Source organism: Mesobacillus boroniphilus JCM 21738, assembly GCF_000517385.1.
Taxonomy (GTDB): Bacteria; Bacillota; Bacilli; order Bacillales; family Cytobacillaceae; genus Mesobacillus; species Mesobacillus boroniphilus.
This window is the reverse complement of the sequence record NZ_BAUW01000005.1, coordinates 57,672-101,083: the sequence shown is the minus strand read 5'-3', so window position 1 is coordinate 101,083 and position 43,412 is coordinate 57,672. Positions and strand designations below refer to the sequence as shown.

Annotated in this window: 34 protein-coding genes and 5 pseudogenes (1 of these 39 only partly in view); 30 read left to right on the top strand and 9 right to left on the bottom strand. The window is 38.1% G+C overall.

Going from position 1 to position 43,412, the window contains the following annotated elements; genetic code table 11:
* Positions 1–67: 67 nt before the first annotated feature.
* A complete protein-coding gene (locus JCM21738_RS03115; protein ID WP_500778540.1) occupies positions 68–1,099 on the bottom strand; it encodes an LTA synthase family protein in 1,032 nt (343 codons plus the stop codon).
* A 281-nt stretch (positions 1,100–1,380) separates the two neighbouring features.
* Here JCM21738_RS03115 and JCM21738_RS22160 point away from each other — a divergent pair, with 281 nt between their 5' ends.
* The 5 genes from JCM21738_RS22160 to JCM21738_RS03100 all read left to right on the top strand — a co-directional run bounded on the left by JCM21738_RS22160 (position 1,381) and on the right by JCM21738_RS03100 (position 7,491).
* Complete coding sequence (locus tag JCM21738_RS22160) at positions 1,381–1,974, top strand: bifunctional metallophosphatase/5'-nucleotidase (protein WP_052019550.1); 594 nt, start codon at positions 1,381–1,383, stop codon at positions 1,972–1,974.
* Positions 1,968–2,705: a bifunctional metallophosphatase/5'-nucleotidase gene (locus JCM21738_RS22155; protein WP_052019549.1), complete on the top strand. Its 738-nt coding sequence runs from the start codon at positions 1,968–1,970 to the stop codon at positions 2,703–2,705. Before JCM21738_RS22160 ends, JCM21738_RS22155 begins: the two co-directional genes overlap by 7 nt.
* Entirely contained in the window at positions 2,702–3,190 is a 489-nt protein-coding gene (locus tag JCM21738_RS22150; protein ID WP_052019548.1) for a 5'-nucleotidase C-terminal domain-containing protein, read from the top strand. Before JCM21738_RS22155 ends, JCM21738_RS22150 begins: the two co-directional genes overlap by 4 nt.
* 160 nt (positions 3,191–3,350) lie before the next feature.
* Entirely contained in the window at positions 3,351–6,818 is a 3,468-nt protein-coding gene (locus JCM21738_RS03105; RefSeq protein ID WP_023613712.1) for a S8 family peptidase, read from the top strand.
* Positions 6,819–6,942: 124 nt separating this feature from the next.
* Positions 6,943–7,491: a transposase gene (locus JCM21738_RS03100; RefSeq protein WP_232215843.1), complete on the top strand. Its 549-nt coding sequence runs from the start codon at positions 6,943–6,945 to the stop codon at positions 7,489–7,491.
* Positions 7,492–7,611: 120 nt separating this feature from the next.
* Here JCM21738_RS03100 and JCM21738_RS03095 read toward each other — a convergent pair whose 3' ends face one another.
* From JCM21738_RS03095 to JCM21738_RS27630, 3 genes and pseudogenes are all read right to left on the bottom strand, one after another.
* Positions 7,612–9,573, bottom strand: coding sequence for a WD40 repeat domain-containing protein (locus tag JCM21738_RS03095; RefSeq protein ID WP_148296049.1), 1,962 nt, complete (start codon positions 9,571–9,573; stop codon positions 7,612–7,614).
* A 265-nt stretch (positions 9,574–9,838) separates the two neighbouring features.
* Entirely contained in the window at positions 9,839–11,104 is a 1,266-nt protein-coding gene (locus JCM21738_RS03090) for a hypothetical protein (RefSeq protein WP_243462868.1), read from the bottom strand.
* Between the two features lie 324 nt (positions 11,105–11,428).
* Positions 11,429–12,883: pseudogene (locus tag JCM21738_RS27630) on the bottom strand (MBOAT family O-acyltransferase).
* Positions 12,884–13,063: 180 nt separating this feature from the next.
* On the opposite strand from JCM21738_RS27630, the gene JCM21738_RS25210 reads away from it, so the two are divergent.
* The 11 genes and pseudogenes from JCM21738_RS25210 (at position 13,064) to JCM21738_RS03050 (ending at position 21,180) form a co-directional block, all read left to right on the top strand.
* Positions 13,064–13,474: a hypothetical protein gene (locus tag JCM21738_RS25210; protein WP_023613718.1), complete on the top strand. Its 411-nt coding sequence runs from the start codon at positions 13,064–13,066 to the stop codon at positions 13,472–13,474.
* Positions 13,404–13,733, top strand: coding sequence for a CAP-associated domain-containing protein (locus JCM21738_RS25205; protein ID WP_243462867.1), 330 nt, complete (start codon positions 13,404–13,406; stop codon positions 13,731–13,733). The genes JCM21738_RS25210 and JCM21738_RS25205 overlap by 71 nt, the downstream gene beginning before the upstream one ends.
* A gap of 50 nt (positions 13,734–13,783) precedes the next feature.
* Complete coding sequence (locus JCM21738_RS26545) at positions 13,784–14,146, top strand: CAP domain-containing protein (RefSeq protein WP_256360165.1); 363 nt, start codon at positions 13,784–13,786, stop codon at positions 14,144–14,146.
* Positions 14,095–14,307 (top strand): CAP domain-containing protein, encoded by a 213-nt coding sequence (locus tag JCM21738_RS26540; protein ID WP_369385607.1) that lies wholly within the window; start codon positions 14,095–14,097, stop codon positions 14,305–14,307. Before JCM21738_RS26545 ends, JCM21738_RS26540 begins: the two co-directional genes overlap by 52 nt.
* Positions 14,308–14,397: 90 nt before the next feature.
* Positions 14,398–14,643: pseudogene (locus JCM21738_RS27625) on the top strand (anthrax toxin lethal factor-related metalloendopeptidase); the annotation flags it as partial.
* Entirely contained in the window at positions 14,641–15,240 is a 600-nt protein-coding gene (locus JCM21738_RS25195) for an anthrax toxin lethal factor-related metalloendopeptidase (protein ID WP_439645982.1), read from the top strand. The pseudogene JCM21738_RS27625 and the gene JCM21738_RS25195, both read left to right, overlap by 3 nt.
* 137 nt (positions 15,241–15,377) lie before the next feature.
* Complete coding sequence (locus tag JCM21738_RS22145) at positions 15,378–17,741, top strand: phosphodiester glycosidase family protein (protein ID WP_243462866.1); 2,364 nt, start codon at positions 15,378–15,380, stop codon at positions 17,739–17,741.
* Between the two features lie 329 nt (positions 17,742–18,070).
* Positions 18,071–18,478: a hypothetical protein gene (locus JCM21738_RS03060; protein WP_023613722.1), complete on the top strand. Its 408-nt coding sequence runs from the start codon at positions 18,071–18,073 to the stop codon at positions 18,476–18,478.
* Between the two features lie 189 nt (positions 18,479–18,667).
* Positions 18,668–19,035 (top strand): annotated as a pseudogene (locus tag JCM21738_RS25190) (C40 family peptidase); the annotation flags it as partial.
* Between the two features lie 99 nt (positions 19,036–19,134).
* Positions 19,135–19,368, top strand: coding sequence for a hypothetical protein (locus JCM21738_RS25180; protein WP_243462864.1), 234 nt, complete (start codon positions 19,135–19,137; stop codon positions 19,366–19,368).
* 87 nt (positions 19,369–19,455) lie between these two features.
* Complete coding sequence (locus JCM21738_RS03050) at positions 19,456–21,180, top strand: SH3 domain-containing protein (protein WP_023613724.1); 1,725 nt, start codon at positions 19,456–19,458, stop codon at positions 21,178–21,180.
* A gap of 58 nt (positions 21,181–21,238) precedes the next feature.
* On the opposite strand, the gene JCM21738_RS03045 is transcribed toward JCM21738_RS03050, so the two are convergent.
* Together JCM21738_RS03045 and secA2 are read right to left on the bottom strand one after the other, a co-directional pair.
* Complete coding sequence (locus JCM21738_RS03045; RefSeq protein ID WP_023613725.1) at positions 21,239–22,135, bottom strand: accessory Sec system S-layer assembly protein; 897 nt, start codon at positions 22,133–22,135, stop codon at positions 21,239–21,241.
* Between the two features lie 14 nt (positions 22,136–22,149).
* Positions 22,150–24,523: pseudogene (gene secA2 / locus JCM21738_RS03040) on the bottom strand (accessory Sec system translocase SecA2).
* Positions 24,524–24,857: 334 nt separating this feature from the next.
* Here secA2 and JCM21738_RS03035 point away from each other — a divergent pair.
* The 14 genes and pseudogenes from JCM21738_RS03035 to JCM21738_RS02980 all read left to right on the top strand — a co-directional run bounded on the left by JCM21738_RS03035 (position 24,858) and on the right by JCM21738_RS02980 (position 38,800).
* Positions 24,858–25,931 (top strand): glycosyltransferase family 4 protein, encoded by a 1,074-nt coding sequence (locus JCM21738_RS03035; RefSeq protein ID WP_023613727.1) that lies wholly within the window; start codon positions 24,858–24,860, stop codon positions 25,929–25,931.
* A 234-nt stretch (positions 25,932–26,165) separates the two neighbouring features.
* Positions 26,166–27,278: a DegT/DnrJ/EryC1/StrS family aminotransferase gene (locus JCM21738_RS03030; protein WP_023613728.1), complete on the top strand. Its 1,113-nt coding sequence runs from the start codon at positions 26,166–26,168 to the stop codon at positions 27,276–27,278.
* A 72-nt stretch (positions 27,279–27,350) separates the two neighbouring features.
* The gene (locus JCM21738_RS03025) at positions 27,351–28,094 is read left to right on the top strand and encodes a hypothetical protein (protein ID WP_023613729.1); all 744 of its coding nucleotides are present in this window, start codon (positions 27,351–27,353) and stop codon (positions 28,092–28,094) included.
* Positions 28,095–28,105: 11 nt separating this feature from the next.
* Positions 28,106–28,249, top strand: a complete 144-nt coding sequence (locus JCM21738_RS24130) for a hypothetical protein (RefSeq protein WP_023613730.1) — start codon at positions 28,106–28,108, stop codon at positions 28,247–28,249.
* Between the two features lie 202 nt (positions 28,250–28,451).
* Positions 28,452–29,305 (top strand): annotated as a pseudogene (locus tag JCM21738_RS03020) (nucleotide sugar dehydrogenase); the annotation flags it as partial.
* Between the two features lie 63 nt (positions 29,306–29,368).
* Positions 29,369–29,764 carry a UDP binding domain-containing protein gene (locus JCM21738_RS27005; RefSeq protein WP_369385608.1) on the top strand — a complete coding sequence of 132 codons (396 nt, stop codon included), beginning with the start codon at positions 29,369–29,371 and terminating at the stop codon, positions 29,762–29,764.
* 25 nt (positions 29,765–29,789) lie between these two features.
* Entirely contained in the window at positions 29,790–30,521 is a 732-nt protein-coding gene (locus JCM21738_RS03015; protein ID WP_023613732.1) for an acyltransferase, read from the top strand.
* Between the two features lies 1 nt (position 30,522).
* Positions 30,523–32,010: a lipopolysaccharide biosynthesis protein gene (locus JCM21738_RS03010; protein WP_081742021.1), complete on the top strand. Its 1,488-nt coding sequence runs from the start codon at positions 30,523–30,525 to the stop codon at positions 32,008–32,010.
* 40 nt (positions 32,011–32,050) lie between these two features.
* Positions 32,051–33,106, top strand: a complete 1,056-nt coding sequence (gene wecB / locus JCM21738_RS03005) for a non-hydrolyzing UDP-N-acetylglucosamine 2-epimerase (RefSeq protein ID WP_023613734.1) — start codon at positions 32,051–32,053, stop codon at positions 33,104–33,106.
* Between the two features lie 20 nt (positions 33,107–33,126).
* Entirely contained in the window at positions 33,127–34,509 is a 1,383-nt protein-coding gene (locus tag JCM21738_RS03000; protein ID WP_023613735.1) for an O-antigen polymerase, read from the top strand.
* 11 nt (positions 34,510–34,520) lie between these two features.
* Positions 34,521–35,633: a glycosyltransferase gene (locus JCM21738_RS02995; protein ID WP_023613736.1), complete on the top strand. Its 1,113-nt coding sequence runs from the start codon at positions 34,521–34,523 to the stop codon at positions 35,631–35,633.
* Complete coding sequence (locus JCM21738_RS02990) at positions 35,630–36,712, top strand: glycosyltransferase (RefSeq protein ID WP_023613737.1); 1,083 nt, start codon at positions 35,630–35,632, stop codon at positions 36,710–36,712. Before JCM21738_RS02995 ends, JCM21738_RS02990 begins: the two co-directional genes overlap by 4 nt.
* Complete coding sequence (galU, locus tag JCM21738_RS02985) at positions 36,709–37,572, top strand: UTP--glucose-1-phosphate uridylyltransferase GalU (RefSeq protein WP_023613738.1); 864 nt, start codon at positions 36,709–36,711, stop codon at positions 37,570–37,572. The genes JCM21738_RS02990 and galU overlap by 4 nt, the downstream gene beginning before the upstream one ends.
* A gap of 13 nt (positions 37,573–37,585) precedes the next feature.
* Positions 37,586–38,800 (top strand): glycosyltransferase family 4 protein, encoded by a 1,215-nt coding sequence (locus JCM21738_RS02980; RefSeq protein WP_023613739.1) that lies wholly within the window; start codon positions 37,586–37,588, stop codon positions 38,798–38,800.
* A 59-nt stretch (positions 38,801–38,859) separates the two neighbouring features.
* On the opposite strand, the gene JCM21738_RS02975 is transcribed toward JCM21738_RS02980, so the two are convergent.
* The 3 genes from JCM21738_RS02975 to JCM21738_RS02965 all read right to left on the bottom strand — a co-directional run.
* The gene (locus tag JCM21738_RS02975; RefSeq protein WP_232215855.1) at positions 38,860–40,353 is read right to left on the bottom strand and encodes a SpoIID/LytB domain-containing protein; all 1,494 of its coding nucleotides are present in this window, start codon (positions 40,351–40,353) and stop codon (positions 38,860–38,862) included.
* Between the two features lie 34 nt (positions 40,354–40,387).
* Positions 40,388–41,077, bottom strand: a complete 690-nt coding sequence (locus JCM21738_RS02970; protein ID WP_023613741.1) for an SH3 domain-containing protein — start codon at positions 41,075–41,077, stop codon at positions 40,388–40,390.
* 113 nt (positions 41,078–41,190) lie between these two features.
* Positions 41,191–43,412, bottom strand: partial view of an N-acetylmuramoyl-L-alanine amidase family protein gene (locus tag JCM21738_RS02965; protein WP_023613742.1) — the 3' portion only. It continues 7 nt past the right edge of the window; 2,222 of the gene's 2,229 nt are visible here — the last part of the coding sequence; its start codon lies beyond the right edge, outside the window; the stop codon is at positions 41,191–41,193.

Sequence of the window (43,412 nt, the reverse complement as noted above, 5' to 3'; positions counted from 1 at the left end):
CTGTGAGAGGCGCATGAAATTTTTCATGCGCCTACTCTATTTTTTCCCAAATATCAATTATTAAAGATTAATTAGGATGTGATATGTGATAAAACTCTTGGAATCCCTGCTTTTTATAAGCTGTTTCACGGTTCCAAAAATCTGGAGAGTTGCCATGAGTTGCACTGGTTGAATAACCTTGTTTTATTAAAAGATTGCCTAATGATTGATAATTGTTTGTTGGGAATCCTTTGTAAGCCCCTATGTACCCCATAGGATAAATTGAATTATTAGCAACAAACTCCGCATCAGATGTATTTCCGCGACCAATCTGTAAAAAGGTATTAGGGTAATACATGCTTGATTTAATAAGTGCATTTAAATTTGGTATTACCTCTTGACCTTCTACCTTCATTCCTATTGGAAAAGTATTCAGTGATTCAGCCTGAACCATAATAATGTTACTACCCTTGAATTTTCCGAAATAGGGAGAAGTTTTTTGAATTTCATGATTAGCTAAAAATTGAGTTTTTAAGTTCGTTACGTTTTCCTCATTAAGAAAAGTTTCTTTTAAATAGATTTTTTTATAAAGTACCCATGTTAAATCATATGCATGTGCAGGAATAATTCCTGCGATCGAGACTTTATATTGATCTGGATATGGGTGTTTGTATAAAAGGAAAGTCATAAAAAGGATGGCTGCTAAACCAGTAGGGATGAATATGTGTCTAAACCAATGAGTGTTAATATTTTGTCTCTTTTTATATAAGATAAATAGGATAATAGCTAAAATGGGCAAATCAGCTATATACCATAGATTCTTTAAGTGCATAAGAGAATAGATAGATTCCTTAATAGCCCCAAGTCGACGTGCTTGTGTCATCAATTCTATTCTTATGATCGCATGATAATAACGTTGGTAAACTAAAACGGCATAAAGTAAAAGATTTGCACATGTATATAGAAAAAAGGCTAGAATGAACCCTGCTTTTCTATTCTTCGATGAGAGCAAACCCAACAGAATTAGGCTGCAGCTCAGAGAAGACAGAAGAATAAATTGTATAAAAGGAGTTAAATCAGTCTCCGAAACAAAAAACACATTCTTTGCCGACCACAATATAGCTATAACAACAGCGATTAAAATCTTTTAAGAATCTTTAAAATAAAACTTCAAGCACAAAACCACCCCAACAAATCTATATGAGTAAAATAATACCAAAAAATTCAGATGAATAAAAAATAAAATTAACAAAATATTAAAAAACTTAGGGCCAGCCCCCTACTAAAGTAGGAGCCTGGCCCTAAACTTATTAAAAAATTTACAATTTTTTAAGGAATTCTGTCAGTTTTGGGGATATAATGTAATTGTGACAATTTTACTATTTTGATAGGAGGGTAAAAATGGTTGGTTTTAAGAAAGGTTTTATCACTTTAGCGTCAACTTTGATCGTGTTTTCTGGCTTTGGAGCAGGTTTTACTGCCTCCGCGGAAGAGGTTGGATCAAAGAAGATTACAATCTTACATACGAATGATTCACATGGACGCATCGATGAGGGACAGTATGACGGTATGGGCTTTGCTAAGTTATCAACTCTTGTAAAACAGTATGAAGCTTTGAATCCTAATACTCTATTACTTGATGCGGGAGATACTCTTCATGGAACAACTTTTGCGACTCTTGAAAAAGGTGAAAGTATTACTAAGGTTATGAATGAAGTCGGCTATGATGGTATGGCTGCTGGAAACCATGATTTTAACTATGGCTATCAAAGACTACTTGAATTAGAAGAAAAGATGATTTTTCCTGTATTAAGCGCAAACGTGAGAAAGCAGGACGGATCTTTACTGCTTAAACCATATGAAATCAAAGAAGTTGATGGACTTAAACTTGGAATTTTCGGGTTATCCACACCAGAAACACATTATAAAACTCACCCGAAAACGTTGAGGGATTATCATTTACAGACCCTGTTGTTGAGGCTCAAGCAATGGTGAAGGAATTAAAAGCTCAAGGAGTAGACATGATTATTGCTGTCTCTCACCTTGGAATCGACGAATCCAGCACAGATACTTCAATTAAAGTTGCTAAAGGTGCCCTAGGAATCGATCTTATTGTAGATGGACACAGTCATTCAACACTCGTAGAAGGATTAAATGGGGAAAATGACACACTTATTGTTAGTGCAGGTGAATATACAAAGAACTTGGGTGTAGTTGAACTTACTTTTGAAGGCAATAAGTTAGTCGATAAGAAAGCAAAGCTTGTTACCAAAGAAGAAACAGCTAATATTCAACCAGACGCAGCTGTTGAAAAGGTAATTAATGATATTAAGGAATCTCAAAAAGCAATTCTATCAGAGGAAATCGGAAAAACTGACGTTACTCTCGATGGTGAACGAGACCAAGTTCGTGCGGGGGAGACTAATTTAGGTAACTTGATCACAGATGCTATGATTGACGTATCTGGAGCGGAAATTGCAATTACAAATGGTGGCGGCATCAGAGCATCTATTCAAAAAGGTACAATAACGAAGGGTGATGTCATTACTGTATTGCCATTCGGAAACTATATTGTTACTAAAATGTTAACTGGATCTCAGATAAAGGAAGCTCTTGAAAATGGGGTAAGTGCTTACCCAGAAACGAAGGGGGCATTCCCGCATATTTCTGGAATGACATTCGCTATCGATACTACCCAGCCAGCGGGCATGAGGTTCATTCTATGAAGTTAAATGACCAGCCGATGAGCATGACTAAGGAATATCTAGTTGCTACAAATGATTTCCTGGCAGCTGGTGGAGACGAATATACTTCCTTTAAGAGCAGCCCAACCGAAAATGAATTCCCTGCACTTGATGAAGTATTGATTTCCTTCATTCAAAAGCAAGGAACTGTTAATTACAGTGTAGAAAAGAGAATTACAGAAGAGCAAAAATCAACTCCAGTTGTTTATTGGGATGAAGCGGTCTTGAAAAAAGGCCAAATTGGAAGAATCTCCGTAACAAAGCCTATTAATCTTTGGAAGCGTGAGGGTGATAAACTGATATTTGTTAAGGTTCTAAAACCAGGTCAGACATTTAGAGTTTATAACTATGATTCAAAATACTTCGGTCAGTATGGTGTAGGTGCAGGACACTACATCACAAACATGAAGGGCTATATCAAATATGAAACACCATCCAAGGCTAAACTCGCAGCGGTAAATAATTAACCAAAAGGGCCAGGCCCCTACTTTAGTAGGGGCCTGGCCCTTTTAATATTTTAATTTTTTTGTCGATAATTATTACACGGTAATTCTTGCTGTTGTAAGCCAATACACTTACTATTATAAGAGATAGAAAATTTTGGTAGATAGGAAGAAGGGGAGAAATTTGAAAAAATGGATTAAGCAAACTGCCATTGTTGTTGCAAGTGCAAGTTTGTTAATAGGACCAACGGTCGGAAGTAGTGTTTATGCTGTTTCTAACAAGACAAACTATGAATCTTCATTTTTGAATGGAAGGGTTGGAGGCAAAATACAAACCCAAAAAGATGCCTTAAGCAAAGATACTCTAGTGATTAAATTTAGTAAACCTTTGACTCAGGCAGAACATCGTAATGCCGGAGGAATGCTGATCAAGCAATTCTCAAACTTAAATTATGCAGTGGTAAAAATTCAAAATAAAAAATCGTTAGACAAGGTTATTAAAAATTACCAAAGGTTACATAAGGTTAAAAATGTTACTCCGAGCGCCATCTATAAACCTTTCGGCCTGGAAGACCCTAAAGCTGGGGGTCAGTATCAAAATACTATGCTACAGTTGGAAAAAGCTCAATCTATGGCAGGCAAGAATAATATTGTTGTTGCAGTGATTGATCAAGGTATCGACACAAAACATCCTGATCTGAAAGGAAGACTGCTTCCTGGATACAATACGGTTAACCCGATGAATCAAGGATCTCCGGATTATCATGGTACTCATGTTGCGGGAATCATTGCAGCGAATAAAGGAAATGGCATGGGTGGGTATGGCGTAAATCCACAAGCCAAAATTCTGCCGATTGATGTTTTTGACCGCGGCTGGGGAGCTTCTGATTTCGCAATAGCCCAAGGCATTTTGCTTGCAGTTGAAAAAGGTGCAAAAGTAATCAATATGAGTCTTGGCGGTCCAATGCGCTCATCATTGATAGAAGAAGCTATTAAAAAGGCATTTGAGAAAGGTGTGGTGGTCATTGCAGCTGCAGGTAACTCAGGTGATGATTCACTTAGCTACCCTGCTGCCTACGAAGGGGTTATTAGTGTTGGCTCTGTAGACAAGGGTAAAACACTATCTGGTTTTTCTACGTTCGGTACTTCAGTTGATCTTGTTGCGCCAGGAAATGAGATTTACAGTACCATTTATGAATATGAAAGAAAATCTAGTTATCGTCCACTAAGTGGAACCTCAATGGCAAGTCCCATGGTTGCAGGTATTGCCTCATTATTACTATCGAAATATCCAAAATTAACTCCTATGCAAGTCGAATATATCCTTGAGCATACAGCGGATGATCTTGGCGATCGAGGATTCGATGTAAAGTTCGGGAATGGTTTGGTCAATCCAGTAAGAGCACTTGAATTTGATATGAAGAAATTGCCGGATTTGACCAAGAGAGTCTGGGATGAGAAGGAAATCCTGAAAAATGCAAGGATTGCAGACTTATCAAAGCAGATAACATTGCGTGGGGGCATTCTTGCACCGTTTGATGAAAAGTGGTTTAAATCAGAAGTGAAAAAGGGGGATAAAATTCAGCTAGTCCTTAACGGATCATCAAAATTTGACTACAAACTTATGCTTCAATTTTTTTCAGAAGAGAGCAATGAGGCATTCGAAGTAAATAAAGTTCGTGAAGGGCTTTCAGAAGGCAAACTTTTTGAGGCTCCAGCTGATGGTACGCTTGCAATTGGAGTAAAGGAAGTGAATGGAAGCTATGATGATTCTGGAAGAGGAGAATCCAAATTTTATTTAAAACTTAAGAAGCAAGCCGAGTTATCTGCTGATGAATCGTCCATAGATAAGCCGGTTGATGTGAGTTTGCCTTTCGATTCAGGAAACAATAAGTTCACTTTACTTGGTGAAGAGGGAGATGATGATTACTATAGCTTCTTTGTAAATGAGGAGCAAGCAATCAGCATGGAATTGTCCGAGCTACCAGGCGTGGATACGAGTCTTTCGGTTTATATGGCAGATCAAATATTCCCTCCTGACTTTGAAACATGGCCAGAAGAAGAAAAGCAGTCTTTTCTAGATGCCTTGCTTTCAGGAGACATGCAGCTTGACCCATTTATGTATGAAAACAAGGGGCGAGTGAGCGAAGGAGAGAAGCTGAATTTTACTGCGATGCCAGAGACGGCCTACATTGTAAAAGTTACTAATAAGAAAGATAATTATTATGGATATTACGATTACTTTTTTGACCCAAGTTTAATGGAGGAAGAGCAGCAGCCAGAATCCTCTATGGTTCCATATTCATTAAAAATTGACGGGAAGATCCTTCCTCCTGATGAAGATATGTTTCCATTGTTTGACCGATATGAAGAAGAAGGCAATGTAGAAAAAACGAAGGAAGCTATCAAAGAAGATGAAGGATACAATCCTGAACAAGAGTTTTTGAATATGGTCATAGAAGGCTCGCAGCCATATGAAATTGGTGGTGAAGGTGAAGGGTACCTTCAAATGATGGAGGATGAAGATTGGTTTGCTGTTACTCCTGAAGAAACAGGGATCTACGAGTTTGATTTTATTAATGAAAATTCTAATGTTCCATTAATGGAAGTGTACGAGATTGTTGAAGAGGAGGATATGGAGGGAAAAAATTCTTCTTATCTCAGCCAAATTGGTTCCAATCTTCAATTTGACTGGTACAGTGTGAAACTTAATTCAAAGGTATACACTGGTTTTAAAAAGGGAGTTACTTATTATGTAAAAGTTGGGGCAGATTACTTTAATGGTAATGTATCATACGACCCGTATAAATTCACTTCCAACTTGTTAATCAAAAATCCTCAGGACAAATACGAAGATAACGATAAACCGGAAAACGTAAAGAACCTGCCTGGGTCTGTGGTAGAAGGCAATTTCGCTATGCCACATGACGAAGATTTCTTCTATCTTGAATCAAAGAAAAGTGAAATCTATACAGGTTTACTAGAGAGAAAGACTATTGAGGAAAAGTGGATCAAACAATATCCCAAAGGATTAGTTGAACCTTTCTACGGAGTAATGGTCGTGCTCGAGGATCTTAATAAAAACAGGAAACTTGATAAAGAAGATTATGATCGGATGCAGGTTATTGAAAGAGGCATAGATACTGGTAAAACCTATGGTTCATTCAAAGTAGAAAAAGGGGAAAACTATATTATCGCCGTACTTGGTTATATGGAAGGAATCACTCCCTTAACCCTGTGGCCTTATAAATTGACAATAGCACCAGCTAATCAAATTGATGAGGATAAGGGTTCTGTAGTGAAAAATAATATACCATCGAAACCACTTACAATTGCTAAAAAGGGCAAGGATTTATTGAGTGCTTCAGGATACCTGAATGCAGGAGTCCCATATGGAGATGAAGACTGGTATGTTCTAAAGCTTGATAAAACAACAAAAGGCAAAATTGAATTTGCTGCCGGAGCTGAAGTGGACGGAGTAGTATCCATATACAAAAATGGCAAACTAGTCACCACAAGCGACCTATATCCAGAAGGAGATACCGAAATCGTATATTTCAATCTGAAAAAGGGAACCTACCATATCAAAGTACGCGACACATTCGGCAACACAACAATCACACCATACAAATTAAACATAAAATTCAACTAATATACAAAAAAAAAGAAAAGGGCCAGGCCCCTACTAAAGTAGGGGCCTGGCCCTTTTTGTGGATTCAGGGAGGAACTAAGAAAAAAATAGCGAATTATTAATGTACAAAGGAGGTGAAAAACTTTTGAGAAAGAGACGAAATTGGCTCCAAGGAGCTTCGTATCATATTATTAGCAGGGGTGTTCGGAGATTACCAATTTTTTATGACGATCAAGACCGGCATACTTATCTCGCCCAACTTAAAAAGGTTAAAGAGGGTTACCCATTTATTCTGCATTCATATTGCCTCATGCCTAACCACATTCATCTTCTCCTCGAAACTAAGTTCCATACTCCTTCTGACATAATGGGATTATTGCATACTCGTTATGCCATTTACTTCAAAAAACGATACCAATTCACTGGACATGTTTTCGAGAGCCGTTTTACAGCAAAGATGATTGATAGTCTACCTTATTTTCTAGAAGCAGGACGTTACATCCACAGGAATCCCATCGAAGCATCTCTTCCGGAAAAAATTGAAGACCCATTATGGTGCAGCTATTATGCGTATCAAAATGACACAAAAAACTCGATAGTAACCACAAAGAGAATATTAGATTATCTAGGAAACCCTACTATGGAAGAATACCAAGAATATATCGAAAAAGATTTAATAATAGTACAAAAGTAGGGGCCAGGCCCCTACTCTTTTTATGGTATTTGAACATTTCTGCTTGGTTGCGGAAGTACAGGTTTCCTTCTTGATCGATGGCGAGGTCATGTGCGTTTTCTTTTTTTAGGATGGTTATTTTCATGGTTTCTGTGTCTGCACGGAATAGTACGCCTTCAACTGAACCATATAGGTTTCCATTTGGTCCAAATACAAGTTTTGCGTTTTTGAAACGTCCCGAAATAGCTGGTGCGATTTCAATATACTGGGTGTATCCAGTTTTAATATGGTAGTTAAATAGCTTTCCATCTGCATACCCCAAATTTTATCATTACCATCATATAGAAGTGAGCTTATCATACTTGCTTTGATGGTGAATGGAAGGATTTCCGCCTGCTCTGGATTATCTACTGAAAAGCGAAATAACGTTGCGGGAGCGTTAGATCGTTTGTGATTTGCAAAAACCGTGGTACTTCCATACACGTATCCATCAATCTGAGTCAAACTTATAATGCTCTGATCCGGTATATAATTTTCAAAAACCCTTGTATTTTGAGTGGTGAAATCATATTCTGACAGCAGGCCACCACCCAAACCAGTTTCGGGATATGCGCCAATAAATAATTTATTTGACCTCTCGTCTCCGAGAAGTGCTGTGACACGGTCGTGACCGAAATCTTTAAAACGTACTATTTCAGCCGTTTTACTATTTGAAAGATTTTCATTATCCAGTTTAAACTCTATAACTCGGGCATTTGGATAAGCACCAAAATAATACTTTCCATTCATAAAGGTAGCTGACTCTATTTGGCTCATATCTTTAAAGTCGGTGGTGGTTTTCTGATTAATATCATAAAAGCCAATCCCGCCTGACATATATCCATTCACGAGTATTTTGTCTTTTTCTTTTGTTTCCAACATTGTATATAACGTTACTGGCAAAGGAGTTAATTCTGCCTGTCTTTTTTCATATTTACCTGTTTCTAAATTATATAAAAAGTACTCTCCTGAATTGGTTAATAGGCCAGTTAGGGTCACACCGGGATACTCTGCATTGTGTAATTCAATGAAATCCAGGGTAATCGCACTCCTGTTGCCAAGAGAGACTTCGGTGCTTTTTACTTCCTGGTCATTAAGATCATAGAATAATAACATGCCACCTTTTGTAAAATATACTCTATCTTGGGTTGGATCTTTTGGTGAAACCGTTTTTGAGTCAATATCAAACTCTTTTAGTAGTTTTAATGATTTCTTATCAAAAACAAGAAGTTTTTTTCCTGGATCGGTTTGAGCAAATAAATATTTATCAGCCATTTTAATGTCTGAGATATATTTTTCGTTACGATATTCCTTTGGTAAAAATCTCTTTCGAATCTTTGTACGAATATCATAGCGGATTAATTCAGCCTTCGACCCGACACCTATATATATTTTTTTGTTCTGGTTATCAAATTGAACACTCTTAGCAAACTCTTTTCCTCTGCTGATTTGCCCGTAATCCTTATACTCCTGAGAACTAGGTGTATATGAAAAAATGGATCCATTATAGGCAGTTGAGCCGATGATTTTTCCATCCGATACACTAATATCAAGTATTGCTGTATCACGCTTGTTGCGCAGCATGTTTCCTGCATCAATAAGCTTTTTTGTATAAGGATTATATTGATATAAATGACCAGAAGACGTTCCGCCAATCCAAACGTTTTGGTGTTCATCGACTTCGATTCCCCAGGCGCTTGTTGAGTGCTCTAAAGTAAAGGTTTTTGTAACCATACCTGTTAAAAGATTCATTATCGTCAATGCTGCAGGTGTCCCATGCTGCAGAATATACATATAAGGTATGTTATCTGGGCCCTTTCCTGTGGCTGAAGTTAATGCAGTCTTATTATGTACTTGCGATCCGAGGTTTTCGAACATCGCGTTCAGCTCCTCTTCGAAATTGTCGGATGGAATTCTGCCATCGCTCTCTGGTGATTGATTTTCTTCCTCATCCATTTCTATTGGTACTTCCTCATCTATAACTATACCCTCATTAGCATGCACTGACACAGGTGCAATTCCTATAAATACAGCTAACAGATAAACCAAAAAGTTCCTCATCAAGTCTTATCCTCCTAAAGTAAAATTTTAACATTTAATATTACAATATATCAAAATACCTAAAAAGAAAAGGTATAATTGCTACTAAGTAGGCCACATAAAAATTCAGGAATTGAAATAGAGACGTAGAGTGAGGGAATGGGAAAAAGCGGAACTATCGACTAGATTACAGAAAATGAAAAGTCCCAACTCATTAAATGAATCGGGACTTTTATAGTTGGATTTTTATCGGAATAAAAAATAGGTCAAAAGTAGGGGTCTGGCCCTGTTAATAGATTTCTCCTTTTTGGATTTTCAGCCATTCTTGTTGGTGGGTAATGTTGGTCCATCTTATGCCGATAAGTATTTTTTCTGTGCCGGGTCTTATTTTTTTTGTTACTTTAAAGGAGCGGTAGTGTTGTTCGTCAGGGAGTGTGTTATAGGCTGCGCGTTCCCAATTTCCATCAACTTGATCCTGGATGAAAAGTTGGACTGCTCCAGGGCTTGCTGTTTTGCCTTTTATAGAAACGATAAATGTTAACACTTCTGCCTTTTCCCCCTGTGAGAGTTCTGATAGGTCATACCCAATTTGGAGAGCCGAAGCCTTTCCTGCTTGAAACGGGGTAATTAATAAAGCGTCATTTTCTTTTACAATATTAAAGGTTCCTTTGGCTCCAAGCATTTTTAATGGATCAAGTTGCGAAGTCCAATCAGAACTATTAATTGTTAACGGTCTAGAGTCGTTCTTGAAAGAAGCTCTATATAATGGGAGTTCCGTGTATAAAGGTTTTAGGAATGAATAGGCAATATCTTTATGCTCCCGAATATCACTCTCTAATTTCATAATTTCTCGATCAATGTTCTTTTTAGATAGAACCACGCCTAATTCAGGTTCCTTTCCACGTTCATTCCAAATTTCATTCACTATCTTGTTACCAAATGAGGGAATGAAATGATGGGAGTCTGAAAAATTCTCAAGCTGCAGAGTGCCTTCGTTTATCCTCATATAATGATGAACTTCACCGAAGGTTTCAACAAGGTCCCTTAGCCATTTCGTGAATCCCAACTTATAGTCTTCATTTTCCAGCTGAATCATTAATCTCGAAGCTGTCACAGGAGTAGTGTAGACAATGAATTTAGTATCTGGATTAGCCTTAATTATTTCATTGAGGATTTTCTTGATATTAGGGTCATATTTGTATGGTTCATCTTTTTTAAAAAATTCAACAACAATGGTTTCAATTCTCATTTTTCTTAATTCATCAGTAACAGGGAAAGGGTAAGCCACATTTTTACGATTGTAATATCGATGATCGACAAAAGTAGGCTTATCCTGTAAAGATGATTTCAGAACTGGAACAGAAAGGTCCAGAGTGTCAAATGATGCTAGAGTCTTTAGACGATACAGATAGCTATTTGCCTGGTTTATATAGAATTCAGCCTGTTCATTTGTGATTTTGGCTCGAAACTGGTTGGCTGCAAAGAAATCCAGACCCAGAAAGATATATTTAAATGGTTCACCGTTCCTTTTTTTTGCATATTCAATATACTCCATGTATTCCTCTACATACATGGAGCTAACTGAAAGATTATAGACCTTTAAGTCCTTAAATTTATGTTGATTAATATAGGTCGAACGGCTGCTTCCCAACAACAGGGCATCATACTTTTCATTTGAAAAGTAAGGTGATTCACCTTTTGCTGTCTTTCATTGAATCCTTGCTGTATATCGTTATATTGATTGCTATGATCGAAAAGCCATAAAGGGTCTGTAACATAATTTAATACAATGATTGGCATGCCGATTATTATTAGGATCAATAAAAAGGAGACTAGCAATTTAATTAGCCATTTTTTATATTGGGACATTTTTCATCACCTAAAAGTTAAAGTATAGAAATTCGCTTACTTTTGCCATGCTGAAAATAGAAACGAAATATAAAAGTGCAACAAAAAATCCCCAAAACCAGGTTGGTTTGATTTGTTCCATTAATTGGGTTGAGTTTTTGAAAAGAAGCGTTACCATGATACCAGCAAAAATTAATAAAATTATGTTTGTTAAAGACCCGCCTGTAGCAGTAACTATGCTCAAATCATTGATCCCCTCAACAGTTTGGAGGTTGAAGAGTCGCGCATAAGATTCTGGGATATAGAATCCAGTTAAACCAGCCATTCCTTTCAGTACTTTTATTGCGTCTGCCCAGGAATTGGCTCGAAAAAATACCCAGGCGATATTGATAAACTGAAAAGTAATGAACCAGGATAGGTATTTATTCATTTTAAGTCCGGCTTTTTGCCAAAACCTATTTAACATTGAAGCCAGGCCATGCAGAGTTCCCCATATGATAAACGTCCAGCCTGCACCATGCCATAATCCACTTAGGGAAAAAACTAAAAATATATTTATATAAGTCCTTATTGTTCCGTTTCTGTTTCCCCAAGAGGAATATAAAGATACTGCGTTAAAAATCTAGTAAGAGTCATGTGCCATCTTTTCCAAAAGTCTTGAATATTAATAGCTTTGTATGGAGAGTTAAAATTCAAAGGCAGTTTGATATTAAACAATAAAGCCGCCCCAATTGCCATATCCGTATAGCCGCTAAAATCAAAATAAAGTTGGAGTGTATAGGACAGTAAGGTGATCCATGCTTCTAAAAAGGATAATTCAACGGTTTGATCAAAGCCAGCACTTGCCCAGACAGCAAAGTGATCCGCTAAGACAACTTTCTTAAAGAGTCCAACACCAAAAACAAACAAACCTTTTGCGATGTTTTCAAAATTCAATCCGCGATTCTCATTTGAAACCTGCACCATCATTTCTTTGTGGTGAACGATTGGACCAGCGATCAATTGTGGAAAGAAACTTACAAATAAAGCATATTTTAAAAAACTATACTCAGTTGTTTCCTTTCGGTAAGCATCGACTATATATGCAATTTGCTGGAAAGTAAAAAAGCTTATTGCAAGTGGTAAAGCCAGATGCATTAACGGAAATTGACTTTCAAACAAAAAATTTATATTGGTGATGAAGAAATCGTAATATTTAAAGTAACCCAGTGCCGCCAGATTTAGCGCAACACCTAATGTTAAAAGAAGCTTGCCGGCAGACCGACTGCTAGTGCGTCCAAGCATCCACCCCAGCGAGTAATTCACTACCATGGAGATGATAATAAGCAGCAAGTAAACAGGATTCCACCAACTATAGAAAAATAAAGAACTAAAAACCAGCCAATAGACACCTAACTGTAAAAAAGCACCCCGGCTTAAAAGCATATAAACAGCCCAAACAACAGGCAAAAAAAGCAAAGATAAATTCATAAGAATTAAAAATCAAGGCCAGTCTCCATCCTTATACTAAAATATACGCAACCACCATTATAGCAAAAAAATAAAAAATGGGGCCAGGCCCCTACTTTAGTAGGGGCCTGGCCCCATTTCCTATATACTGATTTTGCTGATTTTAGTAGAATAGGAGGAAAGGGTTTGTTATTTTCCTTGAATGGGGGAGTAGTGATTGAGAAAGTTATTGTTTTCTTCTAAGAGAGTTCTGTTTATTTTTCTTTCTTCTTTGTTTTTGGTGCTTCTGACTCCTAACGTCTTTGGTTATGCTGCGGAAAATTGTGATGGAATTACTCCTGAAAATAAGATATGGTGGGACGGAGTTGAGCTAAAGGTCGGTCAAATAGGGCGACTGACTATTATAAAAGATACTCGATTGTATAAGTTGGATGGTGAGAGGAAGAGTTATTCAAGAACATTAAAGACAGGTGAGAGATATAGAATTTATGCCTTTAAGCCGGGGAAACTAAGTGTTGGCGGAGGTTATTACGTAGACCGTGATACAAGGGTGAAGTATGAAACTCCATCTTCTGCAAAAAAAAAGCCTTTTAGCCTGCAAAGTACAGGCAATTCAAAATCAGAGTAAGACAATTGCCATCAATGAAAGCAAAATTTCTATAGAATCCAAGTTTGGAAAAGAAAAGCGAAGTACTTTGAATGAATATGGTTTGAACTGGTATGCATACCACAATAATTATAAAGATTTCTACATGGTTAGTTACATAAATAATGTGGCTAATGGTATTTATACTAATGACCCAGACTTTTATATGAAGGGCATCCATTCAGGATCTACAATTACAGAGGTAAAGAATGCTCTAGGGCAACCTGTAGAGGGATCATAAAGAACAAGACAAACTATTTAGTAGTTAACAATCAAGAATCACAAACATTCTTGAATAATAATCAATACATCACAGTATTTTATGATATTCATAGTGGTGGCAAGGTTACGTCAATCCTGGTTTTAACATGTTCGATGGAATTATTGAAAGACGATCACTTTGGTATGCCATCTTCAACTCTTCAAAATGGTTTAGAAATACAAATGTTTGACTTGACTAATGCAGCCAGAGTAAAACATGGTTTTATTCCATTGAAATGGGAGGAGAAGGCTAGAACATCTTCGCGTCTTCATAGTCAGGACATGGCGGCAAATAATTATTTTAACCATATGAACTTAAAGGGATTAAGCCTTTTGATAGAATGGAAGCGGCGGGAATGCAATATTACTATGCTGGTGAAAATATTGCAATGAGATTTACCAGCAGTATTTTTGCTCATGAAGCATTAATGAATTCCTTAGGTCATCGAAAAAGTATATTGAATGCCAATTTTACTCATGTCGGCATGGGAATACACTTCCAAAAAACAAGTAAGGTTCCATACTATACCCAAAATTTCCTCACTCCACGATAGGAGCGGTCCAATATGAATCTTTTTAAAGTGTTGTTGATCACTGTATTTCTTTGGCAAGGGGTTTTATATTCTGACGCTCATGCATCTTCCAAGGTAATGTGGGATGGCGGGGAGTTAGTGAAGGGACAAATCGGCTTACTAACGATACAAAAGCCGATTAATCTATGGGAAAGTAGAAATGGTCAACTTCTTTTTTCAAGGATTCTAAAACCTGGTGAAAAATATAGAGTTTATGGGTATGACCATGATTTTGATCAATATAGAGTAGGCGGAAGCTATGTTGTTACAAATATGCACGATAGAATTACGTATAAAACTCCATCGAAGCAAAAATTGGGTTTGTTGAAGAATAGTAAAATCCTTGAAAATATAGAGTTGGTCAATAAAGTTGTGTCAGCAAAGCCGCACCTTCAAAACAGGGAAGAAGCCATAAAGATTAAAAAGGAACTATCTGGATTATCTCTAGGTTTGCTTGAGAAATTAAGGTTAAATCATATAAACGTTTTTATAGTAGACGAGCCGATTACTAACTTTCCTGAATTTGCCCACTTAAAAGGAATAGTTCCAAAAGGTTGGGAAAACTCTGGAAAGACATGGGATGATGTCCCAGGCGCTGGTGGTGAGAGGCGTGTAATTATCAGAATTGGTTATAATGATTATGTAATGGGTCATGGCTCACTCAGTCTGACCTTACATGAAACTGCACATTCAATCGACCATTATATTTTTAATAATCTCTCGCACACAGAAGAATTTCAGAAAATATGGAAAAGAGAAGCTTCAAATCTATTTGGTAGCCATCCGTATTATCTAAACTATTCAGAAGAATATTTTGCTGAAACATTTGCTATGTTTTATTATGATGAAACCTCAAAGCAAAAGCTAAAAACATTCGCTCCACTCACATACACTTTGTTTAAAAATATGAATTAGTGAACAGTAAAACTCATGCCAATTTGGCATGGGTTTTTTATTTTGAGATTATAAAAATTCCATTTTTGTAGAAATAAAGGGAAAAAAAGATATTTTTTGTCGTATAATAGACTTATATGCAGAAAAAGGAGAGTCTCATGAAAAAAATATTTACAGCATTGCTACTACTGATTCTAATGTTTTCAGGTCTAAATTTTAAAGTGGATGCAGCATCAAGCCCTGTGGTGTATTGGGAAGGTATGAGGCTGGTTAAAGGTCAAATTGGGAAAGTGGAAATCCTAAAACCTATTAATCTTTGGAAAAAGGATTCAAATAATAGAATTACTTTTTCGCGTGTGTTAAAACCGGGTGAGCAATACAGAGTTTACCAATATAGCTCTGCTCATGGTGGGCAATATGGTGTAGGCGGGCCATATTTTGTCACAAAAATGGATGGGTATATTTTATATAAAACCCCTTCTAAACATAAGCTTCAGCTCGTTAACCCGGAGGCTTACAGGACAAAGCTAACAGTAGGTACTGTTACAGATGAAAAATCTAAAATTATTGCTCCAGGGGTCGTTCAATCCCAGTTGAATGTAAGCAGCAGCAGGGGTAAACAGGAGATTTTCAAGCTTGATGTAGACCAGAATGCCTCGCAGATTACATTTGAAACCTCTCTATCAAAGGATCAAATGATTGGATTTGAAACAGTGACTAGCCAGGCTAATCGCCAGCAAGAGGATGGTCATTATGTCATCGCTGGAGTAAACGGCGATTATTTTGACCAAAATGGAGCACCCACTGATTTGACGGTGCATAATGGAGAAGTAGTTACCACCAACTCAACACCGAAAAGTGATAGGACTATCTTTGGAGTTTCTCAGGATGGTAGAGCCATGATTGGGATTCCGGATATTCTGATAGGTGTTTCGGTGAACGGGGGTCAGCCATATTTGGTAAACTCAATTAATAAACGCCGCTATGCCGGGCACTTGGTGTTATACACACCATACTTTGCAACAAATACAATGACTAATGAACTTGGAACTGAGGTTGTATTGACTAACATCCAGGGCCAGCTCAATGGCAATAACTCTGTTACGGCCACTGTTAAAAGTGTCATTGCTGGTAAAGGAAGCGAGCCGTTACGGGATGGAGAGTATGTATTATCCGGACATGGGGCTGGCAGCGACTTTTTAAAAGGACTGAATCAAGGAGATCAAATCAAGTTAAATCTCTCCTATGATGCGGGTGCCTGGAATAATGTTAAGCAAGCCATCGGCGGGCGTTACCAACTTGTGAAAAATGGTGTGGCAGCTCAACTCAATATACCTGGTGCGCATCCGCGCACCGCAATTGGCATTAAAAGTTCAGGAGCTGTTTTTGCAGTAGTTGTAGACGGCCGTTCTGCAGATAGTGCGGGTGTAACATTAACAGAAATGGCATCTATAATGAAAGACCTGGGAGCTGTTGAGGCTATGACCTTTGACGGCGGAGGTTCTTCAACTATGGTTGCGAGACAGCCGGGTGATTCGGACGTGACCGTGGTGAACAATCCTTCTGACGGTCGGGAGCGAAGTGTGGCGAATTCTTTACTGTTGGTTGGTCTATGGAAAGCAGGTCCGTTGCATGCGTTGAAGATTGACGCATCAGAAATGACGCTTTTTGCGGGTGCTAATTATAAGGATTTCAAGTTCCCTGTAAAAGGTCTAGATAAAATGAACAATCCTATTACCATTAAAGAACCAGTTGTCTGGTCATCAAATGCGGGAACATTCAACAGTGACGGAAGTTTCACTGCCTCGCTTGTCGAAGGTTCTGGCAACATAAAAGCGTCTGTAGGTTCACTTTCTGGTACTCTTCCTGTTAAGGTTACCAAAGATTTAGATGCGATTAAAATCGAACAATCCACGTTGGTCGTAGCTAAGAATGAATCTATTGCTCTTCCTGTAACAGGATATTTAAGTGGTAAAAGAATATTAGAAGATCCTTCAGTATTTAAATATTCGATAACGGGAATCGGAGGAACGGTGGAAAAGGGAGTTTTCACGGCAGGTAATCAAGACGGAGTAGCGGATGTGAAAATATCCCTTGGAAATCTGTCATCTTCCATAAAAATCATTGTAGGAAAACCTTCGAATTTAGTAATAGAAGACTTTGAGCAAGGTGCGGCCGAATGGCGGGCTACAGGTGTAAAATATGCCTCCATTAGTGTTTCTGCCGAAAAAAACTATGTTAAAGAAGGTGCTTACTCCTTAAAGGTGGCTTATGACTTTATCGGAACTCAGGGAACATCCGGTGTATATGCCAGCAAGGGAACCTCAATGGATATTCCGGGAAATCCTTTAAAGATTGGTATGTGGGTTTACGGAGATGCTAAAGGACATTGGCTGCGCGCGCAACTGAAAGATAGCGAAGGAAAGCAAACTCAGCTAGACTTCACGCAAAATTTAGACTGGATAGGCTGGAAATACGTAGAAGCAACAATACCATCAGCCTCCAAGCGCCATACAAATTAGAAATTCCAGTCCGTTACATGCAGACCAGCGACACCAACAAAAATAAAGGACAAATCTTTATCGATCAAATCACAGCATCCTATTAATATGAATAACGTTCAAAGGGCCAGGCCCCTACTTTAGTAGGGGCCTGGCCCTTTACCTTTTTTACCAAATATTTTACATTGAATGCTAGGTAGAAATATAATAGAGTAAGTTTATGAAATAGTGAAAATACTTAGTTGCTTGCAGATTATTTTTAACTATGCTAACCTGAGGAATAGAATTAAATCAAGACTTTTGCAATGTTTGTTAATTGCTAAACATTGGAAGGAGTTTTCATTAGCCTAATGACAAAGTCAAACGAGTTAAGTAAAATAATTGAAGAATTAAGGGATAACCCACCCAAGATTATCGGCGGATACAAAAAGCAGGGGTGGGCAACAAAGGTTTTAGATAAAATTAGCAATGATGCCATTACAGTTGAAGAAGATCGTACAGTAACGGCCATGGCTATAATTAAATCTAAGGACAACTCCTTTTATCCTGCTTTTTTACATCTGGATCAACAAAAAGGCGGACAAATTCTAGGAGTATATTTTATAGCGGAGAAAGAAGAACAGTTCGATTTGTTTCCTTTTGAAGTAGCAAGAGAGTTCCTCAACAAACCTGAAGAGGATCTTCTTCCTTTACAGTATCGTACCCTGGAGAAAATCGAAGGGGATCAATACCAAAAGAATTGGCCGGATTTTAGCTGAATATAGTTTCTGCAAAAAAGAGTGACTTTTAATAGTTACTCTTTTTTGTAATGAAATTGTAATATAATGTCGAAAATGTTATTAAAATGAAATGTAGAAAGAGGTTTATTTTGGTTAAAATTGTTTTATGAGGAAAATTAACGGAATTATTTGGCGATTTATAAATAGAGAGTTGGGGGAATCTACTAGATGAAGCGAGTAATCAAACTAAGTATAATTTCAATTTTTATCATACTTTTTTCTTTAAACACTCAATCTACTATTTATGCAAATGAGAACAAAGAATTGACTGAATATGCGACACAATTTGTAGGTGTTCCATATAAATGGGGAGGTACTACTCCTGCGGGTTTTGATTGCTCTGGTTATTTAACATATGTTTATAAAGATTATGGAGTGAACCTTCCTAGAACAAGTGCTGACCAGTACTATCAAGGAGAAAAGGTTGCGACAGCAGATTTGGTTCCTGGAGATCTTGTTTTTTTACAACTTATAAAAAAGGGCCTTCACATGCTGGTATATATTTAGGAGACAGAAAATTTGTTCATGCCGGAGATAGTGGTGTAGAAGTTTCAAGCCTTGATACCGCTTATTATAAATCAAGGTATATTGGTGGAGCTCGGTATATCCAACCGAAACCAGATGCTTCTTCTGTTATGGCGACAGTAACACCGAAGGATGGACAAATTGGAACGGTGTATGTAAAAAAGAGAATTAATTTATGGCAGAGGGATGAAAATAATAAATTAGCTGTAGTAAGAGTTCTAAATCCAGGTGAAGTTTACAGGGTTTATAGTTTTGACGATATGTATGGTGGTCAATTTAATTTAGGCTCACAATTATACATAACAAATATGAAAGACTATATAGAATATGTAAATGTACAGTGATTTGGAAAAAATAGGTTACCATTTTAATAGACTCTTGTTATACTAGAAATATAACAGGAGTTTTTTTATGTAAACAGGGAGGAAACTATGAAGAAACATCAACTAGTAAAAACTTTAATTTCATCTGCACTGATCTTGCCAGCGGTCGTAAGTATTCAAGCACCATCAACAGAAGCTGCCACCACCACCCAAATCGCTTCCGCGGTGCAAAAAGCTATTTCCAATTCACAGATATTAAGAAGAGCAACTTCGATTGAATGGAATGGTGATGGAAAGACAAGGCCATATACGGAATATAACAATACCAAAGCTGCATATTACTATGCTGAAAAATTGGTAAAAGCCATGCCTTCATCTAACACAAAGGTCGTTTATCAAGCAAAGCTTGGTGAAGTAAAAACACAGATTGACCGTGCAGTTGCTTATATTGATGCCATTACAGCAGGGGAAAAAATTGTTGTTAAGAAGAATGCTCTTCAATCTCAAGTGAATAAAGGTCTTCTAACTGCGGAAACAGAAAGCTTGTATCATAGTCTTTCGTTTGAAATTGGCAAGCAGGCTAAGCTGTTAGATCGAGTTTATGGTGTGACCACCAGAGAATATATTAGGCAATATTATAAACAAACCTCTGAGCGATTAAGAGATGATCTGAGCTATCCGGTTACTGCTAAAATGGCATTGGATCAAATTGAAACAAGTAAGTCAAATGAGGAAATTCTTCGTGAGTCAAAGAAGGTTTTGATGTTTTTACAAGTAGTTCCTCAAAAATCCTTTAAGGAACAGTTGACTGTTAGATGGAAATCGTTAGAAGGGAAAGTTCCATCAACTATTCAAGACGCTGAGTACAAAAATTTGTTATCTGTATATAATAACATGGCTGAATTAGAGAAAACCATTAAGCCTGGGGTATCGAGTCCAAAGGTACCATTGTTATTTGAAGAGACCAAAAATGGTATTGCTCAGGTTGGACACGAACTTGCTAAAAGGAAGCTAGATGAAACTCTAACGAATGTTATGAATAACTTATATCTGTCTGTAAGTGAGATCAAAACGCTCTTAACTAAAAAAGCTGCTGAAAAAGGAATTCCTCCTGAAATTGTTAAATCAATCGCTTTAACGGAGAATGGAAACTTCCAGCAGTTTTTACCGAATGGAGAAGTTTTTGAAAGCTTCGACAATGGTTATGGAATCATGCAGGTAACGCCACTTTCTGAGCATGACACACGTTATGATTGGGAGAAAGTTAAATATGATCTTGGCTATAATATTGAAACCGGGGTCAATATCCTGTTGGAAAAATGGGGGTATTCAGGCTCAAGAAGGTTACCTGTTGTAAATGACGGAAATAAAGAAACCCTGGAAAATTGGTATTTTGCAATAATTGCCTATAATGGCTTGTCCAAAAGAAATGATCCAATCACTTCTTCAAAGGCAACATACCAGGAGAAGGTATATGCCAATCTATCAAGTATGAAGCCAGAGATCATCAGTGAGGACCAATTAAAAATTTCCTACAATCCAGCAACTGGCCAAATGTTGTTTAATGACAAGATGCTGTATGTAACTACTAAGAAAACTAAATCTGCACAATTATACAAAGTAGGAGACACACTGTCATTGCCATCAGCCGTTAACCTCCGTAAGGTACCGACAACAGTGAACAACACACCAATCAAACAATTGGAGAAAGGCACAGCTATCACTATTATTGATCAACCAACGGAAGACAGCAATAAATTCAATATCTTTACTTGGTATAAAGTCAAAGTCAACTCCACTGGAGAAACAGGCTATGTAGCTTCTCTATGGTAAAGCGTTAAAAGGGCCTGGCCCCTACTTTAGTAGGGGCCAGGCCCTTTTCTGTTCTTCTTTATTGTGGTGGATACACCTTCCAGGTTGTTAGGTTAGGGTTTTTCTCTTGGACTAGTGTTTCTGGGAAGATGAAGGTCCATGGTTTGCTTGTGTTTGCTTTGACTGAGAAATTGTCGAGTGTGAAGTTTCCCTGGGCTACTTTCGTGCCGTTGGTGTCTTCTACGATTAATGGTAATTTCTGCAGTTGAATATCTTTGTTATATCCATTTCGTATAAATAGGGAAACGGAAAGTCTTCCATCATCCAAAAGGCGTGCTTCTATACCTGTAAATGAAATTTCATTGTTTGATAATGGCGGCAACTTCGCCACGAGTTCTTCCAGGTCCTTGACCATTTTTTCTGTCAGTTGGCTTTTCCATGTTTCTTCAAGATCTAACTGGTGCTGATTGCTTTTTTCGGGAACTTCAAAAGCGATTGACCAGTTGTCATCTGATATGTTTTCTATTAACTTATCATCATTAGTGAATAGGAATCTCCATGGACGACAGCTCATTGCGGGAAGTTCACCAAGTCCGTCCAGTTCAAATGTCTTCCGAGCAACGGCCTTTCCACTGTCATCTAGTATTAAGATTCCCATTTCTTCCAGACGAATGCTCTTGGCTAATGTGTTGCGTAAAAAAGCAATAACGACAAATCCCTCTTCGAAGTCAATTTTTTTAATTCCTGAAATAGAAATCTGGTTTGCTTTGAGCAGAGGAAGTTGTTGGTGTTTATACATATAAACGTACTTTTCCTGATTGCTTAATTCCCAATCCGGATGAAAGGATAATGATGTTTTCACCAAATCGATGTCTGTTTCCTCACCAAGTTCTTCGCTATTGTTGTCGACCAGCTCATTTAGTTGATCACTTTCTATAACCGGTGAAGATTGTTTCTTCCTTTTAAATAATGCCATTTCAAAAATTCCTCCTACACCTCATCCGGTCCGAAATCGTATTGGTTTTTCACATAGTCCATGAAACGAATACTAATAGCTGATTCAATATTTTCCATCAAAAGATTGAAATCGTCTAATGCTTCCATCTCAAATAAACGGTAAGGATCTTCCTGTCCATAGCCTCGGAGACCGATGCCGTCACGCTTATTAGCTAGAATGTCCAGATGCTTATTCCAATTTGAATCTATAAGTTGAAGCATGAAACGTTTAAGTTGTCTGCCTAGTTCTTCATCATTCTTTAAAGTGTTGATTTGACTTTCAAGTTTATCGTATTCCACTGAAATTAACTGAGCAATCTCTTTTCTTGGTCTTTCATAAAAACTCTTAAATGTGAGATCGGAATCAATAAAGATCAGGCTTAAGTCAGCTGCCAAGCCTTCTAAATTCCATTCAATTTCGTGTTTCTCTCCAGGACAATACTTATCTATTGTTTTATCGATATAATTATTTAAGTAATGTAATACTTCGGGATATGCATCTTCGATTGATGCATTTAAAATTCTGTCCCTCATTGAATAAATAACCTTACTCTGCCTATCGAGTACATTATCTAGCTTTAAAAGGTGAGAACGTGATGAGTGATGAGCATGTTCTACTGTCTCTTGTACTTTTTTGACAAATTTATTTGGATCCGGGCTAAGGATTAATCCTGTTTCATCTACTTTTGCTTTCTTTCGGAACTTTTCCATTTCCTCTTCGTCATAATTGATGAACAAATCATCATCGAGTGAAATAATGAATTGAGTTGAACCTGGATCTCCCTGGCGCCCGGAACGACCACGAAGTTGCATATCAATGCGGAAGCTTTCATGACGTTGGGTTCCGATAATATGGAGACCGCCTTTATCTTTCACACTTTCACTTAGCTTAATGTCTGTTCCTCGGCCAGCCATGTTAGTGGCAAGCATGACTTGTCCAGTCTGTCCTGCAGAAGAAATAATTTGCGCTTCATCTTCCTCTGTTTTAGCATTTAAAATCTGATGGTTGATTTTATGCTTTTTCAGCAGAGCAGAAAGTTGTTCTGATTGCTCAATAGAGGTAGTACCAATTAAAATCGGACGTCCAGTTTTATTGATTACTTTTACATCATTTATTACTTTCATCATTTTTGAATCGTTGTCTAAATACACTAAATCAGCATTATCTTGTCTTTGAACCGGTTTGTTCGTAGGAATGGATATTACGTGCAAATTATAAGTCTCAAAAAACTCTTGTTTTGAAGGTGACGCACTTCCGGTCATACCAGCTAATTTTTCATACATCCTAAAATAGTTTTGGATGGTAATCGTCGCCTGGACTTCGTTTTCTTCAGTAACCTCCAGACCTTCTTTAGCTTCAATTGCCTGGTGAAGGCCCTCACTAAAAGTTCTTCCTTCCATAATGCGCCCGGTAAATTTATCAATTAGTACAACCTTGCCATCTTTGACGATATAATCAACGTCTTTCTTCATTAGTGTAAGTGATTTTAAGGACTGGGTAATATTGTGAACTAAATCCTGGTGCTCGGCATCATATAGGTTGGATATCCCGAAAGCATTTTCGATTTTAAAAGCACCTTGGTCTGTTAGGTAAACTTGTTTTGTTTCCGGAAAATGCTCGTAATCTATATCACTCTTAAAAGAACTCATCAGCTCAGCTGAAATATGGAAAAGTTCAGCCCCCATGCTGGATTTGTTGGCGATGATTAATGGTGTACGTGCTTCGTCAATTAAAATACTGTCAATTTCATCAACAATGGCGTAATAATATGGCTGATGCACTTTCTCTTTTGGATCATAAACCATATTGTCTCTTAGATAGTCAAAACCGAATTCCGTACCTGTTCCATATGTAATATGGGCTTTATAGGCAGACCGCTTCTCTTCTTGAGACAGTTGAGAAATATTAAGTCCGACTGTTAATCCAAGAAACTCATGAATCTTGCCCATCTCCTCATAGTCTCTTCGCGCAAGATATTCATTCGCAGTTATAATGTGTACGCCTTTGCCTGTTAGCCCATGAAGATAACTGGGTAAGGTTGCTACAAGTGTTTTTCCCTCGCCGGTTTGCATTTCGGCAATGCTGCTTCATGCATTACAAAACCACCAATTAACTGAACATCAAAGTGCCTGAGTCCAAGGACTCTCTTTGAAGCTTCTCTAACTGTGGTAAAAGCCTCGATTTTTATATCATCAACGGATTTACCCTCTGCTAATTCACCCATGAAAATCTTTGTCTTGTTTTTCAACTGCTCGTCTGTCAATTTTGCATATTCTTCTTCTAATATGTTTACTCGATCAACAAGTTAGATAATCTTTTTATTTCTCGTTCGCTGTCATTGAATAACATTTTAACCTTTGATAGCATGCGATTTTCTCTCCTGTATGGTTAATACAAACATGTCTGAATTATATCATATATTGGCATTTTTTGTTTACGACCATAAATTTCCATAGAGCAGTATGAAACTTAAACGGAGAAATATCGTCTAACCTTTGTATGCTTTTGTTTAAACACTTGTCGAAACGGGGAAATGAGGATTGATAAAGGATATGTGTCGAAGGTGCTAATTTTACAATATACAACATTTTATGATTTCATTCGTGCCAATTAAAAAATCGTTGATAATAAAAAGATATGTGTTACGATATGTATGATTGGGAAAAGAATAAAATAAACCTCTAAACTAAGGTGATGATCAATGCATATTCAAGCTATTTTAGCTTTCTTTATTTCATTTGTTACTGTCCTGATAATTACTCCCTTGGTTATTAAGTTTGCTGTGAAGTTTGGGGCAATTGACAAGCCGAACGAAAGAAAAGTGCATGAAAAAATCATGCCTCGCCTTGGCGGTTTGGCCATCTTCATTGGAGTAGTTGCTGGTTATTTTGCCGGGGGATTATACAATCAAAAAGTTACCGCAATCAGTGTCGGTGCCATTCTAATTGTAATAATAGGAATGCTTGACGATAAATATGAATTATCCGCAAAAGTTAAGCTCGCGGGTCAACTTTTAACAGCTGCTGTCATTGTTTGCAGCGGGTTAACGATTGATTTGTTAACTATTCCCTATGTAGGAGACTTTGAATTGGGATTTTGGAGTTATCCAATAACAGTCTTCTGGATTGTGGCTATTACAAATGCGATTAACCTGATCGACGGGCTTGATGGGTTATCTGCTGGTGTATCAGCTATCGGTATTGCGACAATTGCTGTATTAGCCTTTATGGGTGGAAAAATGTTGATACTCATGTTTTCAATTATTTTATTGGGAAGTATTTTAGGATTCCTTTTCTATAATTTCCATCCTGCTAAAATCTTTATGGGTGATACGGGGGCTCTCTTCTTGGGATATTCAATATCGATCCTTTCCTTACTGGGTCTTTACAAAAGTGTTACACTCTTTAGTTTTTTAGTTCCTGTTATCATTTTAGGTGTACCTGTTTTTGACACAACCTTTGCAATTATCCGAAGAATCGTCAATAAACGCCCTATCTCGGCTCCTGATAAGTCGCACTTGCACCATCGGCTTTTAGATTTGGGACTTTCGCATCGTAAAACGGTACTATCAATTTACGGCTTTGGACTTCTATTCAGCATTAGTGCCATTCTTGTTTCAGAATCCACTTTATGGGGTACAGTATTTATCATCTTCGGCCTGTTGGTTATAACTGAAGTGCTTGCTGAGCTTATAGGGATTGTCCATGTCAAATACAGACCAATATTGAACTTATATAGCAAGTTGACGGGTAAAAAGTCTTTCTATCGACCCTGATTATAATCTCAAAGAACCGTTTGTTGCTGCAAAGCGGCAAACGGTTCTTTGAAGAATTTTTATCCGAAGGTTTGCTCAATATTTCCCATTCACAGGATAGTATGCACCAAAATAACATTTATATACCAGAATAGGAAAAAATCTAGTTGCTATTTTTTAAACGTTGCACGAGTGTAAATGCAAAATTTGTGATAAACTAATCGATGATTTTATATTTTTGGAGGGTAACTCATAATGAAAGTTCCTATGTTAGATTTAAGTGAGCAATATCAAGGTCTTAGAACCGAAGTGATTGAAGCGATGGATCAGGTAATGAGCTCTTCACAATTCATTTTAGGTTCAAGTGTAAAAAAGCTTGAAGCAGACATAGCTAAATATAGCAATGTAACCCACGGGATCGGCTGTGGGAATGGTAGTGACGCAATACATATTGCCTTGCAGGCTCTTGGAGTAGGTCCTGGAGATGAGGTTATTACTACTCCGTTCACTTTTTTTGCTACAGGAGGAGCTATCGTTAGAGCTGGAGCAACTCCTGTATATGTTGATATCGATCCAGTAACGTTCAATATCGATCCTGAAAAAATCGAAGCAGCTATTACAGAAAAGACAAAGGCTATCATTCCTGTACACTTATACGGTCAGATGGCTGATATGGAAAGAATTGCTGAAATTGCCCGTAAAAATAACCTTGCCGTTGTCGAAGATGCAGCACAAGCTATTGGTGCAAAACAAAACGGGAAATCCGTTGGTGAGCTAGGCTCTGCTGCAACATATAGCTTCTTCCCAACTAAAAACCTCGGAGCATATGGTGATGGCGGTATGATCGTTACTAACGATGATGAAACTGCTGAAAGTTGCCGTGTAATCCGCGTACACGGAAGTAAGCCTAAATATTACCACCATGTTCTAGGGTATAATAGCCGACTGGATGAACTGCAAGCAGCTGTCTTAAATGTGAAGTTTCCCTATTTGGATGAGTGGAGCAGCCTCCGTAGGGATAAAGCGGCCACTTACACCAACCTTTTAAATGAAAAACTTGGGGACCTTGTCACAACTCCTGTTGAAAAAGAAGGCAACTACCATGTATTCCATCAATATACTATCAGAGTGGAACAACGTGATGAGCTGCAAAAGTTTTTAAAGGAACAGGGCGTTGCGACAATGATTTATTATCCGCTTCCGCTTCATGTTCAGCCAGTTTTCAAGAATCTTGGCTATAAAGAGGGAGACCTCCCATTATCCGAGAAAGCAGCAAGTGAAGCTCTCTCGTTACCGATGTTCCCTGAACTTAAAACAGAGCAACAAGAATACGTTGTGGCGAAAATCGCGGAATTTTTCGGAAAATAATCACATGATGACGCCGCCAACTTTTCGGGGGCGTTTTCTTACTGTGGACTACTATAGGAATGGGGTATTGTATTGACAGAAGAAAAAAAGCGGTTTGTTCTTTATGAATATCTTTTGTATTTCTGGAAACATAAAAACTACTTTTTATTGATTCCTATACTAACTACTTTATTAATTGCTGGGGTAGTTTATGCCTTAAAAGGGAATGACGGTTATACTGGTACTGCTTTTGTTTATACAGGGAGCATCGAAACGCCTGATTTAACAAGTCCTAAAAACCTGGAAGCTGATTTTGAAAAAATAAACCCTAAAGTGGATGTTTTTGTCAGTGGAAAGCGTAATGTAAAAATCACTTTGAAAGGCAAATCAAAAGCAAAAGTGGAAAATGATCTCAAAGAAATGGTCTCTGAATATTATAAAAGGCTGGATGAGCAATATGACAAACAATTGGTTGCTTCCGTGCCGTATGTATTTGACCTCGAAGCTAGCTATAAAGCAAAAGAAAAAGTTCTGGAACACTATATGGACAAGCTAGAGGAACAAATATCGACTCCTAGTCAATATAATGACACCAAAGAGCTAATTATTAAAACAGAAGAAAGTATTGCAGAGGAAAAAGCGATTGTACATCGTATGATGGGAACCATTTCCTTCTTCGAGCCTCCAGAAGTCCTGAACAAGGAAACGACTAAAGCGGATACTTATTTAAAAGAAAGCATCGCAGCCGGCCTCATTTTGGGCTTCGTGTTGGCATTTGCTATTCTTATCCTCTTGAAATACATTGAAGACGCAAGGAGGTACTACAACAAGGATTAATATTACAATAATTGGACTGGGCAAGCTCTACAATTATCTATCCAAGCATTCTTGAAGAGTCTATTGCTGTATTTGGTGATATAGATTCTGTTAAAATAAGTGTCAGGAATGAAAACTATGTGGAAACATGGGGTATAGAAGATGTAACCAAATAAAAATCAGACAAAATAAAAACGGAGATTGAAGCAGATCCTTTTGGCAAGCCAGGGCATCAATGCATTATAGAAGATATGGTTACTGTTGTTAAGGAAGATCGCAAACCAGTTATTACTGGACACGATGGCCATGCGCCAGTAAAATTAATTCTTGCTATCCTTGAATCAGCTGAATCTTTAATAAACTAAAGGAGATAAAACCATGAACAATTTCGAGAAATTAGTAGATAAAATTGAGAAAAGAGAGGCCGTAATTGCTGTCGTAGGTTTAGGCTATGTAGGTCTTCCTCTTGCTGTTGAAAAAGCGAAGGCTGGATATAAAGTAATTGGCTTTGATGTTCAGCCCTCACGTGTCGAGCAGGTGAACATGGGAATCAACTATATCGGTGATGTTGTCGACCAGGATCTTGCTGATATGGTAGAAAAGGGAAGACTGGTTGCAACGACGGACTACGCACGCATGGCAGAAGTGGACGCGGCTGCCATCTGTGTTCCAACACCGTTGGATATTTATCAACAGCCAGATACTTCATATGTAGAAAGCTCTGCTAAGGAAATTGCAAAATATGCACATGAAGGTATGCTTGTAGTTCTTGAATCTACAACATATCCAGGAACAACAGAAGAAATCGTTAAGCCTGTTCTTGAAGCGAAAGGCCTTGTTACAGGGGAAACTGTGTTTGTCGCCTATTCTCCGGAACGTGTAGATCCGGGAAATAAACAATTCAAAACTAAAAATACTCCAAAAGTGGTCGGTGGTATAACTCCTAACTGTACTAAAGTGGCTTCCGCTTTATATCGAAACGTTCTTGAGGGAGATGTTTTTGAGGTTTCCAGTCCAGCAATCGCAGAAATGGAGAAGATCTTTGAAAACACATTCCGACATATTAACATTGCTCTTGCGAATGAAATGGCAATCTTGTGTGAGAAAATGGGGATTGATGTTTGGGAAGTTATTGATGCTGCTAAAACCAAGCCATACGGTTCATGGCGTTTTACCCAGGTCCAGGACTTGGAGGTCACTGTATCCCGATCGATCCATTCTATTTAACATGGAAAGCGCGTGAATATAATTATCATACTCGCTTGATTGAACTTGCTGGAGAGATTAACAATTCAATGCCAGAGTATGTGATCACACGCTTAATGCAAGTTTTGAATGAAAGTGGAAAAGCGCTTCGAGGTTCAAAAATCGCCATTCTTGGAGTGGCGTATAAGAAAGATATTGATGATGTCCGTGAATCACCAGTATTAAAAATTATTGAGCTGCTTGAACAGCACGGTGCAGATTATACTGTTGTGGATCCATATGTAGCTTCATTTAGATCTTGTGACAGGATGGTTGAAACAGTCCCAATGTCAAAAGAATTATTGAATGAAGCAGACCTAGTTCTTGTTACTACTGACCACTCTGATTTCGATTATCAAATGATTGCCCAGGAAAGCCAGGTAATTTTTGATACTAGAAATGCACTTAAGGATGTCCAAAGGCCCAATATATACCGTAAATTATAATGTCTAATTACAAGGGAGAATTTTTATGAATTTCATCGATCCTTCAGTTTCACTAGATGATTCCGTAAAGGTTGGCTATTTTTCAGTAATTGAAAAGGATGTTAAAATCGGCAAGAATGTTATTGTTGGAAATCGGGTTACTATTCATGAAGGTACCGTCATTGGCGATAATACAACTATCGCTGACGGCGCTGTTCTTGGAAAAGGCCCCAAGCCAGCAAAAACAAGTACAGTAAAGTTGTCTGATTCAATTCCTGCCTTGGAAATTGGTGAAGATGTAACAATTGGAGCAAACTCTGTTATCTACCGAGGTGCTGTAATTGGAACCAATACTTTGATTGCTGATCTTGCAAGTGTCCGGGAGAATGTGGAAATTGGCAACTTTGTTATTGTTGGTCGTGGTGTCACTGTTGAGAACTATGTGAAAATTGGCGACCGGACAAAAATACAGTCCAATTCCTACATCACTGCTTATACGACTCTTGAAGAGCAAGTATTCATCGCTCCTTGTGTAACTACAACTAATGATAATTTTATGGGAAGAACGGAAGAACGCTTTGATAAAATCAAAGGTGCTACCGTTAAAAAGGGAGCACGTGTTGGCGGGGGATCCATCATTCTTCCGGGTATAACAATTGCTGAAGAGACGTTTATCGCTGCAGGTGCACTGGTAACGAAGGATACAGAAGAAAAAACCCTTATTAAAGGCATTCCAGCTAAGTTTGTCCGCATGGTTGATGAGCGGGAGTTGTTATAGGGTGCTGGCCCAATTTAAGCGTTTAGGAGCGGATTCGCTCCTTTACGCATTTATGAACATTGGTACAAAGTTAATTGCATTTATTATGCTACCGATCTATACCAACTTTTTACCACGTGAAAAATATGGTTTGCTAACAACTATAGATACTGTCACTGCCATGCTGACGTTCCTTGTCATATTCGGCACTGACTCAGCTCTCGCATTTTATTATTTTGAAACGAAAGAAAAAGATAAAAAGCTGGAGTATGTCCGAAATGTGATGTATTTCAGGCTTTTCATTGTTGGTATTCTTGGTTTACTGGTATTAATTAGTGGACCTTTGATATCTGAGATGATTTTGGGAAGCTCTCAGCATGTTGACCTTTTATACTTGGCACTGGGTGTTCTCTTTGTCGATTCCATGGTTATCGTCATACTGATGGTTATGCGCTTCGATTTCAAAACCAAAAAAGTTGTTATCTTTACTGTGGGAAAAATGCTCTTGATTGCTATCCTTTCGTACATATTCTTAAAGTACTTCGTGACATCGGCTGAGGGCATTCTGCTCGGCAGACTAGTCAGTGTCATACTCATACTTGTTCCGTTGATCATTACATCCTCTGCATATTTAAAACCGAAAATCAATTTTGATTCTCTAAAAGAAATCATTAAGTATGCGGCTCCATTAGTCCCAACTTCCCTGGCATTCTGGGTGATCGCTTATGCAAGTATCATCTTTTTGGGGAAATTTCAATCAATGGAAGAGGTAGGAGTGTACGGAGCAGCTACAAGGCTTGCCACTGTCATTACACTTTTAACAAGTGGAGTTCAAATGGCATGGAGACCCTATTCAATGTCCCTAAAGGATAAGAAGGATAGTCCTCTATTGTTTTCGAAGATATATTTGGCATTGCTGATCATAGGAATATTTGGTGTCATGGGTATTGCTACAATTATGCCATTCGTCATCGGTATTCTTGGTAAAGAGTATTACAATGCATATCAATATGTGGCGCTAATTTCAGCTGCTACCTTCTTGAATTTTTATTATCTGATCATTTCTGTTGGATTGTTTTTTACGAAAAAAACAACAACAATTTCCATTACCTTTGGAATGGTGGCAGTCATCAATACAATCCTGAATATTGTGCTGATTCCTAAATTCTCAATTTGGGGAGCGGTTGCTGCTTATCTAATCGCATACATGGTAGCGATTATCTTTATTTTCCGGAAGAGCCAGCAAGCATATTATGTGCCAGTGTCATTTGGGAAAATGGCCTTTTTATTTCTGAACATGCTAATTGCCGTCATTGCGATTATCTATGTTCAAGAGCAGGGTTTGAATTGGATTTATATTGGAGGGGCATGGATATATTTAATTTTTATTACTGCTGCAAGTAGAGTCGATAAAATTTCCGGCGTAAAGCATCCGAAAATCCTGTTTAGAATGATTAATGCCAACATTAGGCAAGCTATAAAATATAATTTAATTTCATCCTCATTATAAAAATGTCTTTAGATGAACAATTATTGGAGGAATCCTTCCTATGAAAATTATTACGGTTATAGGTGCAAGGCCACAATTTATTAAGGCTGCTCCAGTTTCACGTGTTTTGCGTGAAAAGCATACAGAGTTAATTATCCATACAGGACAGCATTACGACAGTAATATGTCTGAGATCTTTTTTGAAGAGTTAAATATACCAAAGCCTGACTATTATTTAGCTGTCGGGTCAGGGCATCACGGCAAACAAACTGGAGAAATGCTTGCAAAGATTGAAGAAATCGTGCTTGAAGAAAATCCAGATTGCCTAGTGGTATATGGTGACACCAACTCTACGCTTGCAGGTGCGCTTGTGGCAGCAAAGCTACATATTCCGGTCATTCATATTGAGGCAGGACTTCGAAGCTTTAATAAGAAAATGCCGGAAGAAATCAATCGAATTATGACTGACCATGTATCGGAATTCTTATTCTGCCCAACAAATACAGCTATTGAAAACTTGAAAAATGAAAACATCACTCATAATGTATTTAATATTGGAGATGTCATGTATGATGCAGTTCTCTATAACAAAAAGCTAGCATCGGAAAAGTCGAATATTTTAAATGAGCATTCCCTAGAGGAAAAGGGATATCACCTTATTACCATCCATCGTGCCGAAAATACAGATAACCTTGAAAATATGCAAAATATTCTCGAGGCTTTCTCGAAAATTGATGATGTTAAAGTATGGCCGATCCATCCGAGAACGAAGCATAAGCTTGAAAGTTATGGTATTAAGCTTGAAGAGATACCGAATTTAAAAGTTATCGATCCAGTTGGATACTTAGATATGTTAACTTTGGAAGCAAGCGCCAAAAAAATCATTACCGATTCGGGCGGAGTCCAAAAGGAAGCATACTTCATGAAGGTTCCGTGTGTAACCGTTAGGGAACAGACTGAATGGGTTGAAACTTTAGAGGAAGATGCCAATATTCTTGTTGGTACTTCTGTCGATAAAATTTTAGAAGCGGTCAGTAAAGATGTTAATCCGATGTACCGTGAAATCTTCGGCGATGGTCATGCTTCTGAGAAAATTGTTGAACTACTTGAAAAATAAAATAAAAAGGCGGTCAGCATATGCTGTTTTTCATCATCTGGCTCCTTGTCCTGGGGGCTTCGGTATACTTATTCAAAAGGTCTGCTGGGAGCCTCTCTCTTTTAAAGCCTAATATGAATTCAATCATTTTTTATTATTCATTCTTTATTTCCAGCTATATAGGCAGTTTGTTCATAGCAACGGATACAGATGGATACTATATGCTAAATAAATTAACCCATGAAGAATACCGAATGATTGGATTTGTGGCTGTGAGTTTTGTTATGGTCGTTTTTCCGCTCGTTATGTTCATTGTTTCAAAATTTGTGGGTTTCAATGCTAAAAAAGAATTAGACTCCTATTTGCGTAAAGAAATTGTTGTGCCATTTGGTAAAAGAAGTGAGTTTTTTTGGATCTTTGCGGGGCTTTCATTCATATCCCTTGCAGCTATAGCTTACACGATGCTGAAAACTTCCCATATTCCAATTCTTGAATTAGTTTTGCGTACCACTGATATGTCACCCGGGGAATTAAGGATTGAAGCACAACGAAATTTTGGCGGGAATGTCTTAATCAGAAATATTTTCGCTATTGCACTCACGCCTCTTATGTCTCTTATTGCTTATGTTTATATGGTGAAAACAGGGGAAGCAAAGTGGATTTTATTATTTTTGGCTTTATTTGGAGGAACTATATTAATTACGACCTATGACCTGGCTAAATCGCCCATCTTTTTCTACATCATTATGTTTCTTTTATTAAGAATGTATGTGGGGAAAATCAAATTTACTTGGGCCAAACTTTTAAGCTGGGGATCCATCGGACTTATCTTATTGATAGGAATGTATGTCGTTATCCAAGGGGTTACAGACGTAAATTCTTATTTGTCCATAAATTCTGGCCCGATCGGAAGGCTGATTTTTGCACAAATAGCGCCTACCTTCCTGCACCTTAATATGTTCGGAGAAGCAATTCCATTTTTAGATGGCAGGGGCATGCCATCAATCATTCTGGGGATTTTTGATATTGAACAGGTAAAATCAGCTCGGCTCGTCATGTCGATTGCTTTTCCTGAAAAAGTTGAAGCAGGAACAGCCGGTGTTTTAAATACATTGTTTATTGCTGAAGCATTTGCTAATTTTGGATATATTGGAATTATCGCTGGTACAGTGTATGTAGCTTTTCTTGTACAGATTTTATACATTGTTTTTTTAAGATTGCCAAAGAACCCGATTTTCTTAAGTCTATTTGTTTATTTCTCAATAAATATTCCAAGAACACTTGTAGGGGGATTTTCCGATTTCCTGTTCAATCCGATTTGGTTCTTGGTAACAGGCCTTTTTACAGGTATTTTACTGGTTATTCGGCTTAAAATTGACTTGTCCAGTTTTTGGCTCCGGAGAAAATCAAGAACGGAATTATAAGGAGATACCAAATGAAATCAGTCTTGCTCTATTATCCATTTCAAATAGCGAAAAATGCAAATAGTGGTTCTAAGTTAAGGCCAAAAGAAATGTACAAAGCCTTCCTAAAATGGGGGAAACAGAATAATATAGAAATCCTCCTGTTGTCAGGCCATTCAAATGAAAGGGCTGCTCTATTCACAAATTGGTTAAAAGAAGGAAAGCTGGATGAAGTATTGTTTTGCTATATGGAAAACCAGACGATTCCTTTTTGGCTGACGGATCCTGGGCATAAGCCGAAAAATCCATTCATCGATTATAAGGTAATGAAGTATCTTCAAGAAAAGAATGTCCCAGTTGGAGTGTTCTATCGCGACGTTTATTGGAAGTTTGACGAGCTGTACCCATTAAAGGGAGTAAAAAAGACGATTATGCAGAGCGTCTATCGCATGGAAGAAAGTTTTTATCAAAAATATTGTGATGTAATCTTTTTACCAAGTGATGCAATGGGTAAGTATGTAGATATAGACCGGACGAAGATTGCTTTGCCGCCTGGAGGTAAGGCAAGGGATCTCGACGCGCAACGGGACATAAACCTTGTAAAACAAGGTCTGTATGTAGGCGGGATAAATAATGAAAACTATGGGCTATTTTTACTTCTGGATGCATTAGAGCTCGCAAACAAGGAACAAAAAGTGTGCGATCTTACTGTAGTGTGCAGAGAAGATGAATTTGACCATTTACCTGAAGAAAAGAAAGCACGTATTAACCAGTCTGGAATCTCTATTAAGCATGTCAGTGGAGATGCTTTAAATGATTTATATACATCAATGGATTTTGCATTTATTCCACGTTATAAAAGCACTTATAATGACTTTTCCGTACCTGTAAAGTTAGTTGAGTATCTATCTAACAAGCTGCCTGTGGTAGCGACAAATTGTGATGCTCAAAGTGATTTTATTGAGTCAGGTTCTTATGGGATTATCTGCAGAGATGAACCTTCATCCATGGCGGATGCCATTAAAGAGATGACGATTCAATCTAATGGATTCCGCAGGAATATCGAGGATTCTTTTATGGAGAAACATTCATGGTTGGCAAGGGTCAAAATGATTGAAAATGCCCTTTTAAAGGAGGAACTATGAGAATTTTATTATTAGCTCCAGGAAAATCAATCCATACTCATAAATGGGCATTGTTTTATAAAAGTGTAAACGTTGATGTGAAGGTTGTTACTTTTGCAGACCACCATTCAGAGGAAAATGCCAAGGAGGTTGACACAGAGATTCTTACCAAAATGCTCCCAGGAAAGCTTTCCTATCTGTCGGGCGTATTCGCTCTTAAGAAAATCATAAAAGAGTTCAAACCCGATATCCTCCATGCTCACTATGTATCGAGCTACGGTTTTGTTGGTGCATTAGCCAATTTTCACCCCTATTATGTAAGTGTTTGGGGAAGGGATATCTTCCAATTCCCTCAGATGGGAAAAATGAATGAATCCATTGTAAAATACACCTTGGATAAAGCTGATGTTATTTGTTCAACAAGCCATATTATGGCGAAGGAAACAAATAAATATACTAGCAAGAATGTCTTTGTTACTCCATTTGGGGTGAATATTGATAAATTTCAACCGAATGGATCATTAAAAGAAGACGGAGTCTTAACAATTGGAACTGTTAAGGCCCTATCTGATAAATATGGCATCGCAGATTTAATCCAAGCCTTTGCGTTAATTAATCAAAAATATCAAGAATCCAATTTGCTTATAGTTGGTGATGGACCTCAAAAAAAGGAATATGAAGAATTAACCGAAAGACTTGGTATTGGTCACGCCACTACTTTTACTGGAAGAGTACCAAATGACAAGGTGCCGGATTATATTAACAAAATGAGCATTTTTGCCGTACCATCGACAGAAGATAGTGAAAGCTTTGGTGTAGCAGCGGTAGAGGCAATGGCCTGCGGAGTCCCGCCTGTGGTATCGAATGTTGGTGGACTTCCAGAAGTCGTCATAGAAGGGAAAACTGGTTTTGTCGTACCAAAAGAAAACCCTGAAAAACTTTCGGAAGCTATGTTGAAACTGATTGAGGATCAAGAGATGCGCCAAAGGATGGCAACCAATGGGGTTGTACATGTTAAGCAGCATTATAACTGGATTGATAATGCAAATGGAATGTTGGAATTGTATAGTCAAACTTTGGAAAAGGGGATGAGATCATGATTAAAAAAGCGGTGATTCCAGCTGCTGGTTTAGGTACTCGTTTTCTCCCGGCAACAAAGGCCCAGCCGAAAGAGATGCTTCCTATCGTCGATAAGCCGACCATTCAGTATATTATTGAAGAAGCAGTTCAATCGGGAATCGAAGATATCATAATTGTTACAGGTCGAAATAAAAGGGCCATCGAGGACCATTTTGATAAATCTGTGGAACTCGAGATGCTTCTTGAACGTACTGGAAAACATGAAATGCTGGAAATTGTAGAGGATATCTCAAACCTTGTTGATATTCATTACGTTCGCCAAAAGGAACCACTTGGACTTGGACATGCTGTTCTGTGTGCGAAGAAATTTATTGGAGATGAGCCTTTTGCTGTCCTGTTAGGTGATGATATCGTGGACAGTGAGACACCGGCTCTGCGCCAAATGATGGATCAATTCGACAAAGTTCAAAGCAGTATACTAGGATGTAACGAAGTGCCGAGGTCAGAAGTAAATAAGTATGGAATTGTTGAATATTTCGGGCAACAAGGAGAATTATTTAAGGTTAAAAGTTTAGTGGAAAAGCCTGACATAGATAATGCCCCTTCAACACAGGCAATTGTAGGCCGTTATATTTTGACTCCAGCTATTTTTGACATGCTAGAGACAATTGGCCCGGATAAAAAAGGCGAAATTCAGTTAACTGATGCCATTGATCGCTTGCTTGATAAAGAGTCTATTTACTCTTATATTTTAAAAGGTCACCGTTATGATGTCGGGGATAAATTTGGCTTTTTGCAAGCTTCAATAGATTTTGCCTTAAAGCGACCAGAGTTAAAGGATAAGCTGGAAGCCTATCTACAGGAAATTATTAAGAAGTAATGGAGTTGGAAGAATGAGAGTCATCTACCTGTGCCAGCACTTTCCCCCGGAAACCGGCGCCCCTCAAATTCGAGTTTATGAAGTTAGCAGGGAACTGATTAACAGAGGCCACCAGGTGGAAGTCTTGACCGCTTTTCCACATCACCCTAAAGGAGTCATTCCTGAAGAGTATCAGGGAATGTTTTATAAGTTTGAAATGTGGGACGGTATTCCGGTCCATCGTTCCTGGATTTATCCTTCTCCGAAGGGAAGCTTTTGGAAGAGACTTGCGTCTTACTTTTCGTTTACATTCAGTGCTTTCTACTCGATTTTTAAATCAAAGCCTACAGATGTCATCATTTGTAATTCTCCGCCATTATTTCTCGGTATCACAGGATATCTGGGAGCTAAAATAAAAAGGGCAAAGTTTGTATTCAATATAGCAGATATTTGGCCTGAATCAGCTGTTGAACTAGGAATACTGAAAAATAAAACCTTTATTAAATTGGCGGAAAAGCTGGAGTTATTCCTCTATAAGAAGTCATGGAAAATTGCCACGGCCACCGATGGAATTAAAGATTATATGGTGAAAAAAGGGAAGAAGGAAGAAGATGTATTTTTACTTCCAAATGGTGTTAATACGGATACATTTATCCCTTTGCCTAAGAATCAGGATATTCTTGACAAAACAGGGTTAGTAGGTAAGAAAGTATTTATGTATGCAGGTACTCTCGGATATGCACAAGGATTAGATTCGGTTTTAGAGGCAGCAGCACTGATAAAAGATACTCATCCTGATATTCATTTTCTATTCGTAGGAGATGGGCAGGAAAGGGAAAAGCTCCTGAAAATGAAGGATGACCTAAATCTCACTAATGTTACCTTCTATGGTTCTGTTCCTGTCTCAGAGATGCCGAAAATGTTTTCAGTAGCCGATTTCAGTATCGTATCCCTAAGGAATATTGAGTTGTTCAAAGGAGCAAGGCCTTCTAAAATTTTTCCAGCCATCTCTACAGGCACCCCTGTTTTATACTGTGGCAGCGGTGAGAGTGCATCTATCCTGGAAGAATACAATTGCGGTAAAATCGCTGAGCCAGAAAACCCAGCGGCTATGGCAGAAATGACCATTAAATTAGCAGAACTAGGCGAAGCCGAATATAAACAAATGCGCGAAAACGGCCGAAAACTAGCCATCGAACAATACTCATGGAAAAGCATCGTCGACAACCTGTTGGAAAATATCAAATAGAACAACAAACAAGGGCCAGGCCCCTACTTTAGTAGGGGCCTGGCCCTTGTTTGTTTATATTATTTTGAAACGGTTGTACCCTTGAAATAATGTGTAATAATCTGGGTGGCTGTGTAGCCGTTTTCCGCGAAGCCTTTTGCTCCGTATTGGCTCATACCGATTCTGTGGCCCCAGCCTTTGCCTTCTAAGGTAATGGAGGAGATGCCGCTTCCTTCATTTGTGATGATGCCATTAGATGTCTGGATCGAAACCTTGGAATCACTTAACGTGATGCGTCCACTTGAAGTTTGAACTGTTTGTCCTTTGAGGTCGTCAAGGGTCATTGATCCGCTTGAGGTCTGGACTGATACACTCCCGCCTGATTTGGATAGATCGGCAATATCAAACCAATTGGAATACAACATATTGTATACACTCGAGTTATTCAAAGGGAATAATTTTCTGATTACATTTTCATTCCCTGTTATCGTTTTTGTTCCTTCTGAGGTTTGTACGGTAACTCCTCTTACTTCACCATTTACACCCTTTTTGTCTAAGGTGATATTCAGTAACTGTGCATTACTGCTAAAACCAAATTTTTGTACAATCGTGCTTGCAGCAAAAGTTTCGCTCCAATTACTTAATGGCGCCTTTTCATAAGGATCAGGAACAGAAACTAAATATGGGAAGTATGATTGGTCTGAATTCCAAACATCACCTACGTTTGCTGTTTTCCCGCCGCTTGTCGAATGGAAAAACGCCTGGATTGGCTTGCCATTGTATTTCACCATTAAGCCTGTGGTTTCTTTAATCGCTGTGTTTGTTCTTGTAGTCTCAGCAGTATAGCCTCGATATACTTGACTAGCAGCTGTACTCGTCAGCATCATCATATTGGCTGCATAGCTTCGGGCAGCTATCGCTTGTGCTTTTAACGCTTCCATATTCCATGAAGCTGGCATTTCACTAGGCACAACGCCTTTTAGATAATCCTCCATGTCCAATTTATTGATTAACTGGACTTGGGAACCATTTGGATCTAAATAAAAACTGCCCCTATAAGAAAGATTATTGTTCACTTTTGCAATTGCAAGAGAAGGAACTTCAGAAAGAGTTGCAGTTTTGGATAATATCCAGCCAGTACTGCTTCCGGATGTTACGTTATACCATAACTCACCAGAACCGTTCGTAAATGAGAAATTGTAATCTGCACTTTCACCAGATTTAAACGTCTTAACGACCTCATATGAAGTAGAGGCTCCTCTTCTCATTTCAGTCGTTGAGTTAAATATTGCTAACTTTTTTGAGCCTTTTAACTCTCTTAAATTAAAACCATTTTTTGCTTTTTTGCTAAACCCTGGATAACTTACTGTAATTCCAGTACTATCACTCTTAACTGATAGATTCGTGTTTTGTGGAATCACAGTTTTGGAATTATTATCAATATTATGAAGCTCGTAAGTCCCATCTAATAACATAGGAAAATTAGAAGAAAGCAAAACGGATACTTGAACTTCATTTGGATATTGAACTGGCTCTGCTGCTTCAATCATTCTCGGTGCAAGTGAGAATAACATGAAAAAAGCCAAAAAACCTGCAATTTTTTTCAAGTTATTTCACCTCACTTAAACCGCTGAATACCCATCCTTTATTACCAGAAGCTGTTTGGATGTTATACCATTTTTCTCCTGCAGAATTCACAAACGTTGAGATATATTTATGGGTTGTACCAGCTTTTAAAGTTTCAATGACAGGATATGATGTTGTAGCTCCTTTGCGAAGGTGAACATCACCTGTGGTCACCACTTGTGTTGGTACAGTGGCAGTTGGTTTTGTCGTCGATATATCACCAGAGTAAACCCATCCTCTCACTGTTGATGAAAGCTCTACTCTGTACCATAGACCTGCAGACCCAGTGAATGAATCAACAACCTTAAGACTGGAACCTGCTGTCTTTGTTGCGATTACTTTATAATCCTTAGTTGCCCCTGAATGGATTGATACAGTACCTTTAGCATATACAACAGAAGGCAATTGGCCTGTAGGAGGAGTTGTCGGCGGGTTCGTTGTACTGCCAATTTGTGCTTTTAGATTATTAATCTCTTGTTGTTGTGCTGCCAGTTTGGACTCTAGCTCGGATATTTTTGAATTTACTGGATTTAATTGACTTGTAACCCAATCAACACTGGCAAGAACGACATTTCCGGAAGCATCCATTTCCTTTGGGGTAAATAAAAATGCCCCTGATCCCATTCCAACTGTAATCATACCAGCGACTAATAATTTTTTTGTGTGATTCATTATTTTATTAATCCTCCTAAAATATGTTTATACCAAAAAGAAGAGGGTATTATACTTATAATACCCTGTCTATATTAGTAGATTAACACTTAAACCCAATAGAGAAAATACCCTTATAATTTAGAAAAATATTCCTGGAGGCCTTTTCTTATCCCTTCAGCTGCCTTTTGTCTGAAGCTGTTGGTTTTTAACATTGCCTCTTCCTTTGGATTTGAAATGAAAGCTAATTCTACTAGAATACTAGATAGCTCATTCATTCTGTTCACATAAAAGTTCTTTTCTAGAACACCACGGTTATGGGTACCGAGTGAAGAAGCAAGGTATGGTTGAATATCATAAGCTAATACTTTACTCTTTGGTCCATTGAAGTTGACGGAACTGTTGTAAAATGTTGATGTACCATAAGACGTTGAAGAGTATGAATCTGCATGGATACTTATAAAAGCGTCATAATCAGTTGAATTAGCAATAGCAGTTCGCTCTTCCAGTTCTAAAAATACATCCGTACTGCGAGTTAGCTTAACAGTGGCCCCAAACTTCTCTAGTTCTTTCTTAAGGAGTAATGCGGTTCCCAGATTGACATCCTTTTCTTTCAGGCCAGTTGGACCAACTGCTCCGGAATCTTTTCCACCGTGACCTGGGTCAATAATGATTTTCTTGCCTGACAGGACAGCAGGGAGTACTTTGATTGTCACCTTATTTTGATGATTACGTATTGTGAAAGTATATCCTGGTTCAAATGAAAGAACGACTGCTTCTTCATTACTACCAATTGCAGTAGTAGTAATTGAAGAAATACCTGGTATTTTGCTGCTTGGAATTTCAATATCAGTTAATCCACCAGATAACTTTAATTGGTTTGAAACCATAGAATAAGTAAAGTTAAAATCAGTCGTCTTATTCCATGTTATATTTGGCATTCCCTCAACAGTTGAAATGATTGGGGAGGTGAGCCTTTTTAGGGAAACCTGGGAGGTTTGTGAATTGTCAATCCACCCTCTAACTCCGTTTAAAGTTTCAACATTTGTCCAGTTTCCAAGTTTATTTAACACAATCAAAGGTTCATTTTCTTTTAAGTATGCAGATACGGCATATTTAGTAGAAGCACCTTTTCTAATTACTGAGTTATTTAGCGCGTAAAGGTATTGGTAATCCTTTGTGGACGATATTACTTCATATGCTGGAGTCCAACCGGTTTTTCCAGTAGAGCTTTTAATCTGAACCCATTTTTGGCCCAATGAATTTACAAACTCTTTTAAAACTGTTACTTTGCTCATGTAAGTCAGTCGCTCAGTAACTTTATATTGGAAGGTCGCACCAGAATACATTGCCGCGTTCTTTGTGCCAATATATTTAGTTGTTCCAATAGCAGGAGCTGTCTTCGATACGATAGAAGAATGAATCCACGCAGTTTGATTAGATGGTGTTATTACTTTATACCAAATATCTGTGCTTGAATTTTGCTGAGCCGTCACAGCTTTAAGAACTGTCCCTTTGCCAACCTGTGCAATTACCTCATCATTTAAAGATGGGCCATTTCTCAAGTTAGCAATATCTACTGAAACATATAATGTTTCGTTAATTGCGGCTGTCGTTCCAACAGACTTTGCTGGAACCCATCCCATTGAGGTTGAATTCACTGCTACTCTTAGCCAGGAATCACCATTTGAGTTAGTGAAGTGAGCGACTACTTTTACCTTCTGATTCAGTGACAGAGAAGCTACGGCAGCATAAGAAGGACTTGCGCCTCTACGGACATCCAGTTTATCTATGTAACTATAAACATAGGAACCAATGGCAGGAAGGCTAGGATCGCTTGGTGGAGTTGGTGGATTAATTGTTGGCTTTGGCTCTAATAGAGTAGATAGAACCCATCCTTTTATGTCACCCGACTCAATTCGATACCAAAGTTCACCTCTGGAATTCTTAAACTGATCAATTACCTTTACTGTGGTCCCTTTGGAGAGCTTAGTCACAATCTCATAAGATGTGGTCGCTCCTTTACGGACGTTGACAGTTTCCTCTTTGATTAGTGCATATGACCCTATTTGGATTGTTGCTGTCGTATTGACAAAGTAAGTCGCGGGTGCCCAGCCATAAGAAGTACCCAAATCAACTCGGTACCAGAGTTCACCTATAGAATTGGTGAATTCATCGACTACTTTGACATTTTGACCTGACGAAAGGTTAGTAACAACTGGGTAATTTGTAGTAGCTCCTTTTCGGACTTCAACCTTCTGGTCTACTACCATATTAGCAGGAATAGCTAAGTCTTCTGCATTCACAAGAACAGGAAAAAGGATAGCGGTTGACAAGACTGAAGAAGCTAGTAATT

Coding starts and splice junctions, on each gene's coding strand:
- JCM21738_RS22160 (WP_052019550.1), top strand. CDS start 1,381: ATGGTTGGTTTTAAGAAAGGTTTTATCACTTTAGCGTCAACTTTGATC.
- JCM21738_RS22155 (WP_052019549.1), top strand. CDS start 1,968: ATGGTGAAGGAATTAAAAGCTCAAGGAGTAGACATGATTATTGCTGTC.
- JCM21738_RS22150 (WP_052019548.1), top strand. CDS start 2,702: ATGAAGTTAAATGACCAGCCGATGAGCATGACTAAGGAATATCTAGTT.
- JCM21738_RS03090 (WP_243462868.1), bottom strand. CDS start 11,104: ATGGAGTATATTGAATATGCAAAAAAAAGGAACGGTGAACCATTTAAA.
- JCM21738_RS25205 (WP_243462867.1), top strand. CDS start 13,404: ATGAAACTCCATCTTCTGCAAAAAAAAAGCCTTTTAGCCTGCAAAGTA.
- JCM21738_RS26540 (WP_369385607.1), top strand. CDS start 14,095: ATGGAAGCGGCGGGAATGCAATATTACTATGCTGGTGAAAATATTGCA.
- JCM21738_RS22145 (WP_243462866.1), top strand. CDS start 15,378: ATGAAAAAAATATTTACAGCATTGCTACTACTGATTCTAATGTTTTCA.
- JCM21738_RS03060 (WP_023613722.1), top strand. CDS start 18,071: ATGACAAAGTCAAACGAGTTAAGTAAAATAATTGAAGAATTAAGGGAT.
- JCM21738_RS25180 (WP_243462864.1), top strand. CDS start 19,135: ATGGCGACAGTAACACCGAAGGATGGACAAATTGGAACGGTGTATGTA.
- JCM21738_RS03050 (WP_023613724.1), top strand. CDS start 19,456: ATGAAGAAACATCAACTAGTAAAAACTTTAATTTCATCTGCACTGATC.
- JCM21738_RS03045 (WP_023613725.1), bottom strand. CDS start 22,135: ATGGCATTATTTAAAAGGAAGAAACAATCTTCACCGGTTATAGAAAGT.
- JCM21738_RS03035 (WP_023613727.1), top strand. CDS start 24,858: ATGCATATTCAAGCTATTTTAGCTTTCTTTATTTCATTTGTTACTGTC.
- JCM21738_RS03030 (WP_023613728.1), top strand. CDS start 26,166: ATGAAAGTTCCTATGTTAGATTTAAGTGAGCAATATCAAGGTCTTAGA.
- JCM21738_RS27005 (WP_369385608.1), top strand. CDS start 29,369: ATGCCAGAGTATGTGATCACACGCTTAATGCAAGTTTTGAATGAAAGT.
- JCM21738_RS03015 (WP_023613732.1), top strand. CDS start 29,790: ATGAATTTCATCGATCCTTCAGTTTCACTAGATGATTCCGTAAAGGTT.
- wecB (WP_023613734.1), top strand. CDS start 32,051: ATGAAAATTATTACGGTTATAGGTGCAAGGCCACAATTTATTAAGGCT.
- JCM21738_RS03000 (WP_023613735.1), top strand. CDS start 33,127: ATGCTGTTTTTCATCATCTGGCTCCTTGTCCTGGGGGCTTCGGTATAC.
- JCM21738_RS02995 (WP_023613736.1), top strand. CDS start 34,521: ATGAAATCAGTCTTGCTCTATTATCCATTTCAAATAGCGAAAAATGCA.
- JCM21738_RS02990 (WP_023613737.1), top strand. CDS start 35,630: ATGAGAATTTTATTATTAGCTCCAGGAAAATCAATCCATACTCATAAA.
- galU (WP_023613738.1), top strand. CDS start 36,709: ATGATTAAAAAAGCGGTGATTCCAGCTGCTGGTTTAGGTACTCGTTTT.
- JCM21738_RS02980 (WP_023613739.1), top strand. CDS start 37,586: ATGAGAGTCATCTACCTGTGCCAGCACTTTCCCCCGGAAACCGGCGCC.
- JCM21738_RS02975 (WP_232215855.1), bottom strand. CDS start 40,353: ATGTTATTCTCACTTGCACCGAGAATGATTGAAGCAGCAGAGCCAGTT.
- JCM21738_RS02970 (WP_023613741.1), bottom strand. CDS start 41,077: ATGAATCACACAAAAAAATTATTAGTCGCTGGTATGATTACAGTTGGA.